This is a genomic window from Bdellovibrionales bacterium (assembly GCA_019750295.1).
In the GTDB taxonomy this organism is placed as follows: Bacteria; Bdellovibrionota; Bdellovibrionia; order Bdellovibrionales; family JAGQZY01; genus JAIEOS01.
This window is the reverse complement of the sequence record JAIEOS010000007.1, coordinates 57672-112856: the sequence shown is the minus strand read 5'-3', so window position 1 is coordinate 112856 and position 55185 is coordinate 57672. Positions and strand designations below refer to the sequence as shown.

The window sequence follows — 55185 nt, the reverse complement described above, 5'->3', positions numbered from 1 at the left end:
TATTTACCGATAACGTCTCCGACGATACGGGCCGATTTTTTATAAGGCTTATCGTGAGTGTTACTTAACTCATGCATCGCAAAAAGAACGCGACGATGAACCGGCTTTAAGCCATCGCGTACATCCGGTAGCGCTCGTCCGACGATGACGCTCATTGAATACTGAAGGTACGCGTCCTTCATCTCTTGATTGATATCTACTCGAGTTACATTGCTAGGTATATTTGGTTTTTCGTCAGCCATTTTTCAAATTCCTTATACGTCGAGTTCTTTAGCCAGCAGAGCGTTGTCCGAGATAAACTGCCGGCGAGGTTCAACTTCTTCTCCCATGAGAATACTAAAAGTTTCGTCCGCTAACATCGCATCATCTACGTTCACTTGGAGTAATGCGCGGTTCGCAGGATTCAAAGTTGTTTCCCACAACTGCTCTGGATTCATTTCTCCGAGACCCTTATAGCGCTGGATGTAGGCGCCTTTTTTACTTTCCTCGACAAAGTAATCATAAAATTCTTTGTAGGTCGCAAACTCAAGCCCTGCGGTGTTTTGAACTTCGGCTTTCACCGGTAAAGTCACAACGGCGTCTAGATTTTTCCAAGTACCGAACAGATTTTTCCACAAACTCGTTTTGATGTTCGTCACATCGAAGAAGCTATCCTGGGTTCGACCCATTTGATTCGAGCGAATGACAACCTTTTCGTTGGCAGCAAAAGACACCAATTGCACATCCGTTAAAAGAGACTTACTGGCTTTAATCTGAGTGTTGATCTTCGCAACCGTGTTTTTCGCATAGTTTTCATCGCTGATCAATTTCTCGAGATCTATATTCATCGGGAGAAGAATACGACAGAGCTCTGGATCGCAATCGAAAGATTTTTGTTTAATAAGCTCTTCCAGTTTTAAAATGTCGAGTACGAATTTTCGTAACTCGGTCTCAGTCATCGAAGTTTTCTGATTCGAAATTCTAAAGTTAGTAATACCTACTTTTAACAAATGCTCAGTGAGAGCTTTTTCGTCCTTGAGGTAGATCTCCTCTTTCCCTTTTTTGTAGCGATAAAGTGGAGGTTGAGCGATATAGATGTGACCCTTCTCGATCACATCTTTCATCTGACGATAGAAGAATGTGAGAAGAAGAGTTCGAATGTGAGAACCATCCACATCCGCATCTGTCATAATAATAATTTTATGGTAGCGAAGATCGGCGATTTCCATGTTGTCTTTACCGATGCCGACCCCAATGGCCGAAATCATCATCTTGATCTCGTCATTGGTGAGCATTTTATCAAAGCGCGCTTTTTCGACATTCAAGATCTTACCCTTTAAAGGTAAAACCGCTTGAGTGCGACGATCGCGAGCCTGCTTCGCTGATCCCCCCGCAGAGTCCCCTTCCACCAGGTACAATTCACAAAGTGAAGGATCTTTCTCTTGGCAGTCGGCCATTTTTCCGGGAAGTGATCCGCTATCCAGAGCGGTTTTCCGACGAGTTAATTCACGGGCTTTCTTTGCAGCCACACGAGCACGGCAAGCATCCACGCATTTTGCGATGATCGTTTTCGCGACCGCTGGATTTCGATCCAGCCAATCTGCGAGCTTTTCGTTCACAAGAGATTCGACGATCCCTTTAACTTCGGTATTTCCTAATTTTGTTTTTGTCTGACCCTCAAATTGAGGCTCGGGAACTTTTACGCTCACCACCGCAGCTAAACCTTCGCGGATATCTTCACCCTCAAGACTTTCATCTTTTAGATCTTTCAGAAGATTTTTTGTGTTCGCATAGGAGTTCATCGTGCGCGTGAGTGCCCCACGGAAACCCACAAGGTGAGTTCCACCCTCGAAGGTGTTGATGTTGTTACAGTACGAGAAGATGGACTCGGTATAAGAGTCATTCCATTGGAGCGCAATCTCCACATCGACCATGTCTCGGTTACCGGTGAAATAAACGATTTGCGAGTGAAGAGCTTTTTTCGAAGTGTTCAAATGTTCGATGAACTGTTTTACACCCTCGGCATATTGGTAATCTGTTTTTTTCTCAGTGCGCTCATCGGTCAAAGTAAAATGTAAACCGGCATTTAAGAATGCAAGTTCTCGAAAGCGGGCGCCAAGAGTATCAAAATTGTAAGTGAGTTCCGGCTGTCTAAAAATTTCACGATCCGGTTGGAACGTCACTTTGGTGCCAGTATCTTTGGTGGGTCCTAATTTTTCGAGAGGGGCTGTTGGAGCTCCACGTTCAAAAGTTTGTCTCCAGATGAATCCATCGCGATGAACTTCTACGGTACAAAATACCGAAAGCGCATTCACAACCGATGCACCGACCCCGTGAAGACCGCCGGAAACTTTGTAAGTCGATTTATCGAATTTACCACCAGCGTGAAGGACGGTGTAAACCACTTCGAGAGCCGATTTCCCTGATTTGTGAGAATCGACAGGAATACCACGGCCGTCATCCTGCACCGTAATACTTTCGTCCTTGTGAATTGTAATCTGAATTTTTTTGCAATGACCTGCAAGCGCTTCATCCACCGAGTTATCAACAATCTCGTAAACAAGGTGATGATATCCACGAATACCGGTATCACCGATGTACATCCCTGGACGTTTTCTTACTGCCTCTAAGCCTTCGAGGACCTGAATCGAATCCGCATTGTAATCACCGGTCATGATTGTGTTTGTCGGTTTCTCGGTTTCACTATCAGCCACGCGTGTTCCTCCTGGCTAGTAAAGGTTAGACGAACTCGATCCTCCCCAAATTTCGAACAGACCATTTCTCACCGAGTAGGTGGCAAGAGAGTCGGGTCGAATGTTGTTTAAAACCGATCGTTCGGTCGTCGTAATAAAAATTTGAGCATTTATGGTTTCTAAATATTCGATAAGTTTTTGTCTTCGAATCTCATCGAGCTCTGACAAAACATCATCAAGCAATAGCACCGGGTAAATACCGTGAGCCAGGAAGTGTAACCTGATCTGTGCCATTTTGAAAGCCAAAATGATGAGTCTTTGTTGACCTTGTGAGCAAAAAAATCGTGAGTCATTTCCGCCAAGTAGAATGCGAAGATCGTGCTTGTGTGGACCCACTAAACTATACCCAGTTTTGATCTCCGCCGACTTGAGTTCATTCCAACGTTTATACATGGCATCATATGCCACTTGTTCATCCAGCGAGTGAAAATTTTGATTCGAAATGACGTAATCCACCGAGATATCCACGCTCGCATCGAAAATATATTTCAACGCTTCGTCCAAATGGGGCTGTAACATCCGTAAAGTCGTAAAGCGCAGCGCGCACAGGCGGGCCGCCTTACGGAGGTAGGTCTCGGTCAAAGCCTCCAAATAAGCCAAATTTCGAGGCGACTTCTCCACAATCTCTGTACTGAGCTCCTTGAGAAACTTATTGCGCTGCCTTAAAAGTTGGCGACATTCGAGAACAAATTTCTTCTCGTCCTTAAAAACACTCACGATCATTTCGTCGATGAGCTCGCGACGTTGGGAGTCGCTTTCTTTGATGACAGAAAGACTTTCGGGGCTGAACAACACCGAGCTAAAATCGGAGCCCAAAGTTGAAAAGCTGATTTTCTTTTGATTGTGAAACAAAGATTTTTTATCACCCGTCATCGTGCAAGTGATTTCATGATTTAAATTTTTTTGAGAAACCGCGGCAGAAACTCTTGTGCCGAATTCAGAATTCTTCATCACCATGTTGGAAAAATCAGAAGTTCTAAAACTCTTACCTTGAGTAAGAACAAAAATCGCTTCGACTAAACTCGTTTTTCCTTGGGCATTGGCCCCGTAAAACACATTTACTTTAGAATGAAATGCTAAATGGAGATCAACAATATTTCTAAAATGAGTAATCTCAATTTTCTTAAAGTGCATAGATCGTCATCCTGTGCAACGCGAAGAATCTTGGATAGTCAGAGTTCCATCGCTACGCTCTGGAAGACAACACTATCCAAGGGTTTTTCCACAACGGAGTTTAAATTCTCATCGGCATTACAACACAGGTGTAATCTTTGTCTTTCGCCGGGCGAATTAATCCTGGAGAAAGTTGTCCATCGAGCTGTAAAGCGAGATTTTCTTCTTCGAAACTGTTGAGAATATCCAAAATGTATCGAGCGTTGAAGCCGATCTTCAGATCTTCCCCAGAGTAATCCACATCGATTTCTTCTTTAGCATCACCAAGCTCTGGATTGTTGGAAGAAATTTCCATTTTACCATTGCTGAGAGCAATGGTAACACCTTTCGATTTGTGATTGGATAAGAGAGACACGCGACGAATGCATCCCAGGAAAACTTCGCGGTTAATTCCTGCCTGACGCTTCATCGTCTGTGGAATAAGTTGTTGATAGTTGGGATATTTACCTTCGATCAAACGAACCATTAAAACGGTGCGATTGTTTTTTATAATTAATTGGGAACCTTCAAATGCCATTTCCACATCGGTGTCCATCGCATCGATCAATTTCTTGATCTCTCCGAGACCTTTTCGAGGAATGATCACGCCTTGAGTCGGCAAAGCATTGCTTGAATCTTGCTCGATGTCTCTGTCGACCAAACTTAATCGGTGACCATCTGTTGCAACCATACGGAAACTCGTTTTGTTCGCAGATTCTTTTTTCTCAAAATAAACGCCATTCAAGTGATAGCGAGTTTCGTCGTTCGAAACACTGTAGATCGTTCGTTCGATCATTTCGGAAAACACTTTTGCATCGATCTTTACAAACTCTTTTGTTTTAAAGGACGGGAAGATGGGGTACTCCTCAGCGCCGATACCCACTAAATTGAAAACGGATTTGTTTTGTTTGATCTCCATCCAATTGTTTTTCTTTTTGGTTAAAAGAATGGGTCCCTCGCTCAACTCTTTAACGATATCAAAAAGGTTTCTCGCGTTGATTGCGATTTGACCCTCTTCCGAAATCTCTGCATCGCATTCATCGGTTAAACTCACTTCCAAATCGGTTGCAAAAACTTTAAGCTTGTTTTTGTGAGCATCAAAAAGAACATTCACGAGAACTGGCATGGTGTTTCTTTTTTCTACGATGTTCTGTGTTTTACTTAAGAGACCAATCAGATCTTTTTTTTCTATTTTTATCTTCATAATATCTTCCGTTCTCGTTCTTATTATTAATTATATATAAATATATAGTAGTAGTTGTAGGGGCGTTGATAACTCACTTATCTACTTAAACGCTTGATATCCTTTGCCAAAAAACCATTATTCAAACTCTTAATTCCTCTTTAAAATCCGGCCAAAAATGTTCATAAAACAACCCACAGAATTATGAACCTAGTTATCCACATGTTTACACACATCGGTTATTCACACCCCTGTGATATTGTGGATACGACTTTGTAACTCGTCGAAATCTCTCTTTAAATCTAAATCCTCACTCATCTGACTTTCAGTCCGACGCAAAGCATTCAAAACCGTGGTGTGGTCCCTGCTTCCAAAGGCCCTACCGATATCCACAAGCGATTTATCGAGGTGCAATTTGATGAGATACATCGCCATTTGGCGTGCTGTAACAATAGGCTTATTGCGAGTTTTCGATTTTAAATCGACCACTCGAATTTTGTAATGCTCTGCAGTTAATCTCTGAATCTCATCGATCGTAATGGTCGTGCTGTCATCATGAACCGCGAGAACTTTTTTGGTGATATCGAGATTGATCGGTAAACCTTGGAGCTCCGAGAACATCTTTACTTTGTTTAAATTGCCTTCGAGTTCACGGATCGAACGCTTCGAAATTTTAGCGATATAAGTGACCACTTCATCTGGCAGTAAGATGCGGCGTTTTTCAGCCTTGTAACGAAGAATGGCCATACGAGTCTCGATGTCAGGCATCTGAATATCAGCGATAAGTCCCCACTCGAGACGGGTTCGAATGCGATCCTCGAGACCTTTAATATCTTTAGGAATACGATCGGAGGCGACCACCACTTGACGGCCTTTTTCAAAGAAATCATTGAGTGTATGAAAGAACTCTTCTTGAACCGCTTCTCCGCGTCCCAAAACCTGAATATCATCCATCAATAAGAGATCGCAGTTTTCGCGATATTTCTTTTTAAACTTATCCATCTCTCCGCGACGAATGCAGGAGGTGAATTCATTTAAAAATCTTTCGGCAGAGATGTACATGATACGAGACTGCGGAATGCTATCGCGAATATGATTTCCCACCGCATGAAGCAAGTGAGTTTTACCCATACCTGTAGGTCCACAGATAAAGAGCGGATTGTAGCCCTCTGAACCCGGGCGCTGAGCGATTCGAAATGATGTCGCATGGGCAAATTCATTGTTTCTACCGACGACAAAGGACGAAAAAGTATATTCAGGATTTAAAAAATCACCGTGCTTTTTAACTTCGATCGGGGGGCGAGGCATGGCCGCACTGATCTCTTGGGAACTCATCGCTTGATGAAGAGCTCCGGGGCTTTCCGGAGGAATCGGGATCGATTTTCCGGTGACCACCAATTCCACGCTAAAAGGCTGCTGATATATAGACGAGATTTCGGAACAGATTCGATCGATGAGATTCTCCGAGATCCAATATTTATGAAGTTCGGTCGGGACACCCAGTTTGAATCGATTGGAGTTGTTATCGCTTCGCTCAATAGATAATAGATCTGTAGGGTTAAACCATGTTTGCAATGGCTTATTATCTGCATTCTTCGAGATCAGACTGCTTTTGACGACTTTCCAGATGTTTTCATTTTCAGATAATTGCATTTATTCCCTTAGTGACCCAATAACAGACCCTTTTAACTCAAATGAACCAATTCCGGGAGAAAATAGCAGTCCCCCAGTGCTCGGAGAAATTATTTCATAAATCGCCAGAGATCAAGCTCTGCTCAAAGGTTCAACATCTTGACCTTTAGAGTCGTTTATGGTTTAAAAATCTTCTTTTAAATGGAGAAGTTAGAATGAAAAGAACCTTACAACCTAAGCGCACGCGTAAAAAGAAAACCCACGGATTTCGTAAGAGAATGAAGACTGAGAAGGGTAAAAAGGTTCTTTCGCGACGCAGAGCTAAGGGCAGAAAGCGCCTAGCTGTTAAGAAGCGTGGAAAATAGCAAAAATTTAAGTTCTCTGAAGAGAAAATTTGAATTTCAAAGACTTAAGCTCCAAGGAAAAAAGCTGAACGCGTCAAGTTGGCTCTTGGTTAATTTCGCCAAGAACCAAGTAGGGCACCTACGAATTGGTTGTACGTTGCCTGCACGAATTGGTCCTGCGGTAACGCGGAATCGACTCAGACGTTGGAGCAAAGAATTTTTTAGACGGCAGGATTTAACCCTAAATGTTGATATAAGCCTGGTTTTTCGTGAGTTTAGGGATGCTGAAGATGGATATAAAAGTTTAAAACATGCAGATTTTGATCGCATACTCAAAAAAACTTGGGAAAGCGTTAAAGAGCGGACTTCTTAATGGTCCAAACTTGGTCGCCATGGCTCTGATTGCTTTCTACCGGTTGGCAATCAGTCCTTATTTACTTCCGTCGTGTCGGTTTCAACCGACCTGTTCTAAATACGCTTTAGATGCTTACAAGAATTTTAATTTTTTTATCGCTTCATTTTTTGTCGTCAAAAGAATTTGTAAATGTCATCCGTTGGGAGGACAGGGCTATGATCCTCTTCCCTTAAAGGAAACCGCATCATGAAGAATCCAAATCAGCCGTTTTTTGATAAAAACACGTTTATAGCAATTCTATTGTCCTTCACTGTTTTCTTTTGCTGGCAATTTTACGTTTCTAAAAAATATCCTCCAAAAAATCAGCCAGAGCCCTCGGTAGTTCAGGCCTCGGAAACTCCAGCAGCCAATGAAAGCACTCAGACGGCCGGAGAAACGCAAGTCAAATTGGAGCCCTCTCTTGTGGCGCCGGTTAAGGATCCTCGAAACCAAAAATTAGCTGCGTTTAAAACTTCGGAAGTTTCTATGACGGTCACCAACCGCGGTATGGGCTTAACTGAACTTGCTTTGAACGACCTTAAGGATCGTTCGGGCAATCCCATCAAGTATACGACGCAAGAGTTCCTTCCGATCGCTGAGACGAGAATTAATGGAGCCCCGGTTCTTTTCGAAGTCACGCAAAAGGCGGAAAATGAGTTCGTCGGCGAAGCGGATGTCGATAATGTTCACGTCACAAAAACCTTGGTTTTTGACACTAAAAAATATGTCGCCAATATCACAACCCAACTCACTTCCAAAGATCGTCGCCTTCTTTCGGTGAGCCATCGATTGAGCGACTCGGTTCGTGAAGTGAGCACAAGTTGGATTTTACCCTCTTACGAGCATCAAGAATTTTTTGCCCTCAATCACGATGGTAAACAAAGGCAAATGCTGAATCCTAAAGAGGCAACTCCTGTGAGCTACGATAATGCGACGGTGGCAGCGCTCAGCTCACATTACTTTTCTTTGGCATTTGTAAATCGATCGGACTTGATTCCTAAAATGGCGGCGCAGGTCAATACCCAAGATCAAACAGCTGTTCTCGAATACACCTACCAGACCGTAGAGCCCGTGGATCAGTTGGTGACAAAAACTATGTTTTTCTTTGGGCCCAAAGATTTGGAACTCCTTAAATCCATAGATCCAGAGATGACGGATATTATCGATTTTGGATTTTTTGGGTTTATTGGCAAACCACTCCTATCGACGATGAAGTTTATTTTTGCCTTTATCCAAAACTGGGGCGTGGCCATCATTCTTTTAACCATTTTAATTCGTATTGTTTTACTGCCGCTCAATTTGTACTCGTACAAGGCGATGAAGCGCATGCAGAAGATTCAACCTCTCCTTAAGTCGATCAAAGAAAAATACAAAAACGACCCGGCGCGAATGAATCAGGAGACCCTGCAAATCATGCGCACCGAAAAGGCCAACCCATTGAGCGGTTGTTTACCAATGTTAATGCAAATCCCAATCTTTTTTGCGCTCTATCAAGTTCTTGGTAAAAGTATCGAACTCTATCAAGCGCCTTTCGCCTTCTGGATTCACGATTTAAGTCTTAAAGATCCGTTTTTTGTTCTACCTATTCTAGTGGGAATCACCTTCTTCGTTCAGCAGAAGATTACTCCAACGACATCGATGGATCCGGCTCAACAGAAGGTTCTTCTGTTTATGCCTCTTATTTTTTCGGTTTTTATGTTATCAGTCCCCAGTGGTCTTACTCTCTATATGTTTGTGAATTCACTATTTGGGGTTATTCAACAATTCGTTTTTACAAGACAAACAACAGCCTAGGAGGATGTATATGGGTCTGCTCGGTAGACTTTTCGGCGGCGGAGATAAAACAGGAAATTATAAGACACCAAAACACTTGGTCGAAGGTGTTCTTAATGGCTTAATTGAGAAAGGTTCTTTTGAACTTTCTTTTGATCTCGAACAAGACAAAAGCCAAGACGTCGAGATGATCAAGGTTAACTTTTACGGTGTGGACGAGGAAATGCTGACCGTGCGCGATGGAATGCTTTTAGAAGCGTTTCAACTTTTCTTAAAGCGCGCAGTTCAGCACCAATTTGCGGAAAATCCAGTAAACATCTCCTGTGATGCCAACGGATATCGCGAAAAAGAAAATCAGTCTCTAGAAGCGATGATTGAAAAGCTCAAAGACAAAGCCCTTGAGCAGAACCGTTCGGTTTATGTGAAAGCTCTTTCGCCTAAAGAAAGACGCGTGGTCCATCAGTTCCTTTCCAAAGATGATCGCGTAAAGAGTAAATCGATTGGCGATGGTCATTATAAGAAAATTAAAATTTTTCCTGTGAACGCCAAACAAACACAGGACCCAGCGGAGTAACTTGCGCTTTATTGATTTAATCGATGAGACGATTTGTGCACAAATAACACCTCAAGGGCAGTCTGGCATCGCCGTTGTCAGATTGTCCGGTGACAAATCGCTCTCGATCACCAGGAAGTTTTGTTCTTTTGTACCTTCCAGCCCTGAATCTCATCGTGTTTATTATGGTTACTTAAAAGATGCCGAAGGCCTCAATATTGATGAGGTCTTGGTGACCTATTTTGCCAAGGGCAAATCCTTTACGGGCGATGAATCTATAGAAATCTCCTGCCATGGGGGGTTTAGTGTGGCCCATCGAATTTTAAGTGAACTTGCCGTCGCGGGTTGCCGGCCGGCCGAACGCGGAGAGTTTTCTTTCCGAGCTTTTTATAATGGGAAGATCGATCTGGTCCAGGCCGAAGGGGTGCTTTCGATCATTCAAAGTCAGACCGAAAAATCTCGTGCGATCGCCATCGAACAAATCCGCGGAAAATTATCGGACAAGTTAGCTTCCATTGAAGAAGGTCTGATTTTTATTTTGGCCCAGCTCGAAGCGTCCATCGATTTTTCCACTGAAGACATTCAGCCCTATACCCTGGACGAAATGACAGGGACCATGGAAGCTCAGCGAGATGCCATCAAAGACTTGGTGGAATCTTATAAGAGCGGCAAAATTTTAAAAGATGGGGTTCGCGTTCTTATCGCTGGACCCACCAATGCCGGAAAGTCCAGTTTATATAATCATCTGATCGGCGAACACAAAGCCATTGTTACCGACATTGCCGGTACCACTCGGGATATTTTAGAAACGTCTATTATATTAGACGGAATTCAAATTCGATTGATCGATAGCGCGGGACTTCGCGAGACAACCGACGTTGTCGAAAAAATGGGGATCGATAGATCACTTCAGGCCATCAAGGATGCCGACTTCATCTTGTATATGTTGGATAGTCAAAACTTGGAAAATGACTACTCATCAATATTGAGTAGCTTGAATAAGACATTTTTTGTGGTGAACAAGATGGATTTGGCTGGGGATTCAGTGGATACACAAAAGGGTATTCAAGAAAAACTGCTCGGACGAGTTGACTATCCAGCCGGACAGCCTATTCACTGGATCAGTGTAAAAAATAATCAGGGAATTCAAGAGCTTATAGCGGCTATTCAAAAGACCTGTTCAAACAATTTAAGTCAAAGTGACCATTTGATTACTCAATTTAGGCACTTTGATCACCTTTCGAAGGCCCTGGAATTCATGAATTTGGCCATCTCGCAGGTAAAAAAGCAAGGCAGTTACGATTTAATTGCCCAGGATATTCAGATGAGTTTAAAAGAGATCCTGACTCTTCTTGGCAAAGAGTTTGACGAGCAGATTCTTGATAAAGTCTTTAGCCAATTTTGCTTAGGAAAGTAATGGAAACAAAGAACTTCGATATTATTGTTGTAGGTGCAGGTCATGCCGGTGTGGAAGCCGCATTGGCCGGTCATCGCCTTAACAAAAAAGTTCTTTTGATCACGACCCGTCTCGATCGCATTGCCTACATGAGTTGCAACCCCTCCATCGGCGGACTCGCCAAAGGTCATATTGTCCGGGAGATCGATGTTTTGGGTGGAAGTATGGGGATGGTCGCGGACAAAACTTGCATTCAGTTCAAAAGATTAAATGCGAATCGCGGTCCAGCGGTTCGTGGCTCGCGGGCTCAATGCGATAAGGATCTCTACTGCCAAGAGATGGCTCTAGTTTTTAAAAACTCTGCGAATGTCCGGCTCTTACAAGGCGAAGTAAAGTCCCTAGTTCTCGACAAAGGTCAGTGCAATGGTGTGGTGATGGAGGATGGAGCTGAGATTTTCTCTAAAACTGTCGTCATCACGACCGGAACCTTTATGCGTGGAGTGATGCACATCGGGACCCAAAGAATAGAAGGCGGAAGAGTGGGCGACAAGGCCACGGTCGGAATTTCGGATCAACTTTCCGAAAACGGCTTTAAAGTCATTCGACTAAAGACCGGGACACCGCCCAGGCTTGCGAAAAGTTCGATCGATTGGTCTAAGACAGAGCCTCAGTACGGCGATGATCAATTTATTCCCTTTAGTTTTCGAAGCGAAAAAAAATTAAGCCTTCCGCAAATTGCGTGTTACCTCACACATACCAACGAAAAAACTCATGAGATTATTCGTCGGAATTTGCACGTTTCTCCTATGTTTACTGGACAAATAGAGGGCTTAGGACCGAGATATTGCCCCAGTATTGAGGATAAGATCACTCGTTTCGCGGAAAAACTCACGCATCAAACCTTTCTTGAGCCGGAAGGACTAAATACCGAGTTAATTTATTTACAAGGAATTTCAACAAGTTTGCCCGAAGAAATACAACTCGAGTTTTTAAAAACGATTCCAGGGCTTGAAAATGTTAAAATCATCCGTCCGGGTTATGCTGTGGAGTACGACTGCATAGAGCCGACCCAACTCGAGGTTACTTTAGAGACGAGAAATATTAGAAATCTCTATCTTGCGGGACAAATCAACGGGACGAGCGGTTATGAGGAGGCCGGTGGACAGGGCTTGCTCGCCGGTATCAATGCGTCTTTAAAAATAGATCAAAAGGATCCTCTAATTTTAACTCGGGATCAAGCTTACCTGGGTGTTCTCGTCGATGACCTCGTGACGAAAGGCACTCGTGAGCCCTATCGCATGTTCACTTCGCGCGCTGAGCACCGTTTAGTTTTAAGAGAAGATAATACTATCAATAGGTTATTTGATGTTGCGACGAAGTTACGTTTAATCAACGACACCGAGAAAACCCGCCTGGAGTCTATTCTCGATCAAAGAAAAGAGCTCGTAAACACACTAAAAACCACGAAAATTAGTCCAACGGCGACCACTTTAGATAAACTTTCACAACTAGGAACCAAGCCGATCTATAAGCAAACGTCTCTCGCTGATCTCTTACGTCGGGACGAAATCAAATTTGCGAATCTTTTGGAATTTGGGATCCAACCTGTGGACTCCATGGACGTGGCGGAACCGGCAGAGATTGAAATCAAATACGAAGGATATATTACAAGGCAAAATGGATTAATCGCTATGTCGAAAAAAATGGAAATGATGACTCTTCCAGAAGATATCGATTATTCTTTTATCCGCGGTCTTTCCCGAGAAGAGACCGAAAAATTAAATCGAGTTCGTCCGCGCACCATTGGGCAGGCGCAGAGGATCAGTGGAGTGAATCCATCAGCAACTCAGGCGATACTCATTTACCTCAAAATGCATAGGAATGAAGATGCAAACCGACATCGATCGTCTGAAAGAATATCTTCCACAGCTCAACCCTAATATTCTTAGAAAACTACGCACCTATCATGATGAAATGATGCAGTTCAACACCAAGATGAATCTCGTTTCAGCAGGAGTTGCCCTAACAATAGGCAGGCAATTCTTTGCAGACGCTGTCCTTGGAGTAGAATGCTTAAATCTTCAGCAGAAGCTCAAGAACGAGGTGTACGATTTGGGGGGTGGAAGTGTAGGCTTTCCTGGGATTGCCCTCGCTATTCTGTTTCCGAGCATCAAAGTGAATTATATCGAAAAAGATTCTCGTAAGCAGGAGTTTTTGAAGCACGCCATTCAGATCTTGGAACTTGGAAACTGTACTGCGGTGCCTAAGCAAGTGGAGCACCTTCCGAAAGATTCAGTGGAAACAGCTCTCATTCGTACAAGCTCGCCGATTTACAACACATTGATTCAAATGGGATCTATTCTCAAGCAGAACGGATCGATCTTCCACTTTAAAGCCGACAATTGGTCCTCAGAGGTTGCCGCATGTCCCACGCAGATCTTTACAAAGTGGGATATATCAGCCATTGGCAGTTACACACTCCCTGACAGCACGATTCAGCGGGTGATCGTCGAAACACGCCGTAAATAATGTTCCACGTGGAACATTGTGAGTAGTCACTTAGTGACCACCCTTGTTCTCCTCTGCGGGCTTCGGCGGCGGGGGCAGCATAGGGGCAAGCTTTTCATCTTCCCAAGGACGTTTCGGTGGATTTGCCTCTCGATCCAGTAAGAAATCACTGTATTGCTTATCCAAATCGTCCTTGCTGAGTAGTCCTTGATTATCCAAAAGATATTTCTTACGAGAAAGAGACTTAATTTTGAGATAATTGATCCCTTGCTCGAGATAAATAACATTCTGGTTTATGGCTTGGCGCTGCTTGCGAAGGATATCCAAAATTTTCGGACTCATCGTTAGTGCGTCCGTTTTCTCGTCAATTCCTTTCCCTTGGAGAGCGAGAACATTCTTTTTCTTCTCAAGCTCACTGAGTTCTGACTGATAGGTGCGATAAATCTTATCGTCGGTCTCATTGAGCTTGGGCGGATCCTTTTTGCAGCCAAAAAGGAAGATGAGAGATAAAAGGGGCAGAAGTTTTCGAATATTTAATGATAGCGTCATAAAAAGATGTTCCACGTGGAACAATCGGTAAAATCTCTTGAAAAGTTTATTAATAACGGATTAGCATAGATAAAATTCTTAGGGAGCGTACATGAGAACGATCTGCATAGTAAATCAAAAGGGTGGCGTAGGAAAAACGACAACATCTGTGAATCTCGCATCAGCCTTAGCGAGTTTGGGGAAAAAGGTTCTTCTTATAGATCTCGACCCTCAAGGGAACGCGTCCAGCGGACTTGGCGTTAAGCGTCATGAGTATCAAGACAAGAACATCTATCACGTCCTTATTGGTGAGTCCGAAATTGCTGACTCTATATATAGGACAAAAGAATCGAACCTCTATATTATACCGGCGAACTCTGACTTGGTCGGAGCGGAGATTGAACTTGTGGACGAAGCCGAAAGGGAGTTCAAACTCAAGAAAGCTCTCGCCACACTGCAGAATCACTTCGCTTATGTTCTGATCGACTGCCCACCATCTTTGAATCTGCTAACTATTAATGCACTTACCTCTGCCGACACTTTCTTGGTCCCTCTTCAGTGCGAATACTATGCTCTCGAAGGACTGAGCCAACTTTTAAATACGGCCGGACTCATCAAAAAGAAGCTCAATCCCCAGCTCAAAATCGAAGGCATCTTACTCACAATGTTTGATACCCGAAATAACCTGAGCCATCAGGTGGTGTCCGAAATTCAGAGCCATTTTAAAGATAAAGTTTTTTCGTCCGTTATTCCTCGAAACGTCCGGCTTAGCGAGGCGCCAAGCCACGGGATTTCTATTTTTGAGTACGACGAAAAATCCATCGGCGCGCGAAAGTATTATGATCTGGCGGTGGAACTCGACGAGAAAGTTCAGCGGGAATCAGAAGCGGCCGTAGCCATCAGAGGAGATGATCTCAATGCTTGAGACGAATAAAGATAAAAAGAAACAAAGATTAGGACGCGGACTCGGAAGTTTATTTGGCGATGATGCCACAGGAAACGAGAGCATTAATACTCCCGAAGCCGCATCTGCGTTGGAAGATACAGTTCCCGATTTTGCACCTGTGACCCTCGAAAAAACAGAAAAGACCGTGGTGCTCGAACCCACAGTTCCCGCAGTCAGTACGCCATCTGCGGGCCCCCGAGTCTGGTCGATCGGTGTCGACAAAATTTATCCGAATAAAGAGCAGCCTCGAAAAGATTTCCCCCAAGAAAAGATCGCGGAACTTGCCGCCTCTATTAAAGAGCAAGGTATTTTACAGCCGATCACTGTGAGAAAAATCGAAGAAAATCGCTACGAAATCATCGCGGGGGAGCGCCGCTGGAGAGCAGCGCAGGCTGCCGGACTGCATGAAGTACCTGTAATTATTAAGGAAGCTGATAACAAAAAAGTCCTTGAGTGGGCGTTAATCGAAAACATTCAGCGTGAAGACCTTAACCCCGTGGAAGAGGCCGAAGCCTATAGCCAGTTGATCGAAGACCACGCCTACACTCATCAAGAGCTGGCCACTCAACTTGGAAAAGAGCGCGCGACCATTTCCAACTCTCTAAGACTTTTGACTTTGACCAAAGAAGTTCGCGATCTGGTGAAGGAGCAGAAGCTTTCGGTGGGCCACGCTAAGGTTCTTCTCGCCCTCGACCAGTCCGACATGCAGAGAAAAGTTGCTCAAACGGTCCTGGACAAAGGGCTTAGCGTTCGTGCTACGGAAAAAGAAGTGGCGAATCTAAAAAAGGCCGTCGCCGGAGAGCTCGACATCGAAGCCCCGAAATCTGTCGCCGAGCGCTTGGTCGAAACTATGGAATCGGATCTCCAAAAATCATTGGGAACAAAAGTTCGAATTGATTATTCCGGCGGTAAAGGTCGAATCACAATTTACTTTTATTCCGATGATGACCTGACATTGATTTCAGATTGTTTGAAGGGTCAGTAAAAATGATCACCGACGAGTCCGTCACCGGGATCCTCCAGCCCGAAACCAGTTTTGAGGGAAAAATTACATTTTCTGGGACTTTCAAAATTGGCGGTTATTTTAAAGGGGAAGTCATTTCCGGCGGAACCCTTATTATAGACGAAGGGGCGCGGGTCGAGGCCAACATCAATGTGGGCGAAGTCGTGCTCAAGGGCCAGTTATCAGGGCATGTTGTGGCCGAAAAGCGAATTGTCATGCTGGCTCCTGCCAAATTTAAGGGAACGGTTTCGTCTCCCAACCTCAAAATAGAAGAGGGTGTTCACTTCGAGGGAGAATCCTCACCACCTCGCGGCCATTAACGACCTGACACAGCAGAACAACCAAAGCTTGACCGTTTTGGGCCCGGGGAATACACCAATCCGTATAAATCAATAGATACATACATACGGGATAAACTCCCCGATTCGAGCCTAACCATGCAAGTTGTTGTAGATATTCTTAAATCACTTGGTCTTAACGAAACTGTCGTACCGCAATTTTTTATATTTATTGCTACGTTCATTTTCCTCAATTATTTCGTGTTCAATAAGTATCTTGCGGCCTATCAAGAGCGTCGCCGGCGCACGGTTGATAGCAAAGACGTGGATAACGAAATTCAAATTGCGATCAATTCCCGCGAAGCCGAATATTCTCGCGAAGCCAAAGAGATCAACGAGCAGATCAAAGCCATTTATGATCACAGTAAAAAAGAATCACAAGAACTTGTGAATAAAACGATTTCCGAAGCTCAGGCTCAGCATCAACAGAAAATAGCTGAGGGTAAGAAGTCGATTGATGCCGCAGTCTCTGCGGCTCGCGCTCAGTTAAAAAATTCAGTTCCAGAAATTGGCCAGATGATCAAACAAAGGTTATTAGAACGATGAGACAACGCACATCTCTATTTGCAATCGTGTGCTCGATCGTCGGTGTGAGCATCATCGCATGGGCAGAAACTCATGGCGGTGGTGGCCACGGCGATGGACACACGGGGATTCCCAAGGTCGTTATGTATCAGGCGATTAACTTCTTTATTTTCGCCGCCATCATTTTCTTCGGCGCAAAAAATAAGGTGGTTTCTCTTTTTCGCCAACGGAGCGAAGATTTTTTTCGCCAGGCCCGAGAAGCAGAGCAAAGAAAAAAAGAATTGGAATTTCAAAAAGCCGATCTCGAGCGACGATTTTCTGAACTCAAAAGCATGAGAGAGCAAAGCATTATGCGTGCGGAGCTCGAGGCCCAACAATGGGTGTCCACCGAGAAAGAGCGCGCTCTGATCGAAGCGAACAATATTGCAAAAGACTCCGAGACACTTCTTCGCGCCGAAGAGCAAAAACAAATGGAACATCTTCGCCAAGAGGTTTTAGAGATGTCTATGGTCTCCGCCGAGGAAAACTTAGGTGGCCTTGGTGGCGAGGAAAAAGCGAAAGTGAATCGTCAATTTAATGCCCGACTTGAGGGGGCTAACGTATGAACCAGTTAGTCGCGACCTACTCATCAGCACTTTATGATCTCAGTAAAGACGAGGGCAAAACCAATCGTCTCGTGGAAGAGCTTGATGGCTTAGCTCCTATTTTTCAAGAGAAGGAAATTCAGCAGTTTTTTGCATCTCCGGTCACGTCAGCCCAAGATAAAGAAGCTGTTTTGCTTAAAGCTCTCGGCGATAAATTGGATAAATCCATCGTCGATTTCCTTAAAATTCTCGCTAAAAATAATCGCCTGGCACTTGTTCCCGAAATCATCAACGCATTTAAAGAAACCTGTGCGATGAATGGGAAAGGTGTCCGTCGCGGAGAAGTCTCTTCTGCCACAGAATTATCTTCTTCCGAGAAAACTTCTATTCAACAAAGTATCGAAAAGAAATTGGGCTTCCCGGTCTCTCTGGATTACAAAATAAATACAGAGCTTGTCGGAGGAATCGAAGCCAAAGTCGGAAGTTATGTGATTTCCGATAGTATTAAATCTGGACTTACAAGAATGACAGAATCACTCAAGAGGAGAACTAACTAAATGGAAACTAAAATTCGCGCCGACGAAATTAGTCGAATTCTCAAAGATCAAATTAAAAACTACTCCAACCAACTCGAAGTGAGAGAGGCTGGAACAGTTCTCTCCGTGGGTGATGGTGTTGCCCGCGTTTATGGACTTGAAACCGTCATGGCGGGTGAGCTTGTGGAATTCCCCGGGGATATCACGGGCATGGTCCTTAACTTAGAAAAAGACTCTGTCGGTATCGTTATTTTCGGTGAAGACAGAACTATTAAAGAAGGCGACATCGTTAAAAGAACGAAAAAAATCGTTCAGGTTCCTGTCGGTGATGCTCTTTTAGGCCGCGTTGTGGACGTTCTCGGAAACCCTATTGATGGCAAAGGTCCAATCAAAGCCACTGAAAACCGCACTGTGGATGTGAAAGCTCCAGGGATTGTCAAAAGACAACCCGTTCACGAGCCCATGCAGACAGGTGTCAAAGCCATCGACTCTATGATTCCCATTGGTCGCGGTCAGCGTGAATTGATCATCGGAGATCGTCAAACCGGAAAAACGGCGATCGCTCTTGATACAATCATTAACCAAAAAGGCAAAAACGTTAAATGTTTCTACGTGGCCATTGGTCAGAAGCAATCCACGATTGCTCTTGTTGTTGAAAAACTTCGCGCGACGGGCGCTCTTGAGTACACGACTGTCATCGCGGCGGGCGCGAGTGCTCCCGCTCCGCTTCAGTATCTCGCGCCTTACGCGGGAACAACAATGGCCGAGTACTACCGCGACAACGGTCAACATGCTCTTATCGTTTATGATGATTTAACGAAACAAGCTCAGGCTTATCGTCAGTTGTCACTTCTTCTTCGTCGCCCTCCAGGTCGCGAAGCTTTCCCAGGGGATGTTTTCTACGTTCACTCTCGTTTACTTGAGCGTGCAGCGAAAATGTCTAAAGAAGATGGTGGCGGATCTCTTACAGCTCTCCCGATCATCGAAACACAAGGTGGAGATATTTCTGCCTACATTCCAACAAACGTGATTTCGATCACGGATGGTCAGATCTTCCTCGAAGGTGATTTGTTCTTCAAAGGGATTCGCCCAGCGATTTCTGTGGGTAAATCAGTGTCTCGTGTGGGCGGTGCCGCTCAAACGAAAGCCATGAAGCAAGTTGCGGGTAAATTGAAGCTCGCTCTCGCTCAGTATCGCGAACTTGAGGCTTTTGCTGCATTCGCCTCTGATCTTGATCCGACGTCTAAAGCTCAGCTGGCTCGTGGTGAGCGTCTTGTTGAACTTTTAAAACAGAGCCAATACGCTCCGCTTGAAGTTTACGAGCAAGTGATTTCGATTTACGCCGCTTCTAACGGATACCTCGACGGTTACGCGGTTAAAGATGTTCGTCGTTACGAAGCCGAAATGATCACCTTCATGAAGCAAAAGCACTCCACATTGGTGGACGAAATCAAGCGCGAGAATAAAGTCTCCGACGATGCGATGAAGAAGTTAGAAGATGCATTAAAAGAGTTTAAGTCTATTTTTGACCCAGGTAAGTAATGCCAAGTTTAAAAGACATACGTAACAGAATTCAAAGTACGAAGAACATGCGACAGATCACTAGCGCCCTTAAGCTAGTATCTGCGTCCAAGCTCAAGCGAGCTCAGGCGAACGCTGTGAACCTTCGTCCTTATGCCAAAGGGTTGATGCAGTTGACGCTGGACTTAGTTCAATCGCAACGGGTGGATCATCCTTTGATTAAAAAGAGAGAGAAGATCAATAACGTATTGCTCGTGGTGATTTCGAGCGATCGTGGTCTTTGCGGCTCCTTCAACTCGACCATCAATAAGTTTACAGCGAAGTACGTCGCCGAAAACCAGAGCAACTATCAAAAAATTGATTTTGTTTTTGTGGGACGCAAGTCCCGAGACTTCTTTCTTCGCCGCGGGATCAAGCCTCGCGACATGGTCACCGACCTCGCTCGAGAAATTTCCTACGGAAAAGCGACCGAAGTGGCGAATAAAATATTAGAACTTTATTCAAGTGGTGAGTACGACGAAGTTCGTGTGATTTATAACGAATTCAAATCGGCGATTGCTCAGGAAGTTCGTTGCGAAAAACTTCTTCCGATGGATCCGGCTGATGCTCGTCGAATTTTAAATATTCCCGACGGTCAGGTCACTACGAAAGATATCATCATCGAGCCCGCTCCCGAAGTGATCATCGGCCAGCTCCTCGAAAAGTACTTTACCGTGCAGATCTATAAGACAATGTCCGAGAGCGTAGCTTCGGAACATGGGGCTCGAATGACCGCCATGGAAAACGCCACGAAAAACGCCGGCGAACAGATTAAAATTTTAACTTTAAATTATAACAAATTGAGACAGGCATCGATCACGAGTGAATTGATCGAGATCACAACTGGTGCCGAATCGCTTAAGAGCCAATAGGAGTAAATATGACGCAGGATACAGGTAGCGTAAAGCAGGTAATGGGTCCCGTTGTGGATGTGGAGTTTAAAGGAAGCAAACTTCCTCCAATTCTTTCTGCCCTCACAACCACCAACAAATCGATCGACGATCGCGCCAACAACCTCACTCTCGAAGTGGCTCAGCATTTGGGAGATGGAATCGTAAGAACAATCGCGATGGACTCCACAGATGGTTTAGTTCGCGGTCAAAAAGTTTCTGAAACCGGCGACATGATTACAACTCCGGTGGGAGAAGAAGTTCTCGGACGTATTATCAACGTGATTGGTGAGCCTGTTGATGGCGGCGCTCCGGTCAAATCAAAAGAACGTTGGGGAATTCACCGTGATGCTCCTAAGTTCGAAGATCAGTCCACCTCTGCAGAGATGCTCATGACTGGAATTAAGGTTGTGGATCTTTTAGCTCCTTACGCTAAGGGTGGAAAAATTGGTCTCTTCGGTGGTGCCGGTGTTGGTAAAACCGTTTTGATTCAAGAATTAATTCACAACATCGCTACGGAGCACGGGGGATACTCGGTGTTTGCGGGCGTTGGAGAAAGAACTCGTGAAGGAACAGATCTTTGGATCGAGATGAAAGAATCTGGCGTTATCAGTAAAACAGCTCTGGTCTATGGACAGATGAACGAGCCTCCTGGAGCTCGTGCTCGTGTGGCGTTGACGGGCTTAACGATCGCCGAATACTTCCGTGATCGCGAAGGTCAGGACGTTCTTTTCTTTATCGATAACATTTTCCGATTCACTCAAGCGGGTGCAGAGTTGTCGGCTCTTTTGGGTCGTATTCCTTCGGCGGTGGGATATCAGCCGACCCTAGGTACGGACATGGGTGCTCTTCAAGAACGTATTACTTCGACTAAAAAAGGTTCGGTCACTTCAGTCCAAGCGGTTTACGTTCCTGCGGATGATTACACAGATCCAGCTCCGGCAACGACATTTACTCACTTGGATGCGACGACCAACTTGGATCGTGATATTGCAGCTCAAGGGATTTACCCAGCGGTTCACCCGATGAACTCCACATCTCGTATTTTAACTCCAGAAGTCGTGGGCGAAGAGCACTACAAAACAGCTCGTGATGTTCAGGCTCTTCTTCAGCGGTACAAAGAACTTCAAGACATTATCGCGATCTTGGGTATGGATGAATTGAGCGAAGACGATAAACTCGTCGTTGCTCGCGCTCGTCGGGTGCAGAAGTTTTTGAGCCAACCGTTCAACGTGGCCGAACAGTTCACAGGATTAAAAGGCCGTTATGTGGACATCAAAGACACCGTTCGTGGTTTCCGCGAAATTCTCGACGGGAAACATGATGATGTTCCAGAACAAGCTTTCTATCTCGTTGGAACTATCGAAGACGTTCTCGAAGCTGCTAAAAAAATGAAAGCTTAATAGGAATTAAAGATGTTTACGTTAAAACTGGTAACACCTCAGAAAAAATTGCTTGAAGGCGCGGAAGTTAAAGACGTTTTTGTTCCCGCCTATCGTGGCGAGTTGCAAATTCTCCCTGGGCACGCACCACTAGTGACAACGTTGACGGCTGGAGTTCTTAAGTATCATCTTAAAGATTCAGACAAACTCGAAAGCGTGGCCATTAGCTGGGGATACTGTCAGGTTTCCCCCACTGGCGTTACGGTCATGGCCGAAACCGCTGAGCTCTCCCAAGATATCAATCTTGTCGCCGCACAAAAAGACCGTGCTGACGCCCTTGAGGCTTTAGGAAAAGTGACTTATGATGGCTTCGAAGTAGAACGTCTTAAGTTTGAACAGGCCGAAGCTCGTATCAACGCGACTAAATCACACTAAGAATGTCTGTTTCAAAAAAAATTAAATTTAAATATACGATGATGTTTCAGACATCGTCGTTCGAATTCGATTTTAAAGAAAAAGATGGAATCGTGAGCGGCCGTTGCGAGGCTCAAATCAAGTTACCGATACTGAAGCAGTCTGCCTTTTTCGCCACGGAATATTCACGCGAAAAAGATCAATGGTTAGTCCACGCTCCAATGCACACCTCGCCGGAGTCGGCCCAACCTCAGGAGAACAATACGCCAGTCACCGCGGATACGATTGACCCGATCAGTTTATTTTTGGCGATCGATGAAGGACGTTGGCAAGGGGACACCGCGCGGATATTTTGGGGGGGCGAAAAAAGCCTCACTCTTAAAATTACTCAAAAAGACTCAGAATATATTCTTGAGCGTCCCAGTAAAAATCAAACATTGTATGTCGGCGTTGATGGTCAGGGAATCAGCTACTTTAAAGTTAAAGTTCCGGTTCTCGGAGACATTAAAATCACTCGCGTCTAAACTCTGCATTGCGGTTCGCAATCAAGATTTTATTAATAGCTTCAGCGGTAAATTTTCCCAGCATGGGACTATGAGAGTACGTTTCCACGACGCCTAAAAAGCTTGAAGTGTCTTGAACACGCAATTTAGGGTGGGATGAAACGACGATCGTTTTTTTCTGCATCTCTCCTGGAATTTTTCTCAAGCCTTCGAAAGTTTGAGGGGAAGTCACGTGATAGACCAGCAACGTTTGGGAGGAGAGCGGCGTTGTCGCCGTGAGTTCAGACTTGTTCACTACTTTTTGAGTTTTTTCGACCTTATTAAAGCTCGAGTGGAAGGATGATACCGGGCTTATCACAACGATGTGATCGACCGTTTCCGCGACGGACTTAGCGTCAGAAAGACTTTTAAAGTATCGGGCGATAATCGAATTAAAAACAGAACTGTACTGTATTTTTTTAAACCGGTTCGCAATGGTTTTAGAGAGCAAAGTGGTGTTCGTCTCTAATTTGGCCTGGGCTACTTTGCGAACCGGTGGAGGAACCAGCTTTTCTTTGACCGCGAGAATTTTTTTAACACTGTGATCAAGTCGGGCGCGAGAAATCTTCCCTGACTTTACGGCCGCGAGAACCCCTTGAACGGCACGTTTTTGCATTGAAGGCGTCCAACCCACCATAATTAAATCATTGCCGGTGAGGAACGCCGCAACCGCGCGATCTTCGATCCGTTGAAGCGCGGCGGCCCCTTGCATTTCGATGTCATCTGTCATTACAAGGCCCTTAAACTTTAATTGATCGAGTAAGATGTCGTTGACCAATTTTTTCGAATAAGTAGCGGGGCTATTTGAGGGATCGATATCCGGGAATACAATATGCGCCACCATGACTCCCGAGGGCATCGAGGAGGCCGCAAAATCTGTAAATGGAATTAATTCGCTGTTCATTAAACTCCCTAAGCTCATTGAGCGAGAGGGAGTCACCTGATGAGTATCTAAAGCTATGGGCCCATGGCCGGGGAAATGTTTCGCAACGGGGAGAATTTTAGACTCCGCCAGTCCCTGCGCAAAAGCTAAACCCATAGAGCTAATTTGAGAGGGAGATGCTGAAAAACTCCGAGCCGAGATAAAAGAATCTAATTTATCGTCGGTCATGTCTAACACCGGAGCGAGGTTCATATTAAAACCAAGAACTCCGAGCATTTCGCCGGTCACTTTTCCGGCCTGATAAGCCAGAGTCGGCTCATTGGTGCCGCCAATGGTGTAAGCACTGGGAAGTGGAGGTGAAGTTTTTATTCGAGTGACCGCCCCCCCTTCTTGATCCACGGCCAAAAACAAAGCGGGATTATTTTGGGAGAGACTGGTCAACTGGAGATCGGCATTGAGTTTCGCGATCTGGGAAAGCGATTTAATATTGCGACCAAAAACAATAAAGCCACCGGGCTTAAGCGACGTGATCGATTTTTTTAATTCTGGAGTGAGCTTATCTCCCTTAAAACCAAACACAAAAAGTTGTCCCACTTTTTGTTGGACACTCATTTGATCCAGCGGAACTTCTCCGTGAGCGGGCCGGATACAACAAAAGGTAAACACAGCGACCCAAAGAAAATTAAATCTCAGCATTTCCTAATTTTAGCAAACCCCTTCGATGCCGGTTACAACTCTCCTCGGAAATGATTGGAAATACGCCCTAAGTCCTAAGGCATATTTTGCTCTGTAAGTGAGAGCGCAGTCGCTATTGAGGGAAAGGAGCTAATTTGCGGAGATAATTTAACTCTTCGTAGATGTTCTGCCACGAGATCTCGTTCATTCGGATTTTTAGACGATTGTCGGGCGTGAGCGCATATTTTTTATTTGGCATAAGACTCAGCTCGACGACTTTATTTGCAGGCAGCGGTGTGCTCTCCGTAAACGCGAGACTGATAGCGGAGGCTCCTGAAGACACGTCGCGAATTCCCAGTTCTTTACAGGCATGTCGAATCGTCATAAGGCCCAATAAATTGTAGACTTCTTCGGGAGGTTGTCCAAACTGATCTCGTAATTCTTCCTCAATGCCGTCGAGTTCGGAAATCGCCTTAATGCCCGAGAGAGCTTTGTAATAGGAAAGTCGCAGGCGAATATCAGGCATGTAGGCGTGAGGAATGAGAGCTTTGATTTTTAAATTGATCTCGGGTTCCACACTTGGATCTATTTTTTCACCTCGGGCTTCGTGAACCGCTTGTTCTAAAAGGGCCATGTACATTTCGTAGCCTATGGCATCGACGGCGCCCGATTGTTCTTCCCCCAATAACGAACCCGCGCCGCGAAGTTCAAGATCATACTGAGCGATTTGGATTCCACTTCCTAATGCCGTGTTTTGCTGAAGGATACGAAGACGCTCTTTGGCGATGTCTTCGATGCCGCCACTTCTGGGGATGAGCAAATAACAAAAAGCTCTTTGTTTGCTTCGTCCTACACGCCCGCGCAGTTGATAAAGCTGGCTGAGCCCAAGAGCGTGGGCTTGATCGATAAACATGGTATTGGCATTCGGGATGTCCATTCCGGATTCGATGATCGTGGTGCAAACGAGCATATCGATCTCTTTATGAAAAAACGAGACGATGGTTTTTTCGAGCTCATGCTCGTCCATTTGTCCGTGGCCCACGCCAATTCTGACACCAGGGAGAAGTTCTCGCAATTCGCCTGCCAGATTATAAATGCTTTGAACTCGGTTGTGTAAAAAGAAAACCTGGCCCCCGCGTTTGACTTCGGCCATGACCGCTTTTTTAATCACGGCCGCATCAAATTTAGAGACGAAAGTGCGCGTCGGTAAACGATCATTCGGAGGAGTGTTAATTAAACTTAAATCGCGAATCCCTAATAAACTCATGTTGAGAGTTCGCGGAATTGGCGTTGCCGACATCGCCAAGGTGTCCACTTGGTTTTTAAGGATCCTAACTTTTTCCTTATGTTTTACGCCAAACTTTTGTTCTTCATCGAGAATAAGTAACCCGAGATCTTTAAAGACAACGTCTTGGCTAAAGAGGCGATGAGTGCCGATAAGGATATCGACTTTACCCTCTCTTAATTCGGCAAGAGTGGTATTGGCTTCCTTTGTACTTACGAAACGATTGAGCACGGCGATTTTGATGGGCCAATCTTTAAAACGTTTTTTAAAACTTTCGTAATGCTGAAACGTCAAGATGGTGGTCGGAGCTAAAACTGCGACCTGTTTCCCCTGGGTCGTTGCCATAAAAGCCGCGCGCATAGCGACTTCGGTTTTTCCAAAACCCACATCTCCGCACACCAAGCGATCCATAGGTTTAGTTCGCGAAAGATCTTTTTTAATATCGTTGATCGCGCGCAATTGATCCGGAGTTCCTTCATAAGGAAAAGCATCTTCAAAGTTTTGGACTTCGGGCGCATTCACATTGTAAGCGGGACGTTGAACCATCTGTCTTCGCGCGTAAAGGGCCACCAACTCCGTCGCGATCTCGCGCAAGCGTGTTTGAACTTTAGCTTTTGCTTTTTCCCATCCTTTGCCTCCGAGCTTATCCAACATGACGTGGGCGCCGGCTCCGGTGTATTTATGCACTTGGTTCAGTCGATAGATGGGTAGAAAAAGTTTGTCGTTATCTTTAAATTTAAGTTCCAGAAATTCGGCATCCACGCCGGTGAGATTCATCACCTTGAGACCCATGTAAATCGCAACGCCATGCTGAGTGTGGACGACAGGATCACCGTCGCGAAGTTCAGAAAAACTTAAAGCCTGCGCCTTGCTCAGTTCCGATTCGATCTGGGTGGTTTTCTTTTCTGCTTTCTTAAGATAATGCTCGAGGCCGATGATCACCAGATTTTCGCTGGCATACGTAATGCTCGAATCGATATGACCTCGAATAAAATGAACAATAGATTTGTCATTCTCTTGTTCGTCGATAAAAGGCACGGTCGCATCATCAATAAAGCGCAGTTTTAGACCTTCAAGGAGGAATGCGGGCTGCAAACGTTGGTACTGGGTTTCCGTGGCGCCGTAAATTAAAACGCGTTGACGAAGTCCCCGCCACTCTTTGGATTTTTTAATTAAAGCTGCGGTTCGCTCCGAAAACGTTGTGGCCTTCAGAGGCATGAGAATTCGGCTCGACACGGAAAAAATATCGGGCGACGAAGAGTCGATAATTTCCAAACTTTCGACCTCGACGCGGCCCTTTCCAATCTGATGAGTCAGCTCTTGTAAGTTTTGATAAAGCTCAAAAGGCTCTGGCAAATGGGTTTTATGATTTCCATACTCTTCTTGGAGCAGACTCACATCTGCCGAAAACACGCTTTCTGATTCTACGCCCTCGGGCCACCAACAGATGGGGGCCGTACTAAAGTAATCGAGGGGTTGAGAAAGTTTGGGATAGAAGTACGGCAAAAGAAATTCTAACCCATCAAATGCAATTTGATTGCGGATCTGAGATTGCAGGGCAGTGATGTCCGCTTCACCCTCTCGTCTTCGATCAAGATTTTGACAAGCTCGCAAAATGGCTTCGTCATCAAATAGAACTTCGTGGGCCGGAACTATAGAAATGTTTTGCGCCTCTCCGAGAGAGCGTTGGGTGGTCGGATCAAAGTAGCGCAAAGACTCGATCTGATCGCCGAAGAGTTCTATGCGGAGCGGAGCTGGTTCGGCCGGCGAATAGATATCGACAATTCCACCACGTATTGTGTAAGTGCCGGCGTCTTCAACAAGAGGTGTGGCCGAGTATCCCAATTGATTTAAAAATGTGGGTAACTCTGTGGGAAGATCCTGTTGTTTGGCAAACTGGTGGATGTGATCCACAAAGATATCTTGGGGCAACGACTTTTGCGCCAAAGCCTTAAGAGGTGCGATAAAAATATCCTCGGGGGTGGGAAAGCAGGCATGGTAGAGCCATCCCAAGCGCGCTAACGCTAGCTGACGATTGGAATACAAACCCGAGTACGGTGAAATGTCGTGAGCCGGCAGCATATGCACATGTCGGGCTCGATCTTTCGCGGTCGATGTCGGACCGGAGCGCAATTGGACAAATTCTAAGTAAAGTGAGCGAAAGCGCTCGGCGGAGGCCGCATCTTTCGTAATGACTAACCGTGGACGCCCATTGTTGGAGGCTAATGATGTCGCCAAGATGAAAGCCGATGTCATTAACGGGTCGGCAGCAGTCACCAGAAGCTTTTCGCTCGTCAGAGTTTTTATCTTGTGCGCGAGAGCATTGTCGTAGCTGAGCAGGAAAGACATCCCGACATCACTCTCACACTCCGATGGCAAAAGGAAGCGTGATTTTTTACCCCAAAAATTCAGACCATTTACCGCTCCGCGACGCGTATGCTTGTGTTGGAATTTCCTAGGGTTCTTTGTATATAATTCGGATACAAATTAGTTTTCATTTACGAGGTTCACCATGATTCTTCCCGTGATTGTTCTCACACTGATTGTGGCCACATTCGGCGCACTTCTTGTGTATGTAGCATCTCTCCTTGGCCCCCAGAAGAAATACACGAAAGCAAAGTACTCCACTTACGAGTGCGGTCTTCCTGGGCAAGAAGCCACCCAATCGAACGTGTCCATTCGCTTTTACCTGACTGCGATTTTGTTCATTATGTTTGATGTGGAAATTTTATTTTTATATCCGTGGGCTTTATCATATCGCGAATTTGTAGCCGCAGGTCATGGCGCTTACATGTTTTGGGTGGCTATGGTCTTTATTGGTTTATTTGTATTTGGTCTTATCTGGGAAATTAAATCGAAAGCATTGGATTGGGAATAAGCATGGGTGTTGATAAATTTGAAATCACAGTAAATCTCCTTAAGATGTTCGTCATCTTCCTTCTGATGGTACAACTCGTGCCGATTTTGGTTTGGGTGGAACGTCGCGGTTCCGCATTTATTCAAAACCGTTTTGGCCCGAATCGGGTCGGTCCTTTGGGTCTAACTCAACTCCTTGCAGACGCGGTTAAGTTTTTATTTAAGGAAGAATTTGTTCCCCCTAAAACCCATGCGTTTTTATATTACGCCGCTCCGGTCCTGGCTCTAGTTCCTGGGGCCATTGCTTTCGGTGCGCTTCCTATTGGTCAACCCATCAACATTATTCCGTTCGAAATGTTTGGAAGCACTTGGGGTCCTTACGAATTTAAAATGCAAAGTTTTGATATGGGATTCGTGGGCGTGGTGTTTGTCCTCGCCATCTCTTCTCTCGGAGCCTATGCGCTTCTTCTTGCGGGTTGGGGCTCTCACAATAAATACTCGCTTTTTGGAGCTCTTCGCGCCAGTGCGCAGATGATCAGTTACGAATTAGCCATGGGGCTTTCTCTGGTCGGAATTTTAATGCTGTTTCAAACTTTTGATTTTGCGCAGATGGTGCAACTGCAAAAAGGTCCGCTCCACTTTAGCTTGTTCGGAAAAGAAGTCCTTATTCCCTTCCTCCCGAACTGGGGGATTTTTTATCAGCCCCTAGGCTTTATTCTTTTTGCCACATCGACCTTTGCGGAAACTAATAGAACTCCCTTCGATCTTCCCGAGGCTGAGGGCGAACTTGTGGCCGGCTACCACACGGAATACGGCGGTCTTAAGATGCTCCTTTTCTACATCGGAGAGTATGGGCACATGATGGTGGCCTCGGCTCTTATGACGATTTTCTATTTCGGAGGCTATGAGCTTCCGCTAGGGTTATCCGAGGCGATGACTTCAGCCATTAAAGGTTTTGTGACCTCCCCCAACTTGGGCGAAGTGCTCGCGGGCCTCGCCTCTCACGTGGTCTTCCTCGTGAAAGTTTTATTCTTCCTTTGGGTCTTTATTTGGGTGCGCTGGACACTTCCGCGTTTCCGTTACGATCACCTTATGGATCTGGGCTGGAAAACGATGTTGCCGTGGGCATTAGCTAACGTGGTTATTACCTCAATCTTTATTTTGCTGGGGGCATAGATGGAAGTTTACTTATTTTATTTTCTCTCTCTCATTTCTATCATCACGGCCGTGGGCGTGGTCATGGCGAGTAACCCTTTGCAAAGCGCACTCTACCTTGTGATGACAATGGTGGGGGTTGCAGGTCTATTTTTTCTCCTGCACGCTCCTTTTGCGGCCGCGGTTCAGATTCTGGTGTATGCCGGAGCGGTGATGGTCCTCTTTGTGATGGTGCTCATGCTGATCGACGTCAACCGAGAGGAAGAAAAGTTTACCGGGAACACTCTTTCGCTGTTTATGAAAGGTCTTTTTGTGGGAGTGGCTACAGGCATGATCGCCGCCCTCGTGACCAAGTCTACGACGATGACACCAGCATTGACGACGATCAAAACATTTACCGTACAAATGATGTCGAAAGTTTTATTCACAAAATACATGCTCGCATTCGAGCTTTTGGGCTTTATGCTGTTGGTGATTCCGATTGGCGTAGTGGCGCTTTCGCGTGTGAAAGGTGGAACCCATGATAGATAATCTGACTCAAATCGGAGTCGCTCACTACCTGATTGTCTCCGCAATCCTGTTCGCATTGGGATTTGTTGGCGTACTTATTCGTCGAAATATGATTGTCATGTTGATGTCGATTGAACTTATGCTCAATGCCGTGAACCTCACCTTCGTGGCGTTTGGTTATTATAACCAGAATATTGATGGCTCGATTATGGTGCTTTTTGTGATGGCCATTGCTGCGGCAGAAGCTGCGGTGGGTTTAGCGATCGCAGTCACGCTCTACAAAAAATTTAAAGAACTTAACATCAGCTTTTTTGAGCATCTGCGCGGGTAGGACACATGACAACAGAACATATCATTTTAGCAATACTCCTTCTTTCACCAGCCATCGGTTTTTTAATCAATGGCACTCGTTACAGCTCCCAGAAAGGTGTACTTGCGGGATCCATCGCAACCACTGCGGTTTTGATTTCTTTTGCATGCGCGGTCACTTTATTCATGCAGCTTTTGGGGCTGCCGGCCGAGCAACGTTCGCTTCGCATCGAATATTTTGATTGGCTCTCCGTGGGCGGTCTTCGTTTGCCGGTGGCTTTTGTTTTCGATTCTCTTTCGAGCCTCATGGTGCTGATCATTACCGGTGTGGGATCTCTGATCCACCTCTTTAGTGTGGGGTATATGTCCCATGATGAGCGCCCCGCCAAATACTTCGCCTATCTCAACTTCTTTATTTTCAATATGTTACTCCTGGTTCTCGGAAGTAACTTGATTTTGATGTTTGTAGGTTGGGAAGGCGTTGGTCTTTGTTCGTATCTCCTCATTGGCTTTTGGTTTAAGGATGCGGAGAAAGCGGCCGCGGGAATGAAGGCGTTTCTGACCAATCGTATTGGGGATGCGGGATTTCTATTAGGGATTTTTACCTTGTTCCTCGCTTTCGGCTCCCTCGAGTTTTCTCAAATTATTGCTGGCCTACCTGCAGAGACGGAAACTCTTTGGACGGGCCCACTCACTTTGGCGGCTCTCTTTTTATTTGTCGGAGCGATGGGTAAGAGTGCGCAGATTCCTCTTTATGTATGGCTTCCCGATGCGATGGCCGGTCCCACTCCTGTTTCGGCGTTGATCCACGCGGCGACGATGGTGACCGCTGGGGTTTACATGATCATTCGTTTAAATCCTCTCTTTTTACTGGCGCCAAACGCGATGGAAGTGGTCGCCGTGATCGGGGCGTTGACGGCGTTCTTTGCGGCAACGATCGGTATCACTCAAAATGATATTAAAAAAGTTTTGGCGTACTCCACAGTCTCCCAGTTGGGTTACATGTTTCTTGCTGTGGGTGTAGGTGCGTTCACCGCCGGCTTCTTCCACCTCATGACCCACGCTTTTTTTAAAGCCTTGATGTTTTTAGGATCTGGAAGCGTGATCCATGCCATGCACGAGGAGCAAGACATCCGCAAAATGGGTGGTCTGCGTAAGTATTTACCGATCACGCATTGGACTTTTGTTTGCGGGTGGCTCGCGATTATCGGAGCTCCATTCTTCTCGGGATTTTTTAGTAAAGATGAGATTCTTTGGATGTCTTACCACAGTCCACGCGGAGCGCCTTGGTTGTGGGCCGTAGGAGTTGTTACGGCAATGGTGACGGCGTTTTATATGACTCGATTGATGGCCCTTACGTTTTGGGGAAAATCGCGTGTCCCTAAAGGAACTCATCCTCACGAATCTCCAGCGACGATGTGGATCCCACTTGCGATTCTCGCGATCCTTTCCGTCTTTGCGGGATGGCTAGGAGTTCCTCATGTGCTCGGCGAAATTCTTCCGGGCCATCCTGGAAATTGGTTAGAGCACTGGTTAGCCCCGGTGATTCGCCCTATTCCTAATTTGGGTCACGCAGATCCTACTTTAGAATTAACCCTCATGGGAATTTCGGTGGTGCTGGCTTTGGTCTCAGCGACTCTGGCCTTTGTCATTTACGCGAAGAAGCCGTCGGCGGCCGATAAGATGGCGAAGTCTCTCGGCCCCATTTACAGAATGGTTTACAACAAATATTGGGTCGATGAGATCTACCAAAAAATTCTTTTGTCTCCCTTGATCGTGCTTTCTAAAAAGCTATGGATTTGGGTGGATGTGAATTTCATTGATCGTGCCACTTATAAGACAACAGACATGATCAAGAGCAGCGGTGATGCTGTTCGTTCGATGCAAACTGGACAGCTACAGACCTATGCCTTCGCCGTACTTATTGGTGTTGTCATCGCAATGGTCTTTTTAATGATTTGAGGTTGAGATGCTTTTATCAAGTTTAATTGGATTACCCCTGGTTGCGGCGATGGTGTTGCTCTTTCTAAAGAAAGACAATGTCATCCGTTGGTTCTCTTTGATCAGCGGAATCGTTTTGTTCCTTCTGAGCTGCACAACGATTTTCTTAATGAAAAAAGGCATCGCCGACCTTCAGTTGGTCGAAAGTTACAGTTGGATTCCTGATTACGGGATTAGATACTTTGTGGGAGTGGACGGCATTTCGGTCTGGCTTGTGATATTGACCACCATCCTCACTCCCATCTGTATCGGGGCCAGTTGGAAATCCATCGACACGCGAGTGAAGGGCTTCCATATCGCTCTCTTTGTTTTGCAAGCGGCGGTTGTTGGATCGTTTGTCGCGCTGGATACGGTTTTATTTTACCTCTTCTTCGAATTGTCGCTGATTCCGATGTACTTTATGGTCGGTATTTGGGGGGGCGAAAACAGAATCTACGCCACTTATAAATTCTTTATCTATACTATGGTGGGCTCTGTATTAATGCTTGCAGGCATTGTCTATCTGGTTTCGCAGACCAAAGCTCAACTAGGGTATTACAGTGGTAGCGTTCTTGATTTTTATCAGCTTAAAATTTTATTTGTTGATGGCAAGCTGACCTCACCGCAAACGCTTTTGTTTATGGCTTTTTCGCTCGCCTTCGCGATTAAAGTTCCGGTATTTCCAGTTCACACGTGGTTGCCCGATGCTCACGTTCAGGCGCCGACGGCAGGTTCAGTCATCCTTGCCGGTGTGATGTTAAAGATGGGAACTTACGGTTTTGTTCGCTTTGTTCTGCCGATGTTTCCGGAAGCTGTGGCCTCATTAGGTTGGATCTTTCTAGTTCTAGGAGTGATCGGAATCATCTATGGAGCCTTAGTGGCCATGGTTCAAGTGGACGTGAAAAAACTTGTGGCCTACTCGTCAGTGTCCCACATGGGTTATGTGATGCTGGGGCTTTTTGCTTTTAACTCTTACGCGCTCTCCGGCGGTGTGTTTCAGATGTTGGCGCACGGGGTAAGCACCGGGGGGCTCTTCCTCATGGTGGGCATGATCTACGAGCGCACTCACTCTCGTGAGATCGCTAAGTATGGCGGTATCGCGGCCGTGGTTCCTATTTACACCATTTTCTTTATGATCATCACGTTCTCAAGTATCGCCGTTCCTATGACCAACGGTTTTGTGGGTGAGTTTCTCATTCTCTTGGGGACCTTCGCGGCCAATAAAATCTATGGCAGCATTGCCGTTCTGGGAGTTGTTCTCGGCGCAGCATATATGTTGTGGATGGTGAAGAAGGTCTTTTTTGGTGGCGAGGGCGAGTTGGTTCGCGAGCATCGAGATCATTTTTATGACTTAGATCTTCGAGAAAAACTCACACTGGCTCCCATTGTGGTTCTCATCTTATGGATGGGAATTTATCCTAAGTTTTTCTTGGATTGGACCAACCCGTCGGTGGATTACTTGATTGAAAATAAAAGTAATTACCAGTTGAGTGTTTACGATGGCGCTACTACCAAAGATCAAACACCTCCCGCCGAAGTCACCACGCCTCCCCAAGAGGATGAAGGTGAAAGTGCGCATGATGGTGGATTGCAAGAGAACTAAGGCAGAGGAAGATTATGAAATTATTTAATATCGCAGACTTACTAATTATCGCTCCGCTGGCCGCATTGTTTTTAGGAGCCATTGCCCCGATCACCGCTAAAGCTTTTCGCGGAAAAGAACTCAAACCATTCGTTTCCCTCGTTTGGGGAATGGTTGGTGTCATTTCCGCAGCTGCTTTGAACATCACTTTAGTGAGTGGATACTGGAAGCTTTCTGGACTTAACTTTATGCCTGCATTTGCCGGCGCGTTGGTGGTCGATGGAATTTCGATTTGGTCGGCTTACATCATCTATATCATTACGGGCTTCGTATTGATGATGCTTTATGAATCTAAAGCCACACGTGACTATCAATTTCCGGAGCATATCTTTTTAACGATGAGCTCTGCGATTGGAATGGTCTTTGTGACAATGGCTAACGATTTGATCGTCACCTTTATCGGGATCGAAATCATGTCCCTTAGCGTGTATCTCTTAATCGCGCTCAGTAAGGAAAAAGTTCTTTCTAAAGAAGCGTCCTTTAAGTACTTCGTTTTGGGTGGAGTGAGCTCCGCGATCTTCCTTTATGGAATTGCATTTATTTATGGAACAGCCGGATCCACATCACTGCAAGACGTGGGCGCTCAGATGAGTGGCCTCTTTAAGTTTAGCCCTCTCTTTTTAGTGGGATTCGCACTGATGTTTGCGGGCCTTGCGTTTAAAGTTTCTTTGGTTCCGTTTCATGGTTGGACTCCTGATGTTTATCAGGGAGCCGCCACCCCTGTGACTACATTTATGTCCACGGGAGTAAAGCTTGCGAGCTTTGTGGCATTCTTACGATTCTTTATCTATGCCGATAGCACGGGCGTATTGAACGTTCCAAATCTGATGCAATGGGTGGCCGCACTGACGATGATCGGCGGTAGCTTAGCGGCGCTTCGCCAAGAGAATCTCAAGCGCATGTTGGCCTATTCCAGCATTGCTCACTCCGGTTACATCATGGTGGGATTAATTTCGGCTTCCTATGGATTTAATAATGACGATGGAACAACGAGCATGTTGTTTTATCTTCTTTCGTACTCATTGATGAATATTGGTGCGCTCGCGGTGATCTCCGTTTTAGAAAGCCGCGAAGATACACTTTTACTTGCCGATGATATCAAAGGTCTTGCGGGCCGATCTCCGCAGTTGGCCTTTGTGTTCTCTGTATTGTTATTGAGCCTTGCTGGGATCCCACCGACCTTAGGTTTTTTTGGTAAGTTCTATCTCTTAGCTGCTGCGATTGATCATGGCTTCTACTGGTTAGCTTTGGTGACCGTACTTGCAACAGCTATTGGTGTTTATTTCTACTTGCGTCCGATCGTGCTCATGTACATGACGTCAGGGGGTTCGGCGGCGGTCTCTCGCGACACGTACTTAAGCCAGTCGATTGCACTCGTGATGGCCATTTCGCTGATTATTTTTGGAATCTTCTCGTCTCCAATTTATAATTTTGTGAAGTCTTCGGTCTTTAGATCGTTATAGGGAGCTATGATGAGAACGGCCAACCCGGCACTGACGGAAAACACGTTTCGTAACTTTTCGCGCAGCGGCTCCGAGGCCATGACCATCGATGGAGTCGTTTATAAAAGCTTGTTTTTAATTCTTCTGGTTTTTGCGACCTCGATTTGGTCTTGGGGCGTAGGCTTTGAGGCGCTTCAAGGAAAAGGCTTTTCTGGTATTCCTTGGTGGTATTGGGGATCTCTTATCGGAGCCTTCGTTACCGGCCTGGTTCTCGTCTTTAAAAAAGAATGGTCTCCGGTTCTCGCACCGGTCTACGCTCTTCTTGAGGGTGTGCTTCTGGGTTTTATTTCTGCCATTTTTGAATTTCGATACCCTGGGATCGTCATCCAAGCCGTTTTAGGAACGTTCAGTGTCTTTCTCGTTTTACTCATGACCTACAAAACGGGGATGATCAAAGCGACTGAAAATTTTAAATTGGGTGTGGTTGCGGCGACGGGTGGTATCGCGTTGGTTTACCTGATAAGTCTCGGTTTGAATCTCTTTGGAATTCAAATGCCTTACATCCACGAGAGTGGTCCCATTGGCATTGGCTTTTCTCTAGTCGTCGTGATTATCGCTGCTCTCAATCTTGTTTTAGATTTTGATTTCATCGAGCAAGGAGCCCAAGCGCAGGCGCCCAAATATATGGAATGGTATGCCTCATTTGGATTGCTCGTCACGCTGATCTGGCTGTATCTCGAAATCTTGCGCCTCCTCGGGAAAACTCGAAAAAACTAATTTGCTAGAGAGCTGAGTTTGCTTTGAATACGCTCGCGTTTTTCGATCAGCCGTTGCTGGTAAGAGTCATCCGTACAATAAATAAAATATTTTTCGCTTTGAATTTCATCAAGGGTGGCCAGTGCCTGCTTAAGGTGTTCTTTATCCCCAAAGCTTTCGTGACAATCGGCCACCAGTTCCAAAGATCGAGAATAACTAGTAGTGTTAGGGCACCGGAAATTTTGAGTGGATTTCAAAGCGTTCCGTCCCAAGGGTGGACTGAGTATATGCGTTTTATCAGGCCAGGGTAAACATACGGAGTTTGTATCCGTGCTGTGAGGATACGAGTGAGACATCGCCGCGGCAACTAGGTATGGAGAACACAACGCCACAGTCACCCCCGACAATGGCGGAAGCATCGAGCATCGCCTCGGCGCCGTAATTGAGCCCGACATAACTGAAAGCCGCGGCATTTTTCGCCAAAAAAGAGGCCGAATCCGTGAGTTGATTTAGGGACTGAGCCTCAGGAATAAAATCCCGAGCCCGATGGCATTGCCGACGCTCTAGCGACGTTGAGAAATCCTTCGCGGCATGCGTGCAAGCCCCTAAAAGGAAAAAAATCAAAATTCCACACTTATTCATGCCCCCAAACTAACAAACTATTCAGCGATAAAAAGTAAAATTTAGAAAAACGAACTGAGTGGCCGAATGGCTCTATTATAGATCTAGTTTGCGGAGATTTTGGATTCCGCTTTTAAAGCCAGAGTGCACGATGTCTTTGAGAATTGCCGGGTTAAGGCTGAAATGATCGGCAAAAAAAGTCTTATAGTCCTGAGGATCTGGATGCATATATATATAGTCAACGTCGGGACGGAAGTTGGCGCGCTCTTCGATAATCTTCAAAAGCTTTTCGCGATGTTCATCGGCGACCTCGACATGTTTGAGGTAACCATCGACCGCGGAATAAATTGACGAAATCGATCTTTGGTAAGAACGATGCTTATCAATCTTTTGTTGGACGGCTTGGTAAAGAGCTTGATTGACGACCACCGGAATTCCGTACTGATGCAGACTGCCCATGACGTTATTATAATGGTAGGGCTGAATCGAATAGCTGGAGATCACCAGATCAGCGCCGTGGTCCGCGGCGATATGAGTGGAAAGAGTGTCGCGGATCTCACCATCAAAAAAGTAGATCACTTCGCCCGCTCGATTTTTGATAGGAAAAGGGGCGTAAACGGGGGGAAGAGCTGCGGAAGCTGCAACCGCTTCGCTTATGGTCGCGTAATCTGTATAGAGAATACTTTTATCTTTGGAGAGATCATCCTTTTTACAGAAAATCACTTTACGACTATGGTTCAATTGAGTGGCCACAATAAAGAGGTCGACGCCGAGAGAATCGAAAGTGTTCGCCTTCCAAACTTCTTCGCGAATATATCTTTCCAGGCCTTTGGTCGTGAAGAGCCCATTGAGCTTAAACCCGTTTTTTATCAGAACCTCAAAGCCCCCGCTGACAATCGAATCCATTTTCCTAAAAAAGCCGGGGACCAAATTGATCAGGTCTTTACCATTGACCGTAAAAAGATCGCGGTAGGAGATGGGACGCAAATCCTCATCAAAATGCTCCTCGGTATTCAGCGAGGAAGAGAGCTCTTTCGTGCCTTGTTCAAAAGCATGAATGATCGAACTTAAAGAGTGCCCCGATGCCAAAAAAGAACTGATGACCGATCCCGCACTGGATCCCACATAGAATTTAATCGTGAGTTTATCATCGGCGTACCGGGCTAAAACTTCTTCGGGAGAGCCTCCTCCAAATCGAAAACCCTTCTCTTTGAGTGCCATGCAGACACCTAAATGGAAGGCCGCCGCTTTAACGCCACCCCCACTAAGGACGAGGGCAATCTTCTTTTTCTCCGAGATTCTCATAGGTCGAGGTTATCAAATAAAATTAAGTGAAATCAAGGCGTTAATCGCCGGAAAGCCGCCTGCCTAGCCACTGAGTAGGCGCTGACTACCTAGACCGCTAATAAAATAAGCGTTTACAACAAAGACGATTATGCTAGCCTTGAATAGGCAGAAGGAGACTTTTTTGTGGAAACTTGGATAGCCTTAAATGACTATGCAAATAAATACCAGGTCAGTATATCGACCCTTCGTCGTCGTATTAAGTCGAACAAAATCAGATACAAACTCGAAGACGGTAAATATCTGATCAGCGATAGCGCCGATGAATCTGCAGTGCGCGGTCAAGGGGCCGAGGCTTTTCCTGAGGATCATTCTGCTTCTGATGCTATCGCCACTCCAGACAGTGGCTATTCAATGTCGCGCCTCCTTTTGGATGAATTGAAGCGCGCGTATCTGGATTCTCTACAAGGTAAAGAAGACCAGATCTTGTACCTTAAGCAACAGGTATCAGATTTGAAGACGCTAGTGATGTTTTTAGAGAAGGAAAATAACCGACTAAAACACAAAGGAATTTAACTATGACGAGACAGGAAGTCTCTATCGCCCGTCCCAAGCAAGACGACTTCTACATAGCAAAGAATTCTGTAAAGGCCACATGAAGGTGGCCTTTACCTTTTGTAGCCTGGCACAGTTTTAAAAAAAGCAGAGAAATTTGAAGATAGTTTTAAAACAGCTTCTTTTGGCGGAAGTCTCCCTCCGTGGATCGTTTCGCGCCCCTCCATGGGCGCGACCGCCAACGAATCTATTTTAAAACTATCTTCAAATTTCTCTGCTTTTTTTAAAACTGGAACGGTACAAAATCTAAAGAGCGCAGCCCGGGAGATTTGGGTTGGGTGGTGTGCGGGGTTGTTCGCGGGATATTAGGATTATCGGTAACTGCTCCTTCAATTAGAAAGGTAACAGTTCCCTTTTTGTTGTGCGGGTGGCCGCAGAAAGGGAACTGTTACCTTAAATAAAAAAGCCACCTTGGGGTGGCTTTTTTGGTTGGTTTTTAATCGCTTGGCTTATTAGGCGGCGGCTTCGGAAGAGGACTTTGTCTTTTTCTTGCGGGTCGACTTCTTGGTGTCCGAGTTTAATGCGATTTGGAGGACTTCGTCTAAGTGTTCGACGAAGATGAAGTTTAGCTTTTTTGCGACTTCATCAGGAATTTCGGAGACGTCCTTCTTGTTGGCCATGGGTACGATGATTGTTTTTACACCGTGACTGTAGGCTGCAAGGGCTTTTTCCTTGATTCCGCCGATCGGGAGGACGCGACCTGTGAGAGTCACTTCACCTGTCATTGCGACATCTTTGTTCGTCGGAGTATTTGTGATTAAGCTGATAATCGCAGTGGCCATCGTAATACCTGCCGAAGGGCCGTCTTTAGGGACTGCGCCTGCCGGTAAGTGAATATGGATGTTGTGAGTATCAAACCAATCTGCATCAATTCCTAATTGTTCGGCATGAGCGCGAGCGTACGAAAGAGCTGCTGTCGCAGATTCCTTCATTACATCTCCCATTTGACCGGTCAATGTAACTCCACCTTTGCCTTTCATGCCTAAAGCTTCAACATAGAGAACTTGTCCACCAGCCTGAGTCCAAGCTAAGCCGGTGCTCACACCGATCGTGTCGTCCTCAAGACGCTCTTCCTTCATGTAGCGAGGAGCCCCTAGATAGTCAGTGACTTGATCTTTACCGATGACGGCCTTTTTAATATCTCCCATGACGATGTTCTTCGCCACTTTTCTGCAGATCGAACCGACTTCTCTTTCGAGATTTCGTAATCCGGCCTCACGAGTGAAGTGGGAAATGAGATATTCAACGGCGTCGGGTTTAATTTCACACTGGTCTTCCGAGATTCCGTTGTTCTCAAGTTGTTTGCGAACCACGTGTCGAATTGCGATTTCTAACTTCTCGGTTTCTGTGTAACCAGAGATATAAATTAATTCCATACGATCGCGAAGGGCGCTCGGAATATTTTCTACAACGTTCGCTGTCGCGATAAACAACACTTTGCTTAAATCGAAATCGACGTTGAGGTAGTTATCTCTAAACGCTACGTTTTGCTCAGGATCTAAAACTTCGAGCATTGCGGCGCTTGGGTCACCACGGAAGTCGCTCCCTAATTTATCGATCTCATCGAGAACGAAAACTGGGTTGCGCGTTCCAGTTTGCTTAAGAGCTTGGATCACTTTTCCAGGCATGGCTCCAACGTAGGTGCGTCTGTGTCCACGAATTTCGGCTTCGTCTTTAACTCCGCCGAGAGCGATACGATGGTATTGTCGGCCCATGGCTTTTGCGATCGACTTCCCGAGTGAAGTTTTACCCACTCCCGGAGGTCCGCAGAAGCACAAAATTGGCCCTTTAATCGTTTGTTTTAATTTTCGAACAGCTAAAAACTCGAGAATACGCTCTTTGGCTTTTTCTAGGCCGAAGTGGTCCGACTCAAGAATCTCTTTCGCCATTTTTAGGTCGATCGAATCTTCGCTTTCTTTATTCCAAGGAAGATCAATCATCCAATCTAAATACGTGCGAAGCATAGAAGCTTCGCTGGCGTCTGGGTGCATTCTCTCGAGGCGACCCATTTGCTTTAATGCTTCTTTTTCGACTTCGGCTGGCATTCCAGACTCGGTGATTTTTCGGCGAATTTCTTCGAGGTCATCACCTTTTCCTTCTTGTTCACCAAGTTCGTGTTTGATCTGCTTCATTTGTTCGCGCAAGAAAGACTCACGCTGAGACTTCATGGAATCATCTTTAGATCCCGTGCGGGTTTTCGCTTGAAGTTGCATGGCATCGAGTTCTGCGAGGAGGATTTCGTTTACAATTTTTAATCTTTCCACATGGTCCGTCGTCTCTAATATTCTCTGAGCTTCGGAAACGCGAAGTTGAAGATTGCTTGCGATCCACTCCGCCAAACGTCCAGGCTCTTGGATATCATCTATAATGAGTAAAATGTCGGGGGATAGCATTTTCCCCAAAGCGATCAGCTTCTCTAATGTTTCTTTCGCGGTTTTAATCATCGAAAGAATGTTAGGCTCTTGCTCCGGAGTGGACTTGAAAGTGTCTTCGATTTTATCCAAGGAAACTTTAAAGTAAGGATTCATCTGAGTGTAGTTCGTAATTCGAGCTTTACCAACACCTTGAATGAGGATCTTTACGCGTCCGTCAGCGAGCTTTCTTAATCGCATGATCATCGCGATCGTTCCGACTTCGTAAATGGAATCCGAAGAAGGAGCTTCTTCGTTATATTCTTTTTGCGAAGCTAAGAAGATGTAGCGACTCTTGCTTAGGCTTTCTTCCACGGCCTGAATCGATGCTTCTCGTCCGACGAAGAGTGGAATAATCATGTTAGGGAAAATCACGATGTCTCGTACAGGCAGCATCGGTAGAGCTTCAGATAAGTTGAGATTCGTATGGTCCATGAAAAAAATCCTCCAAGTTGTTCTATGTCACTCTTCGGTCACAGCGACTAAACGCTTAATAGCGCCAGAGATATCCTTAGTCTGGTTTTGAGAACGAAAGTGTAAAAAGCGATGTGGTGCTTTTATATTCGAATTGGAGCAAAAAATTTGCTTATGTTAACGATAAAAATTCAACTTTTTACCTGTCAAAAAACCGTCACGTCGGTACCCGGTACCTTTTGCGGATGCAGTGCATCCGCAAAAGGTACCGGGTACCGATTATTCCACGGGAGTGATGACGCCTTTTTTTACGGTGAGAGGGATGAGTGTTTTTACGATTTCACGATCTTCTCCCATCATCAAAGCAGATGTGGCTCCGGCGACTGGATCTTTATTCGTGAGTAGGCGCAAAAAGTCGATTCGATTTTTAGGTTTGTTGTTCACAGCTTGGAGAACTAAGCGGCCCGCATCAAATCCTTGCACGGCAAACGTGCCCGGGCGCTCTTGGAACTGCTGGCGAAATTCTTTGTAGAAGGGAGAATTTAAAAACAAGGGAGAGTCCGCGACGAAAGCGTCAACAAATAGCGAACTTTCTCCAAAGTTTTGTGATCGATTCACGAAGTCCGGAGAATTCCATAAATTTGTTCCCATCAAACGAACCCCAGTGACATCATTGACTGCGAGCATGGGCGCGATTTGCCCAAAAGCCTTAGGGTCATCAGGAATAAAAATCGCTTGAAAGTCGATAATCGGAGGAAGCAATCCCTCGGGAGGACTTTTTCTTGAGTTTTTATTCTTAACTTTCCAAGCGCGAAGGAGGTCCTCATACTCGGATTTTCTATCTTCAATATAGTAAGTGCCCGCCATTTTTTTAACAGCTGTTTTAAAATCAGTTTCCCCGGGGATATACGTTTGCGCGGTGGTGACTCGGCCCCCACGCCGGGTCACTTCATCCCAAAAAAGATTGGAATATTCGACGCCGAAACCATCATTCGGATACAGAATCGCAAAGTTTTTAGCGTTGAGCTTTTCCATGGCTAAGCCCACCAGTGTCGACACTTGAAGTTTAGGGGTGACGGTGCAACGGAAAATAAATGGACCTAGTTTGGTCAGACCGGATTTGTTAGAGAGAGCAATAAACGGAGCTCCCAGCTCTTGGGCTTTGGTGGCTTCGGCCGAAGCGGTCTTCGAAGTTAAGCCGCCGATGATGGCGAGCACGTGATCTTTAAGAATTAAGCTCTCTACGGCCCGCGATGCTTCCTCGGGGGAGTCTTTTGTGTCGATGATATGCAAACGCAAATTGTATTTGTTGGTGGTTCCGGAAATTCCCAGAGCTAATTGAATTCCTTTAAGAGCCTGTTGTCCAATAGAGGAGTAAGGGCCGCTCATTGGCAAAACAACTCCGATGCTTTTAAGTTCGACGTAACTTCGTGCCTCCAGTTGTTTGACCATACTGGCCGATTGTTGAGCCAGATAAGAGCCGGGAGCCAAACTCATCACGCGAGAAAAATAAGATTTCGCCGTGTCCAGCTGATTTTCCTCGACGAGATCCATGGCGTATTGAAACATCGCCTCGGTCCGAAACTCGCCGATGTCGTCTTCTTCCGAGAGAGTTTTGAGGTCGCTCGTTTTTAAACGAGAGTCGATAAAATCTTTTGCGATTTCTTTATAGCGATCTCGAGAGTTGGCATTAGGGTGGTTTTGCGCGAGATAAGCCAGGGCCTCAAAAGCCTCTAATTGAGCGTCACTCGCCAGCAAAATAGGAACTTGAGCTTCTAAAAGATAAGCCTTCTCTTTGGGGGCCAAAGAGGGTTGGCCCAGAGAATTTCGAATCAGTCGGTCGGCTTCGGAGTTTTTGTTCTGTGCGAGCAAGCACTGGACTGCAAATATACGAGCCTCGTTTTCGCGAGGACTCAATAGAGTTGAGGTAAATACTTTTTCGAAATAAGCATAAGCTTCCGAAAAATTCTTTTTTCGAAATTCGATGCGTCCTAAAAGAATTAAAGAGTCATCGACGATATCGCTTTGAGTGTCTTGCTTAAGGATTTGCTTAAGTTTGTTGGCCGCCGCGTCGTCCTGCCCAAGGTCGAAAAGTTTTTGAGCGTCCTGATACTGCTTTTGAACCAGAGCCGATGAGACACTCACTGATTGTTTCACCTTGGGAGCCGGAGTCGAGCAAGAGGCGAGAAGTCCTAAAAAAATCAACAGCGGAACTAAAAATATTCTATGCATTTTGCGACCTCAAAAATTTTTCGAAAGCCTTTTGAGCTTCTGTTTGGGGAATTTGGTTTTTGAGCTCCATGAGCGAGCGTTTTAAATTTTCATTGATATGGACCGGAACTTCAACAGAAAAGCGCAAAATGAGATCGCCGAGGGTCGAGCCGTTCTCTGTGAGCGGATAACCTTTGTTTTTGAGTCGTACTTCCGAGCTCGAAATTGGAGGCATATCGCTCGCTTTGAGAGCGACTGGGCCTTGAAGCGTAGGTACGGCAAGATTTTTTAGAATAAGATCCAAAGGCGATAGGGGCACATTTAAAATGATGTCGGTCCCATGCAGTTGGAAATGAGCATGGGGTAACAAGTGGATTGTAACAATAAGATCGCCAGGTTTTTGCTGAGCGGAGAGAGACTCCCCAGCGCCTCTCACGCGCAGCTTTTGTTCTTGTCGGACACCTCGAGGATAATCGATGGTCAAAGTGGATGTCTCGCGGTGACCTTTTGTTGTTCGCACATACTGAATCACCTTGCTCCCGCCACGAAAGCCTTCGTCTAGAGTAAGGTTTAAACGATAAATCAAATTTTTACCTATGGTGGCATTCGACTTTGTTTTTACCGGTGGGGCCACGGGAGCCTTAGTGTCCTCTAAAGAATCGTCGTAAGCTCGACGAGCTTCTGCATCTGACAAGATCGCATAAGCCTCATTCACGTCTTTGAACATGGCTTCCGCGTGTTTATCGTTTTGATTTTGGTCGGGATGATATTTGAGAGCCATTTGGCGAAACGCTTTTTTAATCGCAGCTTCGTTAGCGTTGGGCGATATACCTAGAATGGCATAGTAGTTTTTTAATGCTTTCAGAATCGCCTGCTCTTCTTATTCTTTCGCCTTAGCAACAATCACCTGGCCATGGCGCAAAAGTTTATCCGCATACTTATAAGGTTTTTTAAACACTTTTGTCACATGTCCCGGAGGTAGACTGTCTGTGGGTTCGCTCCCCAGAGCTTCATGCACGTTGGGATCAAAGGGCTGACCCACCGATTCCACGGGAGTGATGTTGTGCTTGGCTAAAGCCGTTTTCAATTGCTGAGCGGTCAGTTGGACGCCCTTGACAAAGGCTTGCCAGTTGTCCGCCGTCACTTCGTTCTCGAGAGCGGTTTCAAAAATATCGAGAGTCTCGAGGAGATCTTTCGCTAAACGTTCGCCCCCGTACTTCACAAGCTCGGAGCGTTCCTTGATGGCTTGACGACGAGAATTATCAAACTCGGCGCGAAGATAAAGAGTGTCGTTTTGAGCTTTAAGAAGTTGAGCTTGCAAGTCAGCGATCAACGTATTGAGGGACTCCGAACCAGAGCTTTGTTCTGCGGGCTCGACGGTAGATACGTTTGTCACCTCGGAATCATCGTTCAGTTCATTTTGTGCGCCGGCGTTTTCGCCAGCAGAATTTTTTTTATCGCTCATTTCAACCTCGTTGATAGGAAAACAATATGATTTGGGGTTGAAAAAAGTCAATCTGCGAGCCGCTAGATTCCCGATAAAATCAATCTACAAAAAGTTCAGAGAAGACGCTGTTGCTGAGGAGTCGGCCCTGCGCCGTCAGTTTCCAAACGAGGGGGGTTTGTTCCACGAGCCCCTTCTGTTCAAGTCGAGTCAAAGCTTGAAAAAGCGCATCAAGATTCCCTTGGAATTTTTGCATTAAGGATGCTTTATCAAGTCCTTCTTCTAATCGGAGAGCCGTGTGGGCAAAATCAAAGCGCGATTGATCCTGGCTGAGTTCTTCTAAAAGTTGACTGCTGCGAAACGCGGCCAGCGGATCTAAAGATTCCTCGAGGCCTTCAATATATTTTTTATACTCTGCAATCCCCGAAGGATTCCAAAAGCGGGAGCCCCAGGGCCCGGCTTTTTTGAGATAGGAGTGGGCGCTTAAACCCAAGCCCAAATACTCTCCGTCTTTCCAGTAGAGAAGGTTGTGTTTCGACTCAAAACCCGGGACGGCAAAATTCGAAATTTCATATCGCAAAAGATTGTGGGTCTTAAGGGAGGCTTCGATCCGATGAAACATCTCCACCTGCTCCTCATCGGCGGCGCGCTGGAAAGACATCGGGTGTCCTTGCGGCACCGTCAAGCAGTAAGCGCTCAAATGAGGCGGAGAATACTCTTTGATAATTTGCAGATCAGCTTCAATATCCTTTAAAGACTGTTGAGGGAGAGCGAACAAAAGATCAAAGGAATAATTCACCTTTTTTGCGCGAAGTAGGTCTAAAGTCCTGAGCGTGTCGCTGCTATTATGCTTACGGCCTGCAGCTTTCAGATGAGCATCATTAAAGGTCTGAGCGCCCACAGAGAATCGATTGACCCCACCAGCGATCAGCTGTTCGATTTGATCCACATTCAGCGTGGCGGGGTTGATTTCCAATGTGATTTCTGTTTGCGAATCTTGACGCACACCAAGCTTTTCAAGTTCACCGAGCAACGATAATATTAAGTTTGGGGGTAAGAGACTCGGAGTCCCTCCTCCAAAATAAATGGAAGTTAAAGGTTGATCAGGGATGAGAGATCGACGATGTCGAAGTTCCTGCTTGAGCAGCTCTACATACTTTTCTGGTGGCATGATTTGGTCGTAAACATACGTCGCAAAGTCACAGTAAGAGCAGCGCTGAAGGCAGTAGGGAATGTGGACATAAAGACCAAACATACAAGAGGTATATATCAATGATTCACGAATTTACAATCAAGAACGGGCTCAAAGTCATCGGCGTAGAAAGCCACAAATCCCCCGTGGTCTCTGTACAAATGTGGGTGCGAAATGGCAGCGCCGACGAACGCACGGGAGACGAGGGGCTGAGTCATTTCATCGAGCATCTTGTCTTTAAAGGTTCCAAAAAATACAAAGTCGGCGAAATTGCTTCGGTTGTGGAGGCCTGCGGAGGAGAGCTGAACGCCTACACCTCATTTGATCAGACGGTCTATTATGTGACCATTTCGAAAAACTTTTTTGATACGGCTTTAGATGTCATTAGTGAAATGATGGGGACCCCGCTCTTTGATGCGACGGAGATCGATCGCGAACGAGAAGTGGTTCTCGAGGAAATCAAGCGCAGTCACGACAGTCTTTCTCGTCGAGCGAGTCGACAGCTATTCTCCACTTTGTATCCAGAGTATCCGTACTCGGTGCCCGTCATTGGATTTCCAGAAATCATTAAAACAATTTCCGTAGACCGCATCGTTAGTTTTTTTAAAGAACGCTATGTTCCCCAAAATATGTTTTTAGTCGTCACGGGCGATTTTAGTCCTCACGATCTTCAGGAGAAGGTAGAAAAGCATTTCGGATTTCTCCAAAATCTTCCTGCCCAAATTCCAGCGCGTCCGCCAGTGAAGATGAGCGAAAACCGTAAAGTGGTGGTGGAAGAGGCTCCGTTTGAAGAGGGCTTGTTCTACCTCTCTTGGCCGACCACGAATATCTTAAATCCCGATGCCGCTGCACTGGAGGCGTTAGCTTTAATTCTAGGGCAGGGTGCAAGTTCCCGCCTGACTCTCAATCTGCGATTAGATAAAAGTTGTGTCAATTATGTTTCTGCCGGGGCTTGGACTCCTCCCACTCAGGGTTTTTTCTCGATCTCTGCGGGCCTCAATCCCATTCATTTCCCGACCATGCTCGCGGAAATTAAAAATGAGCTTGAAAAGTTTTTTAAGAATGGCGTGACCGCCGACGAATTGCAAAAAGCAAAAATTAATTTTCTCAGTGAAGAGGCCTATTCGATTGAGACCGTGGGAGGATTGGCGCGAAAGTATGGCAGTAGCTATGACGAGGCGAATGATCCGTTCTTTCATGAGAAATACGTCAATCTGTTAAACTCGGTGACGGAAGAACAAATTCTCCGCGTGGCTAAGAAGTACTTGCGCCCGGAACGCGCCCATTTTGTGTCTATTGTTCCTCGCGATAAGCAAAATATAGAAAATATGATTGCGAGCTGGAACTATTCCACTTTCGATGATCTTAAAATTCCTTCCCCAACAGAGCAAAGAGTAACAACGATTCAGCGCAAGAGTTCGTTGCGAGCCGATTCCGATTGTGAAAAGGCTGTTTTTGCCAACAAGTCTCAAGCGGTGTGGAAGTCGAGCTCCACGGCTCCGGTATTTAGCATGCGCTTAGCCTTTTTAGGCGGTGGCCGCGTTCTTTCTCCGAAGCAAGCGGGGCTCACCGAACTCCTTTCTCGCGTTTGGGCCGCGAAGACTAAAAACATCAGTGAGATTGAGTTGCGTACCCGCATCGACACTCTTGCAAGCAGTGTCTATTCATTCTCTGGAAGAAATTCCTTGGGGTTAGTGGTTGAGGGTCTTTCGGAATTCGAGCCCTATTTGGCGGAAATTTGTAACGATGTTCTTTGTAATTTTGAGATCACCGACGATGTCGTTGATCGCGAGCGAAATGTTCTCCTCGAGGCTCTGCGATCCAGAAAAGATTCGCCGACAACAACGGCATCATTGATGTTCAATAAACTCATTTATGGGAATCACCCGTACGCTATGGATCTTTTGGGGAGCGAAGAAACGCTCAAATCGATCAAGGCGAAAGATATTATCGCCTACCTCAAATCCTACATTGATCCTCAGCGCGCGGTGATGTCGCTCTCTGGGGATTTTGACGAAAAAACATGGTTGCCAATGATCGAGGCTTTGCCAACGATCCCAAGAATGAATGGGTATGTTGATCCGCAAGTTCACGTGAACGTGAAGGAACTTACATCAAATCAGGTGGGTTACGAAACAGCCACCAAAGAGCAAACTCATTTACTCTACGGATTTCACGGCTTGTCTTTAACCGATAAAGATCGTTTTGCCTTACAGATTATTGAATCGGTTCTGTCAGGACAAGGTGGCCGGCTCTTTATCGAGCTTCGCGATAAAGCCTCTTTAGCCTACAGCGTATCTCCAATAAAAATGGAAGGTATCGAGACGGGTTATTTTGGCGCCTACATCGGTTGCTCTCCCGAGAAGTCAGACACGGCTCTCAGTATGATGCGCGTTGAGTTTGATAAGCTGATGCAACACAAAGTTCCTATGGATGAACTCCAAAGGTCCAAGAATTATTTGATGGGTCGGCATGATATTGACCTTCAAAAGAATTCGGCAGTGGCCTCGGCGCTCACTTTTGGAACTCTTTATGGTTTACCCATTGAGGAAGTTTTTGATTACGCCAAGTTTATCAATTCGGTAACGAGTGACGATGTTCAACGAGTCGCTCAAAAGATTTTCGCTCAGAAGTCAGTGGTGGTCGCCGTAGGACCCACGCGACCGACGTTTCAGGCAGTGGTGTAGGAAGTGCGTACAAGATTTAAGCTTTTTGCACCGCTCGTGGGCCTCGTCGTCGCGTGTACGGCGCTTCAAACTCCGTTACGAAAAATCTCGAATCAAGATTCCGAGGACTCGCGTGGGAGCGACGTAGTTTATTATTTTGCACCCCACCAAACAACGATGGTGGTGCAGGGGAAAGACATAGAATTTGAACCAGGTCGAACTTCTTTTGAGTACAAAAGCGGGAACAGCAGTTGCGAGTTTAAGACTCTATCTCCCGTAGATCCCACGCGAGGGTTTATAATTCCCGCACATTCGGTGGCCGTTCTTTTCAAAGTCGATGGGATAAATGCTCACGTGGACAATAAAGGGAACATTCACGAAGCGAATATACTTTACTATTTTCGAGCGCCCGGGACCAATATCATCTCGTTTACCCTCAAATGTTTCAGTGTTGATGGTAAAATGGTGACTCGAATTTCTCCTGGAGATCTTCAGCTTTTAGTTGGACCTCTTGCGACTATCGCAAGCTCTGGTGGGCTGTTGAAAATGAATTTACTCCACCGGAGCCGTCTTCCGTAGCTATTGTCCCCTAGTCTTAAAGCCAGAATTGTATAAGTTTGTCTTATACTGAGACAAATTCTTGAACATTTTTAATAAAAAATTTCGAGCTCGGTCCGAACCTTGTTAAAATGGGAGAAGATATTTAAAGGCGGTTCATAAAACAATGAGTGATGGTGGGGGAAGATCAACAGTTTCTTTGTGTGTGGACGTGAAACAGTTTTTCCGTCAGTCCTTAAACGAAGCTCTCATTGAGTGCCATGTCGAGACCTATCCTGTCGTCGAAAGTTATCTTGTAGACATTCTCGAATATTATTCAATCACCGAGCGTCTTTACGATGCTGAAAACGATTCGGGGCGAAAGACGCGTGATACTCTTGCCGAAATGTTGTTAAAAGCCAACTCATCTTCTCCTCGAGCGCGAATCGAGCTCTTGAAAAAATTAGGTGATAGCTCTCTTTATATCAGTGGTTTTTTTGGGGACTCTTTGCAACGCAAGGTCGTTGATGTCGACTACTATATCGATATGGGGAGCACGGCCTATAGCTCTCTTTCTCACGGAATTTATGAAGACACATTCGCTAAGCTTTATAAAGAAATTGCCTTCCGTTTTAACCAGTTTGTCGATGTTTTTGCGGTGATGAGCCGACGAACTATGACGACCGATGGTGATAATATTTTCAGAATGATGGATATCTACGCCAAAACAGGGTCTCAGCGCACGCAGGAAACCTTGATCCAAAAAGGTGTCTTCGTCCCACCTCCGGATCAGATCAAGCGCGCGAAAAACCAATAGACTCGCCGGGAAATCCTGGAGTTCCGGATGACTTTCTTGATCTTCGGCGATAGAGTCACCTCACATGTTTAATCTTGGATTTACCGAAATTATAGTTATTGGTGTTTTGGCGCTGGTTCTCATCGGACCTAAACAGCTTCCGGAAGTGGCCAAAGCCCTGGGGCGGTTGGTGAGCGAGTTCAAGCGTGCCACCGAAGATCTGTCCGGTGGGCTTCTCGACGTGCGAAAAGATCTTAAGCGCCCCATGCAAGATGTGATGAATCAAGTGAAGGACGCCATGCGAGAGCCGACTCAAGATGTAAAAGATTCCATTTCGGATCCCATCGAAGATCTCAAGCAAAGTGTTCGTAAAAATAGGAACGGCACCAAAATTAGCGACGAAGTGATTCGCATCAAGCAAGATCTCGAAGCGAGTATCGACAACAGCGGAACAACACCCAAAGACGAAAGCTCCGATGAAAAAACACGAGACAGCTAAGCAACAATATCCACAGGATAATTATACGCTGGTTGAGCATCTCACAGAGCTTCGCAGTCGTTTAATTTATTGTATTTTTGCGGTGGGTGTTTTTGCAATCGTCGGTTGGATTTTTAGTGAACAAATTTTTGATTACATCCGCAAGCCGATCGAGCCCTATCTTCCCAGCGGAGGGTTGGTTTTTACAGCTTTGACCGACAAATTTATGGCTCATGTGAAGGTGGCGGTTCTCACGGGGATCGTTGCGGCGTGCCCGGTGTGGATTTTTCATATTTGGCGTTTTGTGGCACCAGGTCTCTATAGCAACGAAAAGAAGTTTGGAATTATCTTTATCGCATTGGGCTCTTTACTGTTTCTGGTGGGGATATCCTTCGCCTACTTTTTAGTGATGCCCCTCGCCTGCAAAGAGCTCATCTATTTCGGGGGAACTACAGATAAGCCGATGATTACGATCAGTGAGTATATGTCGTTTTTTATGACGACCTTACTGCTCTTTGGCGCCGCTTTCGAAATGCCTTTGATTTTGAATCTTCTAGGAATCATGGGCATAGTCACAAGTCGAGGTCTTCGGCACGTTCGTCGCTACGCGATCGTTGGCATATCGGTGGTGGCCGCAATCTTTACACCTCCGGATGTTATGAGTATGATGTTACTCGGTGTCCCGTTATGTTTGTTGTACGAGGCCTCTATCTGGATTCTTTACTTTATCGAGCCGGCGGCGAATAAGCGCCAATAGACGCCGGGAAACGCCGAGGAAAGTTAGTCGAATAAATACGAGCAAACAAAAAGTACTATGGCAGAGATCGAAAACACTTTAGACCTCCACGAAGAAGTGGATTTTGAAAAGGCAGAATACACCGCGATTCTGAGCGATCTGCATTTGTGCGAAGCGGAACCTCCCAATAAACGTCACCCTTTGTGGAAGAAGTTTAAGACGCGTGAGTTTTTCTTCGATCACGAGTTCAAAAAGTTTTTGGAATTCATCCACGAAAAAGCCAATGGTAAATCTATAGAGTTGATTCTTAATGGCGATATTTTTGATTTTGACAGCGTCACTCGCCTTCCAGAGGCTCCCAGTTACCATGTCTCTTGGCTAGAGACTCGGCGGGGACTCGACCCGGAAAGAGAAAAATCCGTTTTTAAAATGGAAGTCATCTTGGGCGACCACCCGGAGTGGGTCAATGCCCTGTCCTGGTTTATTAAGGAAGGGCATCGGGTCATTTTTGTGATTGGAAATCATGACCTCGAGCTTCACTGGACGGATGTTCAAAGGAAAATCTTGGATTCGTTAGAGCTCGATAATTTTCAACGCCGGCATGTTCGTTTTGTGGAGTTTTTCTACGTGAGCAATAAAGACACTCTGATCGAGCACGGCCATCAGTACGATCCGTACTGTTCAATGCGCGATCCGATCAATCCGATTGTCATCGACTATAATCGGCTCCTGATTCGAATGCCTTTTGGAGACCTAGTGAGTCGCTATATTGCCAATGGCATGGGTTTTTTTAATCCTCATGTCGATGCGAATATGACGATGACGGCCGCGCAATTCGTGGGTGTTTTTTTTAAGTATATGGCCATCGCACAGCCTCTCATTGTATGGACGTGGTTTTGGACATGCATCACCACTTTCGTGCAAACGTTGAAGCACGGAACTCACAAAGAGTTACAAAATCCTCTGACCACAGAAGATCGCATCGAAGCGATTGCTAAAAAAGCCAACGCCACCTCGCGCATGGTGCGCGAGCTTCGCGGTTTGTGCCCTCGTCCGATCTCCGAAAGTCCTCGCCGAGTTCTTAAGGAGTTATGGTTAGACCGGGTGTTTCTTCTCTTATTGAGTTTGTTGGGCCTTCTTTATCTCTTTCTACTCGTCGACAAAATCTACGGGCTTTCGTTTTATTGGCTGTTTTTTCCTCTTCTCTTGTTCTTGCCTCCGTACGTACTTTACAGTCGTTCGGTGTATTCGTACGTGCATCACTACAAAAAACCGGACGAAGAGATCCTGACCGCCGCCGGGATGATCACCTCCACGAAAAGAATTGTGTATGGCCATACTCATTTTATTCGCCACGAAATGATTGGGCCCATAGAGCATTTAAATCCGGGAACCTGGTCCCCGGCATTTTTGGATGTGGAGTGCACTCAGCGCGAGGGCCAGCAGGCATTTGTTTGGATAACGCCTAGCGCAAACGAGGGAGAAGGGCGTAAAGCGCAGCTCATGTACATGGAAAAAGATGTGTTCCCGAGCCCCGCGCCGCAGGATTCGCCTCCGAATTAAGCAAAAACATAAGTCATTCTCGATGTTTGCCCGCTGCAGCAGGGTGGCAAGTCCGCGAATACTAAATGCTTTGAGTTCTAGGACCCCTTCAGATACTGTAGATGAATTAATTGCGCTGAGACGCAATCTGGGAGGTAACAATGGCTGATGTACTTGTTGTTACAAGCAAGGTCAAAAAACACATTAAAGAAAAGTATGGATTTAACACTTCTGCTGAAACTATTGATGTATTAAGCCAAGCTATTGCAGCTCTTTGCCAAAAAGGTGCAGATTCTGCGAAAGCTGATGGACGTAAAACAGTAATGGCTCGCGATATCGTTATTGATCATATTTAATCCTAATGTGATTAAATGAATCTAGAACAAAAGGCCTCTGCCAAGGGGCCTTTTTACTTTATAACCCCCAAATAGCTGAAAAATAGCCCATTTCATTGACAAAACTAGTGCTGCGTGGCACTTAAACCCTTCTTTATATATGTATGTCGGAGGTTTAAATGTACGCGGTAATTCGCACTGGTGGAAAACAATATCGAGTTAAAGCCGGTGATGTTTTAAAAATTGAAAAAATCGAAAAGTCTTTGGGCGAAGAATTTGACCTCTCAGATGTATTAATGATTTCAGGTGAGTCTTCTCACGTTGGATCGCCTCTTGTAAAAGATGGCAAAGTGACTGTTGTTGTCACTCAACAAAGCAAAAGTCCTAAAATCATCATTTTCAAAAGACGTCGTCGCCAAGGCTATCGTCGTTTGACAGGGCACAGACAACCTTACACAGAAATTTTCGTGAAATCGATCGTAGCTCCTAACGGAGAAAAAGAGATCACAGAGAAAAACGCTCCAGTGAAAGATCCTCAAAAGAAGATCGAGCGCGCGATGGCTCAAATGGAAAAAGAACTCCAAGCCGCTGGTTCACAAAAACCAAAAGCTGCAAAGAGAAAAGCCGCTAAAGCCGCTCCTGTAAAAAAAGCAGCAGCTGCTAAGAGAGCTCCAACAAAAGCAAAAGCCAAGAAGACGGCCGCTAAAAAAGCCGCAAAAACGACTGGCAAAAAAACAACTAAGAAGAAGTAATTAGGTATTAAACAAGAGGTGAATGTATGGCATCGAAAAAAGCAGCGGGTAGTACGAAGAACGGTCGCGACAGTCAAAGTAAACGCTTAGGTGTTAAACGCTTTGGTGGTGAGAATGTTTCTTCTGGTACAATTATCGTTCGCCAACGTGGAACAGAATATCATCCTGGGAACAACGTAAAAATGGGTCGTGACCACACGATTTATTCTGTCATCGAAGGACAAGTTAAGTTTGAGAGAATCACTAAGCAAAAATTTAAAATTAGTGTGTATCCAAGCACTAGCGCAGCTAAAACTGCCTAGCTTTCTTTCGCCCGTCCCAATTCCAATGGAGATCCCAGCGCTTTCTTAAATGCTGGGATCGAATTTCATGAAGTTTGTAGATCAAATTCGAATTCAATTGCACTCCGGCCATGGTGGACCAGGTAAGGTCAGCTTTCGTCGAGAATCTGGTATTCCTCGCGGTGGCCCCGATGGCGGTGATGGCGGCCGTGGAGGACATATCGTTCTTCGCGCGACTCGAAACACCAGCTCCCTTTACGCCTATAAGGGAAAAAAGGAGCTTCGTGCCCCCGATGGACAACCTGGCGACTATCAAAAAATGACCGGAGCTGACGGCATGGATATGATCATCGAAGTTCCAGTGGGAACGATGGTCAAAGATCTCGAAGGTAACCTTCTGGCGGATCTCCCTTCGGAACAAGATTTTATTCTTTACGAAGGTGGCCGTGGCGGTAAAGGGAA

The 55185-nt window shown here is 45.7% G+C and carries 54 protein-coding genes (1 of these 54 cut by a window edge); 38 read left to right on the top strand and 16 right to left on the bottom strand.

The window, feature by feature from the left end; genetic code table 11:
* The 5 genes from K2Q26_01635 to dnaA all read right to left on the bottom strand — a co-directional run.
* Nucleotides 1–182, bottom strand: a 182-nt coding sequence (locus K2Q26_01635) for a hypothetical protein (GenBank protein ID MBY0314190.1), incomplete at its 3' end; no start/stop codon positions are given.
* Nucleotides 183–254: 72 nt separating this feature from the next.
* Nucleotides 255–2654, bottom strand: coding sequence for a DNA topoisomerase (ATP-hydrolyzing) subunit B (gene gyrB, locus K2Q26_01630; protein MBY0314189.1), 2400 nt, complete (start codon nt 2652–2654; stop codon nt 255–257).
* A gap of 54 nt (nt 2655–2708) precedes the next feature.
* A complete protein-coding gene (gene recF, locus K2Q26_01625; GenBank protein ID MBY0314188.1) occupies nt 2709–3866 on the bottom strand; it encodes a DNA replication and repair protein RecF in 1158 nt (385 codons plus the stop codon).
* 100 nt (nt 3867–3966) lie between these two features.
* Nucleotides 3967–5088 carry a DNA polymerase III subunit beta gene (gene dnaN, locus K2Q26_01620; GenBank protein ID MBY0314187.1) on the bottom strand — a complete coding sequence of 374 codons (1122 nt, stop codon included), beginning with the start codon at nt 5086–5088 and terminating at the stop codon, nt 3967–3969.
* A gap of 222 nt (nt 5089–5310) precedes the next feature.
* A complete protein-coding gene (dnaA, locus tag K2Q26_01615; GenBank protein ID MBY0314186.1) occupies nt 5311–6720 on the bottom strand; it encodes a chromosomal replication initiator protein DnaA in 1410 nt (469 codons plus the stop codon).
* A gap of 194 nt (nt 6721–6914) precedes the next feature.
* Between dnaA and rpmH the strand changes: the two genes are divergently transcribed.
* The 8 genes from rpmH to K2Q26_01575 are packed head-to-tail and all read left to right on the top strand — an operon-like array spanning nt 6915 to nt 13688.
* On the top strand, nt 6915–7064 hold the full coding sequence (rpmH, locus tag K2Q26_01610; protein MBY0314185.1) for a 50S ribosomal protein L34: 150 nt from the start codon (nt 6915–6917) through the stop codon (nt 7062–7064).
* Nucleotides 7054–7416, top strand: a complete 363-nt coding sequence (rnpA, locus tag K2Q26_01605; protein MBY0314184.1) for a ribonuclease P protein component — start codon at nt 7054–7056, stop codon at nt 7414–7416. The genes rpmH and rnpA overlap by 11 nt, the downstream gene beginning before the upstream one ends.
* Nucleotides 7417–7435: 19 nt before the next feature.
* Nucleotides 7436–7648: a membrane protein insertion efficiency factor YidD gene (yidD, locus tag K2Q26_01600; protein MBY0314183.1), complete on the top strand. Its 213-nt coding sequence runs from the start codon at nt 7436–7438 to the stop codon at nt 7646–7648.
* Nucleotides 7645–9231, top strand: coding sequence for a membrane protein insertase YidC (yidC, locus tag K2Q26_01595; protein ID MBY0314182.1), 1587 nt, complete (start codon nt 7645–7647; stop codon nt 9229–9231). Before yidD ends, yidC begins: the two co-directional genes overlap by 4 nt.
* 10 nt (nt 9232–9241) lie before the next feature.
* Nucleotides 9242–9784, top strand: a complete 543-nt coding sequence (locus tag K2Q26_01590) for a hypothetical protein (GenBank protein MBY0314181.1) — start codon at nt 9242–9244, stop codon at nt 9782–9784.
* Between the two features lies 1 nt (nt 9785).
* Nucleotides 9786–11180 carry a tRNA uridine-5-carboxymethylaminomethyl(34) synthesis GTPase MnmE gene (mnmE, locus tag K2Q26_01585; GenBank protein MBY0314180.1) on the top strand — a complete coding sequence of 465 codons (1395 nt, stop codon included), beginning with the start codon at nt 9786–9788 and terminating at the stop codon, nt 11178–11180.
* On the top strand, nt 11180–13099 hold the full coding sequence (mnmG, locus tag K2Q26_01580) for a tRNA uridine-5-carboxymethylaminomethyl(34) synthesis enzyme MnmG (GenBank protein MBY0314179.1): 1920 nt from the start codon (nt 11180–11182) through the stop codon (nt 13097–13099). The genes mnmE and mnmG overlap by 1 nt, the downstream gene beginning before the upstream one ends.
* Nucleotides 13047–13688, top strand: a complete 642-nt coding sequence (locus K2Q26_01575; GenBank protein MBY0314178.1) for a class I SAM-dependent methyltransferase — start codon at nt 13047–13049, stop codon at nt 13686–13688. Before mnmG ends, K2Q26_01575 begins: the two co-directional genes overlap by 53 nt.
* A 30-nt stretch (nt 13689–13718) precedes the next feature.
* On the opposite strand, the gene K2Q26_01570 is transcribed toward K2Q26_01575, so the two are convergent.
* On the bottom strand, nt 13719–14216 hold the full coding sequence (locus K2Q26_01570) for a hypothetical protein (protein ID MBY0314177.1): 498 nt from the start codon (nt 14214–14216) through the stop codon (nt 13719–13721).
* A 91-nt stretch (nt 14217–14307) separates the two neighbouring features.
* Between K2Q26_01570 and K2Q26_01565 the strand changes: the two genes are divergently transcribed.
* The 11 genes from K2Q26_01565 to K2Q26_01515 all read left to right on the top strand — a co-directional run bounded on the left by K2Q26_01565 (nt 14308) and on the right by K2Q26_01515 (nt 22897).
* A complete protein-coding gene (locus K2Q26_01565) occupies nt 14308–15120 on the top strand; it encodes an AAA family ATPase (GenBank protein ID MBY0314176.1) in 813 nt (270 codons plus the stop codon).
* Nucleotides 15113–16126 (top strand): ParB/RepB/Spo0J family partition protein, encoded by a 1014-nt coding sequence (locus K2Q26_01560; GenBank protein MBY0314175.1) that lies wholly within the window; start codon nt 15113–15115, stop codon nt 16124–16126. The genes K2Q26_01565 and K2Q26_01560 overlap by 8 nt, the downstream gene beginning before the upstream one ends.
* Nucleotides 16127–16128: 2 nt before the next feature.
* Nucleotides 16129–16464: a polymer-forming cytoskeletal protein gene (locus K2Q26_01555; GenBank protein ID MBY0314174.1), complete on the top strand. Its 336-nt coding sequence runs from the start codon at nt 16129–16131 to the stop codon at nt 16462–16464.
* Nucleotides 16465–16581: 117 nt separating this feature from the next.
* Nucleotides 16582–17028 carry an ATP synthase F0 subunit B gene (locus K2Q26_01550; protein ID MBY0314173.1) on the top strand — a complete coding sequence of 149 codons (447 nt, stop codon included), beginning with the start codon at nt 16582–16584 and terminating at the stop codon, nt 17026–17028.
* Entirely contained in the window at nt 17025–17612 is a 588-nt protein-coding gene (locus K2Q26_01545) for a hypothetical protein (GenBank protein ID MBY0314172.1), read from the top strand. The genes K2Q26_01550 and K2Q26_01545 overlap by 4 nt, the downstream gene beginning before the upstream one ends.
* On the top strand, nt 17609–18148 hold the full coding sequence (atpH, locus tag K2Q26_01540) for an ATP synthase F1 subunit delta (protein ID MBY0314171.1): 540 nt from the start codon (nt 17609–17611) through the stop codon (nt 18146–18148). Before K2Q26_01545 ends, atpH begins: the two co-directional genes overlap by 4 nt.
* Nucleotides 18149–19669 (top strand): F0F1 ATP synthase subunit alpha, encoded by a 1521-nt coding sequence (gene atpA, locus K2Q26_01535; protein ID MBY0314170.1) that lies wholly within the window; start codon nt 18149–18151, stop codon nt 19667–19669.
* Nucleotides 19669–20559: an ATP synthase F1 subunit gamma gene (gene atpG / locus K2Q26_01530; protein ID MBY0314169.1), complete on the top strand. Its 891-nt coding sequence runs from the start codon at nt 19669–19671 to the stop codon at nt 20557–20559. Before atpA ends, atpG begins: the two co-directional genes overlap by 1 nt.
* A gap of 8 nt (nt 20560–20567) precedes the next feature.
* Complete coding sequence (atpD, locus tag K2Q26_01525; GenBank protein ID MBY0314168.1) at nt 20568–21980, top strand: F0F1 ATP synthase subunit beta; 1413 nt, start codon at nt 20568–20570, stop codon at nt 21978–21980.
* A gap of 12 nt (nt 21981–21992) precedes the next feature.
* Nucleotides 21993–22394 carry an ATP synthase F1 subunit epsilon gene (gene atpC / locus K2Q26_01520; protein MBY0314167.1) on the top strand — a complete coding sequence of 134 codons (402 nt, stop codon included), beginning with the start codon at nt 21993–21995 and terminating at the stop codon, nt 22392–22394.
* Nucleotides 22395–22396: 2 nt separating this feature from the next.
* Nucleotides 22397–22897 carry a hypothetical protein gene (locus tag K2Q26_01515; protein ID MBY0314166.1) on the top strand — a complete coding sequence of 167 codons (501 nt, stop codon included), beginning with the start codon at nt 22397–22399 and terminating at the stop codon, nt 22895–22897.
* Here K2Q26_01515 and K2Q26_01510 read toward each other — a convergent pair.
* Nucleotides 22884–24464 (bottom strand): glycoside hydrolase family 3 protein, encoded by a 1581-nt coding sequence (locus K2Q26_01510; GenBank protein MBY0314165.1) that lies wholly within the window; start codon nt 24462–24464, stop codon nt 22884–22886. The genes K2Q26_01515 and K2Q26_01510 overlap by 14 nt on opposite strands.
* Nucleotides 24465–24606: 142 nt before the next feature.
* The gene (gene mfd, locus K2Q26_01505; protein ID MBY0314164.1) at nt 24607–28107 is read right to left on the bottom strand and encodes a transcription-repair coupling factor; all 3501 of its coding nucleotides are present in this window, start codon (nt 28105–28107) and stop codon (nt 24607–24609) included.
* A gap of 163 nt (nt 28108–28270) precedes the next feature.
* On the opposite strand from mfd, the gene K2Q26_01500 reads away from it, so the two are divergent.
* The 8 genes from K2Q26_01500 to K2Q26_01465 are packed head-to-tail and all read left to right on the top strand — an operon-like array spanning nt 28271 to nt 36429.
* The gene (locus K2Q26_01500; protein MBY0314163.1) at nt 28271–28636 is read left to right on the top strand and encodes an NADH-quinone oxidoreductase subunit A; all 366 of its coding nucleotides are present in this window, start codon (nt 28271–28273) and stop codon (nt 28634–28636) included.
* Nucleotides 28633–29790, top strand: a complete 1158-nt coding sequence (locus K2Q26_01495) for an NADH-quinone oxidoreductase subunit H (GenBank protein ID MBY0314162.1) — start codon at nt 28633–28635, stop codon at nt 29788–29790. Before K2Q26_01500 ends, K2Q26_01495 begins: the two co-directional genes overlap by 4 nt.
* Nucleotides 29791–30300 carry an NADH-quinone oxidoreductase subunit J gene (locus K2Q26_01490; protein MBY0314161.1) on the top strand — a complete coding sequence of 170 codons (510 nt, stop codon included), beginning with the start codon at nt 29791–29793 and terminating at the stop codon, nt 30298–30300.
* Entirely contained in the window at nt 30290–30610 is a 321-nt protein-coding gene (gene nuoK / locus K2Q26_01485) for an NADH-quinone oxidoreductase subunit NuoK (protein ID MBY0314160.1), read from the top strand. Before K2Q26_01490 ends, nuoK begins: the two co-directional genes overlap by 11 nt.
* A gap of 5 nt (nt 30611–30615) precedes the next feature.
* The gene (gene nuoL, locus K2Q26_01480) at nt 30616–32550 is read left to right on the top strand and encodes an NADH-quinone oxidoreductase subunit L (protein MBY0314159.1); all 1935 of its coding nucleotides are present in this window, start codon (nt 30616–30618) and stop codon (nt 32548–32550) included.
* A gap of 7 nt (nt 32551–32557) precedes the next feature.
* Nucleotides 32558–34171 (top strand): NADH-quinone oxidoreductase subunit M, encoded by a 1614-nt coding sequence (locus K2Q26_01475; GenBank protein MBY0314158.1) that lies wholly within the window; start codon nt 32558–32560, stop codon nt 34169–34171.
* Nucleotides 34172–34185: 14 nt separating this feature from the next.
* The gene (locus K2Q26_01470; GenBank protein ID MBY0314157.1) at nt 34186–35673 is read left to right on the top strand and encodes an NADH-quinone oxidoreductase subunit N; all 1488 of its coding nucleotides are present in this window, start codon (nt 34186–34188) and stop codon (nt 35671–35673) included.
* Nucleotides 35674–35679: 6 nt separating this feature from the next.
* Complete coding sequence (locus K2Q26_01465) at nt 35680–36429, top strand: Bax inhibitor-1/YccA family protein (protein MBY0314156.1); 750 nt, start codon at nt 35680–35682, stop codon at nt 36427–36429.
* On the opposite strand, the gene K2Q26_01460 is transcribed toward K2Q26_01465, so the two are convergent.
* The 3 genes from K2Q26_01460 to K2Q26_01450 all read right to left on the bottom strand — a co-directional run bounded on the left by K2Q26_01460 (nt 36426) and on the right by K2Q26_01450 (nt 38334).
* On the bottom strand, nt 36426–36665 hold the full coding sequence (locus tag K2Q26_01460; protein MBY0314155.1) for a hypothetical protein: 240 nt from the start codon (nt 36663–36665) through the stop codon (nt 36426–36428). The genes K2Q26_01465 and K2Q26_01460 overlap by 4 nt on opposite strands.
* A gap of 40 nt (nt 36666–36705) precedes the next feature.
* The gene (locus tag K2Q26_01455; protein ID MBY0314154.1) at nt 36706–37050 is read right to left on the bottom strand and encodes a hypothetical protein; all 345 of its coding nucleotides are present in this window, start codon (nt 37048–37050) and stop codon (nt 36706–36708) included.
* Between the two features lie 75 nt (nt 37051–37125).
* Entirely contained in the window at nt 37126–38334 is a 1209-nt protein-coding gene (locus tag K2Q26_01450; GenBank protein MBY0314153.1) for a patatin-like phospholipase family protein, read from the bottom strand.
* A 216-nt stretch (nt 38335–38550) separates the two neighbouring features.
* Here K2Q26_01450 and K2Q26_01445 point away from each other — a divergent pair, with 216 nt between their 5' ends.
* Nucleotides 38551–38889, top strand: coding sequence for a hypothetical protein (locus tag K2Q26_01445; GenBank protein MBY0314152.1), 339 nt, complete (start codon nt 38551–38553; stop codon nt 38887–38889).
* 491 nt (nt 38890–39380) lie between these two features.
* Here the strand turns inward: K2Q26_01445 and lon are convergent, their stop codons facing one another.
* From lon to hemW, 5 genes are all read right to left on the bottom strand, one after another.
* Complete coding sequence (gene lon, locus K2Q26_01440; protein ID MBY0314151.1) at nt 39381–41774, bottom strand: endopeptidase La; 2394 nt, start codon at nt 41772–41774, stop codon at nt 39381–39383.
* Between the two features lie 258 nt (nt 41775–42032).
* A complete protein-coding gene (locus K2Q26_01435; GenBank protein MBY0314150.1) occupies nt 42033–43985 on the bottom strand; it encodes a penicillin-binding protein activator in 1953 nt (650 codons plus the stop codon).
* Nucleotides 43978–44745, bottom strand: coding sequence for a DnaJ domain-containing protein (locus K2Q26_01430; protein MBY0314149.1), 768 nt, complete (start codon nt 44743–44745; stop codon nt 43978–43980). Before K2Q26_01430 ends, K2Q26_01435 begins: the two co-directional genes overlap by 8 nt.
* A 99-nt stretch (nt 44746–44844) precedes the next feature.
* Nucleotides 44845–45429 carry a nucleotide exchange factor GrpE gene (locus K2Q26_01425; GenBank protein MBY0314148.1) on the bottom strand — a complete coding sequence of 195 codons (585 nt, stop codon included), beginning with the start codon at nt 45427–45429 and terminating at the stop codon, nt 44845–44847.
* Nucleotides 45430–45508: 79 nt separating this feature from the next.
* Entirely contained in the window at nt 45509–46663 is a 1155-nt protein-coding gene (hemW, locus tag K2Q26_01420; protein MBY0314147.1) for a radical SAM family heme chaperone HemW, read from the bottom strand.
* 17 nt (nt 46664–46680) lie between these two features.
* Here hemW and K2Q26_01415 point away from each other — a divergent pair, with 17 nt between their 5' ends.
* The 10 genes from K2Q26_01415 to obgE form a co-directional block, all read left to right on the top strand.
* A complete protein-coding gene (locus K2Q26_01415) occupies nt 46681–49287 on the top strand; it encodes an insulinase family protein (protein MBY0314146.1) in 2607 nt (868 codons plus the stop codon).
* Nucleotides 49288–49290: 3 nt separating this feature from the next.
* Nucleotides 49291–49845 carry a hypothetical protein gene (locus K2Q26_01410; GenBank protein MBY0314145.1) on the top strand — a complete coding sequence of 185 codons (555 nt, stop codon included), beginning with the start codon at nt 49291–49293 and terminating at the stop codon, nt 49843–49845.
* 145 nt (nt 49846–49990) lie between these two features.
* A complete protein-coding gene (locus K2Q26_01405) occupies nt 49991–50620 on the top strand; it encodes a hypothetical protein (protein ID MBY0314144.1) in 630 nt (209 codons plus the stop codon).
* Nucleotides 50621–50684: 64 nt separating this feature from the next.
* On the top strand, nt 50685–51098 hold the full coding sequence (locus K2Q26_01400) for a twin-arginine translocase TatA/TatE family subunit (protein ID MBY0314143.1): 414 nt from the start codon (nt 50685–50687) through the stop codon (nt 51096–51098).
* Nucleotides 51076–51834 carry a twin-arginine translocase subunit TatC gene (gene tatC, locus K2Q26_01395; protein ID MBY0314142.1) on the top strand — a complete coding sequence of 253 codons (759 nt, stop codon included), beginning with the start codon at nt 51076–51078 and terminating at the stop codon, nt 51832–51834. The genes K2Q26_01400 and tatC overlap by 23 nt, the downstream gene beginning before the upstream one ends.
* Before the next feature lie 57 nt (nt 51835–51891).
* Nucleotides 51892–53376, top strand: coding sequence for a metallophosphoesterase (locus K2Q26_01390; protein ID MBY0314141.1), 1485 nt, complete (start codon nt 51892–51894; stop codon nt 53374–53376).
* 140 nt (nt 53377–53516) lie between these two features.
* Nucleotides 53517–53711, top strand: a complete 195-nt coding sequence (locus K2Q26_01385; GenBank protein MBY0314140.1) for a hypothetical protein — start codon at nt 53517–53519, stop codon at nt 53709–53711.
* Between the two features lie 158 nt (nt 53712–53869).
* On the top strand, nt 53870–54442 hold the full coding sequence (gene rplU, locus K2Q26_01380; protein ID MBY0314139.1) for a 50S ribosomal protein L21: 573 nt from the start codon (nt 53870–53872) through the stop codon (nt 54440–54442).
* 26 nt (nt 54443–54468) lie between these two features.
* Entirely contained in the window at nt 54469–54744 is a 276-nt protein-coding gene (gene rpmA, locus K2Q26_01375; GenBank protein ID MBY0314138.1) for a 50S ribosomal protein L27, read from the top strand.
* 67 nt (nt 54745–54811) lie between these two features.
* Nucleotides 54812–55185, top strand: the beginning of a protein-coding gene (gene obgE, locus K2Q26_01370) for a GTPase ObgE (GenBank protein MBY0314137.1). 655 nt of this gene lie beyond the right edge of the window; only the first 374 of its 1029 coding nucleotides appear in the window; it begins with the start codon at nt 54812–54814; the stop codon falls past the right edge of the window.

Coding starts and splice junctions, on each gene's coding strand:
- gyrB (MBY0314189.1), bottom strand. CDS start 2,654: ATGACCGGTGATTACAATGCGGATTCGATTCAGGTCCTCGAAGGCTTA.
- recF (MBY0314188.1), bottom strand. CDS start 3,866: ATGCACTTTAAGAAAATTGAGATTACTCATTTTAGAAATATTGTTGAT.
- dnaN (MBY0314187.1), bottom strand. CDS start 5,088: ATGAAGATAAAAATAGAAAAAAAAGATCTGATTGGTCTCTTAAGTAAA.
- dnaA (MBY0314186.1), bottom strand. CDS start 6,720: ATGCAATTATCTGAAAATGAAAACATCTGGAAAGTCGTCAAAAGCAGT.
- rpmH (MBY0314185.1), top strand. CDS start 6,915: ATGAAAAGAACCTTACAACCTAAGCGCACGCGTAAAAAGAAAACCCAC.
- yidD (MBY0314183.1), top strand. CDS start 7,436: ATGGCTCTGATTGCTTTCTACCGGTTGGCAATCAGTCCTTATTTACTT.
- yidC (MBY0314182.1), top strand. CDS start 7,645: ATGAAGAATCCAAATCAGCCGTTTTTTGATAAAAACACGTTTATAGCA.
- K2Q26_01590 (MBY0314181.1), top strand. CDS start 9,242: ATGGGTCTGCTCGGTAGACTTTTCGGCGGCGGAGATAAAACAGGAAAT.
- mnmG (MBY0314179.1), top strand. CDS start 11,180: ATGGAAACAAAGAACTTCGATATTATTGTTGTAGGTGCAGGTCATGCC.
- K2Q26_01575 (MBY0314178.1), top strand. CDS start 13,047: ATGCAAACCGACATCGATCGTCTGAAAGAATATCTTCCACAGCTCAAC.
- K2Q26_01570 (MBY0314177.1), bottom strand. CDS start 14,216: ATGACGCTATCATTAAATATTCGAAAACTTCTGCCCCTTTTATCTCTC.
- K2Q26_01565 (MBY0314176.1), top strand. CDS start 14,308: ATGAGAACGATCTGCATAGTAAATCAAAAGGGTGGCGTAGGAAAAACG.
- K2Q26_01560 (MBY0314175.1), top strand. CDS start 15,113: ATGCTTGAGACGAATAAAGATAAAAAGAAACAAAGATTAGGACGCGGA.
- K2Q26_01555 (MBY0314174.1), top strand. CDS start 16,129: ATGATCACCGACGAGTCCGTCACCGGGATCCTCCAGCCCGAAACCAGT.
- K2Q26_01550 (MBY0314173.1), top strand. CDS start 16,582: ATGCAAGTTGTTGTAGATATTCTTAAATCACTTGGTCTTAACGAAACT.
- K2Q26_01545 (MBY0314172.1), top strand. CDS start 17,025: ATGAGACAACGCACATCTCTATTTGCAATCGTGTGCTCGATCGTCGGT.
- atpH (MBY0314171.1), top strand. CDS start 17,609: ATGAACCAGTTAGTCGCGACCTACTCATCAGCACTTTATGATCTCAGT.
- atpA (MBY0314170.1), top strand. CDS start 18,149: ATGGAAACTAAAATTCGCGCCGACGAAATTAGTCGAATTCTCAAAGAT.
- atpG (MBY0314169.1), top strand. CDS start 19,669: ATGCCAAGTTTAAAAGACATACGTAACAGAATTCAAAGTACGAAGAAC.
- atpD (MBY0314168.1), top strand. CDS start 20,568: ATGACGCAGGATACAGGTAGCGTAAAGCAGGTAATGGGTCCCGTTGTG.
- atpC (MBY0314167.1), top strand. CDS start 21,993: ATGTTTACGTTAAAACTGGTAACACCTCAGAAAAAATTGCTTGAAGGC.
- K2Q26_01515 (MBY0314166.1), top strand. CDS start 22,397: ATGTCTGTTTCAAAAAAAATTAAATTTAAATATACGATGATGTTTCAG.
- mfd (MBY0314164.1), bottom strand. CDS start 28,107: ATGTCTTTCCTGCTCAGCTACGACAATGCTCTCGCGCACAAGATAAAA.
- K2Q26_01500 (MBY0314163.1), top strand. CDS start 28,271: ATGATTCTTCCCGTGATTGTTCTCACACTGATTGTGGCCACATTCGGC.
- K2Q26_01490 (MBY0314161.1), top strand. CDS start 29,791: ATGGAAGTTTACTTATTTTATTTTCTCTCTCTCATTTCTATCATCACG.
- nuoK (MBY0314160.1), top strand. CDS start 30,290: ATGATAGATAATCTGACTCAAATCGGAGTCGCTCACTACCTGATTGTC.
- nuoL (MBY0314159.1), top strand. CDS start 30,616: ATGACAACAGAACATATCATTTTAGCAATACTCCTTCTTTCACCAGCC.
- K2Q26_01475 (MBY0314158.1), top strand. CDS start 32,558: ATGCTTTTATCAAGTTTAATTGGATTACCCCTGGTTGCGGCGATGGTG.
- K2Q26_01470 (MBY0314157.1), top strand. CDS start 34,186: ATGAAATTATTTAATATCGCAGACTTACTAATTATCGCTCCGCTGGCC.
- K2Q26_01465 (MBY0314156.1), top strand. CDS start 35,680: ATGATGAGAACGGCCAACCCGGCACTGACGGAAAACACGTTTCGTAAC.
- K2Q26_01455 (MBY0314154.1), bottom strand. CDS start 37,050: ATGAATAAGTGTGGAATTTTGATTTTTTTCCTTTTAGGGGCTTGCACG.
- K2Q26_01450 (MBY0314153.1), bottom strand. CDS start 38,334: ATGAGAATCTCGGAGAAAAAGAAGATTGCCCTCGTCCTTAGTGGGGGT.
- lon (MBY0314151.1), bottom strand. CDS start 41,774: ATGGACCATACGAATCTCAACTTATCTGAAGCTCTACCGATGCTGCCT.
- K2Q26_01435 (MBY0314150.1), bottom strand. CDS start 43,985: ATGCATAGAATATTTTTAGTTCCGCTGTTGATTTTTTTAGGACTTCTC.
- K2Q26_01430 (MBY0314149.1), bottom strand. CDS start 44,745: ATGGCTCTCAAATATCATCCCGACCAAAATCAAAACGATAAACACGCG.
- K2Q26_01425 (MBY0314148.1), bottom strand. CDS start 45,429: ATGAGCGATAAAAAAAATTCTGCTGGCGAAAACGCCGGCGCACAAAAT.
- hemW (MBY0314147.1), bottom strand. CDS start 46,663: ATGTTTGGTCTTTATGTCCACATTCCCTACTGCCTTCAGCGCTGCTCT.
- K2Q26_01415 (MBY0314146.1), top strand. CDS start 46,681: ATGATTCACGAATTTACAATCAAGAACGGGCTCAAAGTCATCGGCGTA.
- K2Q26_01405 (MBY0314144.1), top strand. CDS start 49,991: ATGAGTGATGGTGGGGGAAGATCAACAGTTTCTTTGTGTGTGGACGTG.
- K2Q26_01400 (MBY0314143.1), top strand. CDS start 50,685: ATGTTTAATCTTGGATTTACCGAAATTATAGTTATTGGTGTTTTGGCG.
- tatC (MBY0314142.1), top strand. CDS start 51,076: ATGAAAAAACACGAGACAGCTAAGCAACAATATCCACAGGATAATTAT.
- K2Q26_01390 (MBY0314141.1), top strand. CDS start 51,892: ATGGCAGAGATCGAAAACACTTTAGACCTCCACGAAGAAGTGGATTTT.
- K2Q26_01385 (MBY0314140.1), top strand. CDS start 53,517: ATGGCTGATGTACTTGTTGTTACAAGCAAGGTCAAAAAACACATTAAA.
- rplU (MBY0314139.1), top strand. CDS start 53,870: ATGTACGCGGTAATTCGCACTGGTGGAAAACAATATCGAGTTAAAGCC.
- rpmA (MBY0314138.1), top strand. CDS start 54,469: ATGGCATCGAAAAAAGCAGCGGGTAGTACGAAGAACGGTCGCGACAGT.